The organism is Nonomuraea sp. NPDC050153 (assembly GCF_044460125.1).
In the GTDB taxonomy this organism is placed as follows: Bacteria; Actinomycetota; Actinomycetes; order Streptosporangiales; family Streptosporangiaceae; genus Nonomuraea.
The window spans coordinates 1-55,542 of sequence record NZ_JBITJQ010000021.1 but is presented as its reverse complement, the minus strand read 5'-3'; the positions used below and the strand labels follow the sequence as shown (position 1 = coordinate 55,542).

Annotated in this window: 53 protein-coding genes (1 of these 53 only partly in view); 24 read left to right on the top strand and 29 right to left on the bottom strand. The window is 70.3% G+C overall.

Annotated features, from left to right (window positions below):
* The 3 genes in view from ACIBQ1_RS38635 to ACIBQ1_RS38625 are tightly spaced (at most 4 nt apart) and all read left to right on the top strand, a layout consistent with a single transcriptional unit that may run on beyond the window.
* On the top strand, positions 1 to 673 hold the 3' portion of the coding sequence (locus tag ACIBQ1_RS38635) for an acetylxylan esterase (protein ID WP_397284743.1). It extends 254 nt beyond the left edge of the window; only the last 673 of its 927 coding nucleotides appear in the window; its start codon lies beyond the left edge, outside the window; it ends in the stop codon at positions 671 to 673.
* Between the two features lie 4 nt (positions 674 to 677).
* Complete coding sequence (locus ACIBQ1_RS38630) at positions 678 to 1,523, top strand: acetylxylan esterase (RefSeq protein ID WP_397284741.1); 846 nt, start codon at positions 678 to 680, stop codon at positions 1,521 to 1,523.
* Positions 1,520 to 2,704: an aminotransferase class V-fold PLP-dependent enzyme gene (locus ACIBQ1_RS38625; protein ID WP_397284739.1), complete on the top strand. Its 1,185-nt coding sequence runs from the start codon at positions 1,520 to 1,522 to the stop codon at positions 2,702 to 2,704. The genes ACIBQ1_RS38630 and ACIBQ1_RS38625 overlap by 4 nt, the downstream gene beginning before the upstream one ends.
* Before the next feature lie 116 nt (positions 2,705 to 2,820).
* Here ACIBQ1_RS38625 and ACIBQ1_RS38620 read toward each other — a convergent pair whose 3' ends face one another.
* Both ACIBQ1_RS38620 and ACIBQ1_RS38615 read right to left on the bottom strand, forming a co-directional pair.
* Positions 2,821 to 5,295, bottom strand: coding sequence for an FtsX-like permease family protein (locus ACIBQ1_RS38620; protein WP_397284737.1), 2,475 nt, complete (start codon positions 5,293 to 5,295; stop codon positions 2,821 to 2,823).
* Complete coding sequence (locus tag ACIBQ1_RS38615; RefSeq protein ID WP_397284735.1) at positions 5,289 to 6,017, bottom strand: ABC transporter ATP-binding protein; 729 nt, start codon at positions 6,015 to 6,017, stop codon at positions 5,289 to 5,291. Before ACIBQ1_RS38615 ends, ACIBQ1_RS38620 begins: the two co-directional genes overlap by 7 nt.
* A gap of 63 nt (positions 6,018 to 6,080) precedes the next feature.
* Between ACIBQ1_RS38615 and ACIBQ1_RS38610 the strand changes: the two genes are divergently transcribed.
* The 4 genes from ACIBQ1_RS38610 (at position 6,081) to ACIBQ1_RS38595 (ending at position 10,048) form a co-directional block, all read left to right on the top strand.
* A complete protein-coding gene (locus tag ACIBQ1_RS38610) occupies positions 6,081 to 8,771 on the top strand; it encodes an AAA family ATPase (RefSeq protein ID WP_397284733.1) in 2,691 nt (896 codons plus the stop codon).
* 202 nt (positions 8,772 to 8,973) lie between these two features.
* The gene (locus tag ACIBQ1_RS38605; protein WP_397284731.1) at positions 8,974 to 9,336 is read left to right on the top strand and encodes a DUF2089 domain-containing protein; all 363 of its coding nucleotides are present in this window, start codon (positions 8,974 to 8,976) and stop codon (positions 9,334 to 9,336) included.
* Positions 9,333 to 9,605, top strand: coding sequence for a hypothetical protein (locus ACIBQ1_RS38600; protein ID WP_397284730.1), 273 nt, complete (start codon positions 9,333 to 9,335; stop codon positions 9,603 to 9,605). The genes ACIBQ1_RS38605 and ACIBQ1_RS38600 overlap by 4 nt, the downstream gene beginning before the upstream one ends.
* Before the next feature lie 11 nt (positions 9,606 to 9,616).
* Positions 9,617 to 10,048: an SHOCT-like domain-containing protein gene (locus tag ACIBQ1_RS38595; RefSeq protein WP_397284728.1), complete on the top strand. Its 432-nt coding sequence runs from the start codon at positions 9,617 to 9,619 to the stop codon at positions 10,046 to 10,048.
* Between the two features lie 107 nt (positions 10,049 to 10,155).
* Here ACIBQ1_RS38595 and ACIBQ1_RS38590 read toward each other — a convergent pair whose 3' ends face one another.
* Positions 10,156 to 10,317, bottom strand: a complete 162-nt coding sequence (locus ACIBQ1_RS38590; RefSeq protein ID WP_397284726.1) for a hypothetical protein — start codon at positions 10,315 to 10,317, stop codon at positions 10,156 to 10,158.
* Between the two features lie 421 nt (positions 10,318 to 10,738).
* Between ACIBQ1_RS38590 and ACIBQ1_RS38585 the strand changes: the two genes are divergently transcribed.
* The 7 genes from ACIBQ1_RS38585 to ACIBQ1_RS38555 all read left to right on the top strand — a co-directional run bounded on the left by ACIBQ1_RS38585 (position 10,739) and on the right by ACIBQ1_RS38555 (position 15,788).
* Entirely contained in the window at positions 10,739 to 11,191 is a 453-nt protein-coding gene (locus tag ACIBQ1_RS38585) for a hypothetical protein (protein ID WP_397284724.1), read from the top strand.
* A 153-nt stretch (positions 11,192 to 11,344) separates the two neighbouring features.
* Complete coding sequence (locus ACIBQ1_RS38580; RefSeq protein WP_397284722.1) at positions 11,345 to 11,674, top strand: PadR family transcriptional regulator; 330 nt, start codon at positions 11,345 to 11,347, stop codon at positions 11,672 to 11,674.
* 2 nt (positions 11,675 to 11,676) lie between these two features.
* Entirely contained in the window at positions 11,677 to 12,069 is a 393-nt protein-coding gene (locus ACIBQ1_RS38575) for a DUF1048 domain-containing protein (protein WP_397284720.1), read from the top strand.
* A 17-nt stretch (positions 12,070 to 12,086) separates the two neighbouring features.
* On the top strand, positions 12,087 to 12,881 hold the full coding sequence (locus ACIBQ1_RS38570; protein ID WP_397284718.1) for an ABC transporter ATP-binding protein: 795 nt from the start codon (positions 12,087 to 12,089) through the stop codon (positions 12,879 to 12,881).
* Positions 12,882 to 12,891: 10 nt separating this feature from the next.
* Positions 12,892 to 13,656: an ABC transporter permease gene (locus tag ACIBQ1_RS38565; protein ID WP_397284717.1), complete on the top strand. Its 765-nt coding sequence runs from the start codon at positions 12,892 to 12,894 to the stop codon at positions 13,654 to 13,656.
* 363 nt (positions 13,657 to 14,019) lie between these two features.
* A complete protein-coding gene (locus ACIBQ1_RS38560) occupies positions 14,020 to 15,228 on the top strand; it encodes a cytochrome P450 (RefSeq protein WP_397284715.1) in 1,209 nt (402 codons plus the stop codon).
* 152 nt (positions 15,229 to 15,380) lie between these two features.
* Positions 15,381 to 15,788 carry a hypothetical protein gene (locus ACIBQ1_RS38555; protein ID WP_397284713.1) on the top strand — a complete coding sequence of 136 codons (408 nt, stop codon included), beginning with the start codon at positions 15,381 to 15,383 and terminating at the stop codon, positions 15,786 to 15,788.
* A 256-nt stretch (positions 15,789 to 16,044) separates the two neighbouring features.
* Here ACIBQ1_RS38555 and ACIBQ1_RS38550 read toward each other — a convergent pair whose 3' ends face one another.
* Complete coding sequence (locus ACIBQ1_RS38550; RefSeq protein ID WP_397284711.1) at positions 16,045 to 18,603, bottom strand: DUF4118 domain-containing protein; 2,559 nt, start codon at positions 18,601 to 18,603, stop codon at positions 16,045 to 16,047.
* Positions 18,604 to 18,769: 166 nt separating this feature from the next.
* Between ACIBQ1_RS38550 and ACIBQ1_RS38545 the strand changes: the two genes are divergently transcribed.
* Complete coding sequence (locus ACIBQ1_RS38545; RefSeq protein WP_397284709.1) at positions 18,770 to 19,417, top strand: class I SAM-dependent methyltransferase; 648 nt, start codon at positions 18,770 to 18,772, stop codon at positions 19,415 to 19,417.
* Positions 19,418 to 19,437: 20 nt separating this feature from the next.
* Here the strand turns inward: ACIBQ1_RS38545 and ACIBQ1_RS38540 are convergent, their stop codons facing one another.
* The 7 genes from ACIBQ1_RS38540 to kdpF all read right to left on the bottom strand — a co-directional run bounded on the left by ACIBQ1_RS38540 (position 19,438) and on the right by kdpF (position 27,666).
* Positions 19,438 to 19,629, bottom strand: a complete 192-nt coding sequence (locus ACIBQ1_RS38540; protein ID WP_397284707.1) for a hypothetical protein — start codon at positions 19,627 to 19,629, stop codon at positions 19,438 to 19,440.
* Between the two features lie 91 nt (positions 19,630 to 19,720).
* The gene (locus ACIBQ1_RS38535) at positions 19,721 to 20,389 is read right to left on the bottom strand and encodes a response regulator (RefSeq protein WP_397284705.1); all 669 of its coding nucleotides are present in this window, start codon (positions 20,387 to 20,389) and stop codon (positions 19,721 to 19,723) included.
* Positions 20,386 to 22,923: a DUF4118 domain-containing protein gene (locus ACIBQ1_RS38530; RefSeq protein WP_397284703.1), complete on the bottom strand. Its 2,538-nt coding sequence runs from the start codon at positions 22,921 to 22,923 to the stop codon at positions 20,386 to 20,388. Before ACIBQ1_RS38530 ends, ACIBQ1_RS38535 begins: the two co-directional genes overlap by 4 nt.
* Position 22,924: 1 nt before the next feature.
* Entirely contained in the window at positions 22,925 to 23,785 is an 861-nt protein-coding gene (locus ACIBQ1_RS38525) for a potassium-transporting ATPase subunit C (RefSeq protein WP_397284701.1), read from the bottom strand.
* Entirely contained in the window at positions 23,786 to 25,912 is a 2,127-nt protein-coding gene (kdpB, locus tag ACIBQ1_RS38520) for a potassium-transporting ATPase subunit KdpB (protein WP_397284699.1), read from the bottom strand.
* Positions 25,913 to 25,915: 3 nt separating this feature from the next.
* Positions 25,916 to 27,577: a potassium-transporting ATPase subunit KdpA gene (gene kdpA, locus ACIBQ1_RS38515; protein ID WP_397284697.1), complete on the bottom strand. Its 1,662-nt coding sequence runs from the start codon at positions 27,575 to 27,577 to the stop codon at positions 25,916 to 25,918.
* Complete coding sequence (gene kdpF, locus ACIBQ1_RS38510) at positions 27,577 to 27,666, bottom strand: K(+)-transporting ATPase subunit F (protein WP_397284695.1); 90 nt, start codon at positions 27,664 to 27,666, stop codon at positions 27,577 to 27,579. The genes kdpA and kdpF overlap by 1 nt, the downstream gene beginning before the upstream one ends.
* 455 nt (positions 27,667 to 28,121) lie before the next feature.
* Here kdpF and ACIBQ1_RS38505 point away from each other — a divergent pair, with 455 nt between their 5' ends.
* The 4 genes from ACIBQ1_RS38505 to ACIBQ1_RS38490 all read left to right on the top strand — a co-directional run bounded on the left by ACIBQ1_RS38505 (position 28,122) and on the right by ACIBQ1_RS38490 (position 32,953).
* Positions 28,122 to 28,652 carry a class I SAM-dependent methyltransferase gene (locus ACIBQ1_RS38505; protein ID WP_397284693.1) on the top strand — a complete coding sequence of 177 codons (531 nt, stop codon included), beginning with the start codon at positions 28,122 to 28,124 and terminating at the stop codon, positions 28,650 to 28,652.
* Complete coding sequence (locus ACIBQ1_RS38500; RefSeq protein WP_397284691.1) at positions 28,628 to 30,295, top strand: Na+/H+ antiporter; 1,668 nt, start codon at positions 28,628 to 28,630, stop codon at positions 30,293 to 30,295. Before ACIBQ1_RS38505 ends, ACIBQ1_RS38500 begins: the two co-directional genes overlap by 25 nt.
* Before the next feature lie 120 nt (positions 30,296 to 30,415).
* Positions 30,416 to 30,862, top strand: coding sequence for a hypothetical protein (locus tag ACIBQ1_RS38495; RefSeq protein ID WP_397284689.1), 447 nt, complete (start codon positions 30,416 to 30,418; stop codon positions 30,860 to 30,862).
* A gap of 219 nt (positions 30,863 to 31,081) precedes the next feature.
* A complete protein-coding gene (locus ACIBQ1_RS38490; RefSeq protein ID WP_397284687.1) occupies positions 31,082 to 32,953 on the top strand; it encodes an amino acid transporter in 1,872 nt (623 codons plus the stop codon).
* 15 nt (positions 32,954 to 32,968) lie between these two features.
* On the opposite strand, the gene ACIBQ1_RS38485 is transcribed toward ACIBQ1_RS38490, so the two are convergent.
* The 8 genes from ACIBQ1_RS38485 to ACIBQ1_RS38450 all read right to left on the bottom strand — a co-directional run bounded on the left by ACIBQ1_RS38485 (position 32,969) and on the right by ACIBQ1_RS38450 (position 40,025).
* The gene (locus ACIBQ1_RS38485; RefSeq protein WP_397284685.1) at positions 32,969 to 33,739 is read right to left on the bottom strand and encodes a MerR family transcriptional regulator; all 771 of its coding nucleotides are present in this window, start codon (positions 33,737 to 33,739) and stop codon (positions 32,969 to 32,971) included.
* 11 nt (positions 33,740 to 33,750) lie between these two features.
* Positions 33,751 to 34,638, bottom strand: a complete 888-nt coding sequence (locus ACIBQ1_RS38480; RefSeq protein WP_397284683.1) for an alpha/beta fold hydrolase — start codon at positions 34,636 to 34,638, stop codon at positions 33,751 to 33,753.
* Between the two features lie 152 nt (positions 34,639 to 34,790).
* Positions 34,791 to 36,152 carry a TROVE domain-containing protein gene (locus tag ACIBQ1_RS38475; protein WP_397284681.1) on the bottom strand — a complete coding sequence of 454 codons (1,362 nt, stop codon included), beginning with the start codon at positions 36,150 to 36,152 and terminating at the stop codon, positions 34,791 to 34,793.
* A gap of 240 nt (positions 36,153 to 36,392) precedes the next feature.
* Positions 36,393 to 37,328, bottom strand: a complete 936-nt coding sequence (locus ACIBQ1_RS38470) for a DUF4118 domain-containing protein (protein WP_397284679.1) — start codon at positions 37,326 to 37,328, stop codon at positions 36,393 to 36,395.
* A 161-nt stretch (positions 37,329 to 37,489) separates the two neighbouring features.
* Positions 37,490 to 37,681 carry a hypothetical protein gene (locus ACIBQ1_RS38465; protein WP_397284677.1) on the bottom strand — a complete coding sequence of 64 codons (192 nt, stop codon included), beginning with the start codon at positions 37,679 to 37,681 and terminating at the stop codon, positions 37,490 to 37,492.
* A gap of 75 nt (positions 37,682 to 37,756) precedes the next feature.
* Positions 37,757 to 38,926, bottom strand: a complete 1,170-nt coding sequence (locus tag ACIBQ1_RS38460) for an MFS transporter (protein WP_397284675.1) — start codon at positions 38,924 to 38,926, stop codon at positions 37,757 to 37,759.
* Positions 38,923 to 39,492 carry a Chromate resistance protein ChrB gene (locus tag ACIBQ1_RS38455; protein ID WP_397284673.1) on the bottom strand — a complete coding sequence of 190 codons (570 nt, stop codon included), beginning with the start codon at positions 39,490 to 39,492 and terminating at the stop codon, positions 38,923 to 38,925. Before ACIBQ1_RS38455 ends, ACIBQ1_RS38460 begins: the two co-directional genes overlap by 4 nt.
* Before the next feature lie 143 nt (positions 39,493 to 39,635).
* Positions 39,636 to 40,025, bottom strand: coding sequence for a hypothetical protein (locus ACIBQ1_RS38450; protein ID WP_397284671.1), 390 nt, complete (start codon positions 40,023 to 40,025; stop codon positions 39,636 to 39,638).
* 27 nt (positions 40,026 to 40,052) lie between these two features.
* On the opposite strand from ACIBQ1_RS38450, the gene ACIBQ1_RS38445 reads away from it, so the two are divergent.
* Complete coding sequence (locus ACIBQ1_RS38445) at positions 40,053 to 40,292, top strand: hypothetical protein (protein ID WP_397284669.1); 240 nt, start codon at positions 40,053 to 40,055, stop codon at positions 40,290 to 40,292.
* Positions 40,285 to 40,668: a hypothetical protein gene (locus ACIBQ1_RS38440; protein ID WP_397284667.1), complete on the top strand. Its 384-nt coding sequence runs from the start codon at positions 40,285 to 40,287 to the stop codon at positions 40,666 to 40,668. Before ACIBQ1_RS38445 ends, ACIBQ1_RS38440 begins: the two co-directional genes overlap by 8 nt.
* A 29-nt stretch (positions 40,669 to 40,697) precedes the next feature.
* Here ACIBQ1_RS38440 and ACIBQ1_RS38435 read toward each other — a convergent pair whose 3' ends face one another.
* The 4 genes from ACIBQ1_RS38435 to ACIBQ1_RS38420 all read right to left on the bottom strand — a co-directional run bounded on the left by ACIBQ1_RS38435 (position 40,698) and on the right by ACIBQ1_RS38420 (position 45,788).
* The gene (locus ACIBQ1_RS38435; RefSeq protein WP_397284665.1) at positions 40,698 to 42,119 is read right to left on the bottom strand and encodes a hypothetical protein; all 1,422 of its coding nucleotides are present in this window, start codon (positions 42,117 to 42,119) and stop codon (positions 40,698 to 40,700) included.
* On the bottom strand, positions 42,116 to 44,179 hold the full coding sequence (locus ACIBQ1_RS38430; protein ID WP_397284663.1) for a tetratricopeptide repeat protein: 2,064 nt from the start codon (positions 44,177 to 44,179) through the stop codon (positions 42,116 to 42,118). Before ACIBQ1_RS38430 ends, ACIBQ1_RS38435 begins: the two co-directional genes overlap by 4 nt.
* 126 nt (positions 44,180 to 44,305) lie before the next feature.
* Positions 44,306 to 44,383, bottom strand: coding sequence for a 50S ribosomal protein bL37 (locus ACIBQ1_RS38425; protein WP_397284963.1), 78 nt, complete (start codon positions 44,381 to 44,383; stop codon positions 44,306 to 44,308).
* Positions 44,364 to 45,788: a hypothetical protein gene (locus ACIBQ1_RS38420; RefSeq protein WP_397284661.1), complete on the bottom strand. Its 1,425-nt coding sequence runs from the start codon at positions 45,786 to 45,788 to the stop codon at positions 44,364 to 44,366. The genes ACIBQ1_RS38425 and ACIBQ1_RS38420 overlap by 20 nt, the downstream gene beginning before the upstream one ends.
* Before the next feature lie 475 nt (positions 45,789 to 46,263).
* Between ACIBQ1_RS38420 and ACIBQ1_RS38415 the strand changes: the two genes are divergently transcribed.
* Positions 46,264 to 46,662 carry a hypothetical protein gene (locus tag ACIBQ1_RS38415; protein ID WP_397284659.1) on the top strand — a complete coding sequence of 133 codons (399 nt, stop codon included), beginning with the start codon at positions 46,264 to 46,266 and terminating at the stop codon, positions 46,660 to 46,662.
* A gap of 144 nt (positions 46,663 to 46,806) precedes the next feature.
* Complete coding sequence (locus ACIBQ1_RS38410) at positions 46,807 to 48,774, top strand: potassium transporter Kup (RefSeq protein ID WP_397284657.1); 1,968 nt, start codon at positions 46,807 to 46,809, stop codon at positions 48,772 to 48,774.
* A 55-nt stretch (positions 48,775 to 48,829) separates the two neighbouring features.
* Here the strand turns inward: ACIBQ1_RS38410 and ACIBQ1_RS38405 are convergent, their stop codons facing one another.
* Positions 48,830 to 49,333 carry an FAD-dependent monooxygenase gene (locus ACIBQ1_RS38405; protein WP_397284655.1) on the bottom strand — a complete coding sequence of 168 codons (504 nt, stop codon included), beginning with the start codon at positions 49,331 to 49,333 and terminating at the stop codon, positions 48,830 to 48,832.
* Positions 49,330 to 50,943 (bottom strand): CocE/NonD family hydrolase, encoded by a 1,614-nt coding sequence (locus ACIBQ1_RS38400; RefSeq protein ID WP_397284653.1) that lies wholly within the window; start codon positions 50,941 to 50,943, stop codon positions 49,330 to 49,332. The genes ACIBQ1_RS38405 and ACIBQ1_RS38400 overlap by 4 nt, the downstream gene beginning before the upstream one ends.
* A gap of 155 nt (positions 50,944 to 51,098) precedes the next feature.
* Between ACIBQ1_RS38400 and ACIBQ1_RS38395 the strand changes: the two genes are divergently transcribed.
* A complete protein-coding gene (locus ACIBQ1_RS38395) occupies positions 51,099 to 51,569 on the top strand; it encodes a GbsR/MarR family transcriptional regulator (RefSeq protein ID WP_397284651.1) in 471 nt (156 codons plus the stop codon).
* A gap of 239 nt (positions 51,570 to 51,808) precedes the next feature.
* On the opposite strand, the gene ACIBQ1_RS38390 is transcribed toward ACIBQ1_RS38395, so the two are convergent.
* The 4 genes from ACIBQ1_RS38390 to ACIBQ1_RS38375 all read right to left on the bottom strand — a co-directional run bounded on the left by ACIBQ1_RS38390 (position 51,809) and on the right by ACIBQ1_RS38375 (position 55,438).
* Positions 51,809 to 53,344 (bottom strand): FAD-dependent monooxygenase, encoded by a 1,536-nt coding sequence (locus tag ACIBQ1_RS38390; protein ID WP_397284649.1) that lies wholly within the window; start codon positions 53,342 to 53,344, stop codon positions 51,809 to 51,811.
* A complete protein-coding gene (locus ACIBQ1_RS38385) occupies positions 53,341 to 53,541 on the bottom strand; it encodes a hypothetical protein (RefSeq protein ID WP_397284647.1) in 201 nt (66 codons plus the stop codon). The genes ACIBQ1_RS38390 and ACIBQ1_RS38385 overlap by 4 nt, the downstream gene beginning before the upstream one ends.
* A gap of 120 nt (positions 53,542 to 53,661) precedes the next feature.
* Positions 53,662 to 54,903, bottom strand: a complete 1,242-nt coding sequence (locus tag ACIBQ1_RS38380; protein WP_397284645.1) for a serine hydrolase domain-containing protein — start codon at positions 54,901 to 54,903, stop codon at positions 53,662 to 53,664.
* Between the two features lie 127 nt (positions 54,904 to 55,030).
* Positions 55,031 to 55,438 carry a hypothetical protein gene (locus ACIBQ1_RS38375; RefSeq protein WP_397284643.1) on the bottom strand — a complete coding sequence of 136 codons (408 nt, stop codon included), beginning with the start codon at positions 55,436 to 55,438 and terminating at the stop codon, positions 55,031 to 55,033.
* Positions 55,439 to 55,542 lie beyond the last annotated feature (104 nt).

Here is a 55,542-nt window from a genome sequence, read left to right as displayed (position 1 = left end):
CTACATGTCCGAGCCGACGATCCCGAAGGAATGGTCCGAGCTCGGGTACGCCGCGCTCGCGGTGGCGCCGCGCGGAAAGCTGCGGTCGAACGACGTGTTCAACCCGGGCTACCCGGGATTGCTGACGCACAACATCGTCGACCACAACACGTACGGGTATCGCGGGTTCTACCTCGACGTGGTGCGGGCGGTGGAGGTATTGCTCGATCGTCCGGAAGTCGACAATCTGCGGATCGGACTGCAGGGGTCGAGTCAGGGCGGCGGCCTCGGGATCTCGACGGCCGCGCTCATGCCGGACGTGATCCGGTGCGTCGCGGCGGGAGCGCCGTACCTGTGCGGGATCATGACCGCGCCGACACTGACCCGGTCGTATCCGTACGAGGAGATCAACGAGTACTTGCGGGTGCACCCGAAGGACGTCGACCGGGTGCGGGAGACGGTCGCGTACTACGACGGGCTCAACTTCGCGCCGAAGGTGCGGGCGCCGACGCTGCTGTACCTCGGGCTCGAGGACGACGTGTGCCCGCCGGAGACCGGGTTCGCGCTGCGGCGGGTGCTGACGTGCGAGACCACCTTGCACGCCTACCCGCACTGCGCGCACCACGCCGGGCTGCCGGGCGTGCTGCGGATCGTGGAGGACTTCCTGGCCGAACACCTCACCCCGGGACGGTGAACCGATGAACTTCGACAGCTACTGGTCCGCCGTCGACGAAGAGCTGGCCGCGATCCCTGCCCGGCCCGTGCTCGACCTGGTGCCGGCGCGGACGACGGACGAGGCGACCAGCTACACCGTGCGGCTCACCAGCACCGGGCCGTACCGCGTCTTCGGTCATCTCAGCATCCCGGCCGGTGACGGGCCGTTCCCCGCGCTCCTGCAGACGCCGCGCCACGGGAGCGTCAACGAGATGCCGCACCCGAACGATCGCAGCCGGTACGTCGTGTTCGGCCTGGTGCACCGGGGTCAGCGGCTGGCCGACGAAGGGTTCTCGGCGGCGTACCCGGGATTGTTGACGATGGGCATCGACGATCCGGCGTCGTACATCTATCGCGGGATCGCGGCGGACTGCCTGCGGGCCGCGGAGTTCCTGATGAGCCTGGACGAGGTCGATCCGGCGCGGGTGGCCGTGCGTGGGAACGACCTGGCGGTGCTGACGGCCGCGCGGCGGTCCGGGTTCAGCGCGGTCCGGGTCTCGGAGTTGCTGTTCTACCGGGCGGCAGAGGCACGGCTGAAGTCGAGCCACTATCCGCTCGAGGAGCTCAACGACCACCTGCGTGCCGGTTCGTCGGCGCAGATCGTCGACAACACTCTTGCCTACTTCGATCCGGTCCGGCACGCGTCTGCGGTGACCGCTCGGACGTTGCTCGCCGTCGACGATCCCGACTGGTGCGCCGCGCTGATCGAGGCCTTGCCTGCCGCGAGCGTCTACAAGCTGACCCACCTCGACGGCACCGACAACGACTTCCTGGACGCCTGGCTGGCCGAACTCTCCGGCGTACCACCGATGTCGAAGTTCCTCGTATGACCAATCCCTTCGGGGTCCGGCCCGTCATCAACGCCTCCGCGACACTCACCGCACTGGGCGGCTCGCTGATGCCGCCTTCGGTGCTGAAGGCGATGACGGAGGCGGCGGCCCACTTCGTCGACCTGCCCGAACTCCACGACCACGTCGGTGAGCGCCTGGCCGCGCTCACCCGCAACGAGGCGGCCTGCGTGACGTCCGGTGCCGCGGCGGCGATCACCCTCACGGTCGCGTCGTGTGCCGGTGAGCCCGCGCAGGCGTTCCCGGCCGATGCCGAGGTCGTCATGTTCACCGGCCAACGCAACGGCTACGACTACTCGGCCCGCCTGACCGGCGCCCGCATCGTGGAAGTCGGCCCGTCGACCCAGGAGCTCCGAGCCGCCCTGGCACGCCGCCCCGCCTGCGTACTGTGGTTCGCCGGCGCCCACTACGCGGCGGATGCCTTGCCGATCGAGGACGTGATCCGAGTCGCCCAGGAGCTCGCCTCGTCCGGCCCGGCCCCCGCCGGCACTCCGGGCGGACTGACCCTCGCCGGCCCTTCTGGCCCCGCCGGTCCACCGGCTGTGCCGGTGATCGTGGATGCGGCGGCCCAGATTCCACCCCGCTCCTCGCTGTGGCGATTCACCACGGAGCTCGGCGCAGATGCCGTGATCTTCAGCGGCGGGAAAGGGCTGCGCGGACCGCAGTCCAGCGGGCTGGTGCTGGGGAAGCGGTGGATCGTCGACAGGTGCCGGGCGCATGCGTCGCCGAATCAGCAGATCGGGCGCGGGATGAAGGTCGGGAAGGAAGAGCTGCTCGGGCTGTACGCCGCGGTCGAGTGGACGCTGGAGCAGGACGAGGAGGCACTGCTCGCGAGCTATGAGCAGATTGTCGACCGATGGATTGCCGGCTTGCGCGAAGTGCCGGGTGTCGTCGCCGAGCGCGGGTACCCGAGTGAGGCGGGCCAGCCGCACGGGCGGGCGGTTGTCCGATTATCGACAACCAGCGGCTGGACCCGGGACGGGTTGGTGCGGGCTTTGTGGGACGGGGACCCGCGGATCGCGGTCGGTGTGTCCGGCGTACCCGACGACGCGATCGCGCTGAACCCGCAGACGATCGAGCCGGGGGAAGACCTGGTGGTTCTCGAAGCGCTGGTTCGGCACCTGAGCTCTGGAGACGGCGAAAGAGCCGGACGAGACGCGTGACGGGTAGCGCTGACCAACCTGGATCAGCCGCTGTTCGACGGCGCTGACGCCGACGAAGCGGGATCTGGTCGACTACCTGGACGGGCCGCGTCCAGCCGATCACGGCCAAGCCGGGCTCAGGCCCGGGGAATCGCCACCGTCTTGATCCGGCTCGCGGGCAGTACGGCCGCCAGCACCGCGAGTGCACCACAGAGGCCGATCACCCCGATGACCGGCCCCCAGGGCATGTCGATTGCCACAGACCCGGACAGTTGCGCCAGAGCGGCGTACAGACCGAGCAGCCCGAGCCCGGTCGCGACGGCGGCCAGGACCACGCCCACCGCCACTACCAGCAGGGCCTCGGCCATGACGTACCGCAGGACCTGAGCCCTGGTCGCGCCGAGCAGGCGCAGGGCGCCGTGTTCGCCCGCCCGGTCAGGGGCTGCCATCAGCAGCGTGTTGACCAGGGCGATCAAGGTGTAGCTCAGCATGATGCCGAGCACGGCCAGCAGGCCGAGACGGCTGGCGGAGGTGCGGCGGTCGATGGCGGTGGCGGCCCAGGCGTCCTTGGTCACGGCGCGGGCGTTGTGCCCGTCGGTGGCCCGCTCCAGCGCCTGCCGGACCTCGGTGGAGGAGGCGCCGGGACGCAGTTTCACGTACGCGACCGACGGCAGAACGGACAGGGCGTGCGCCGGGGTGACGTAGGAGTCCGCGGCCGAGCCGGTGCCGAGCAGCGCGACGACCGTCAACGTGGCCTGGCTGCCGTCGGCCCGCCACAACCTCACCCGTTGCCCCAAGGCCAGCTCCCAGGTAGGTGAGACCGCGATCGTGTCGTCCCGCAGCTCGGCGAGCGATCCGGCGGTGACGGGCACGGACAGGGCAGTGGTGAGCGCGGCCGGGTTCACGGCCTCGGCGGGCCGCTTGATGAGCTGAGTGCCCGCGCCTTCGAGCGTGTAGAGGCTGGTCGAGGTGACGGTGGTGACATCGGCGCCGGGCACGGTACGCAGGCGTTCGACGAGCTGCCGGTCGAGTCCGGCCGCCGCGGTGGGCATCACCAGGTAGTCGGCGCGGACGGGAGCGGTCTGCATCGCCGACTTCGTGGCGTCGGTCATCGCCGCGGCCCCGAGCAGGGTCGCGGCCAGAGCCACGGTGACCAGGACGGGTGTGGCGACGGCGGCGGTACGCCGGGCCGAGGCGCCCGCGCCGGCGGCGACCACGAGCGCGCCCGCGCCACGCAAGCGGGCGAGCGGGGCGGCCAGCAGCGCCACGGCCGGGCGGACGAAGACCGGCGCGAGCAGACCCACCCCGGCGATGAGCAGCATGACGATGGGCATGAACGTCTTGTTGTTGGTCGCGCCGTCCGGGTCGCTGACGGCGTTGACGGTCATGCTGATGACCGCGGTGGCCAGCAGGCCGGCTCCGGCGATCCAGCGTCCGATCGTCATGGCCTTCGGCTCCACCGCCGCCGCGCGCAGTGCCTCCGCCGGCCGCACCCTGGCCGCGCGCCAGGCGGCGACGACCACGCCGAGCAAGGCGACCAGCACACCGGTGGCGAAGGCCACGTAGGACGGCACGGACGAGGTGGAGGGTGTGAGCCAGTGGGGCGCCATCCCGAGCGAACCCAGCCAGTCCAGGATCGGCGGGGCGCCCAAGGGGCCGATCACCGCGCCGAGTGCGGAGGCGACGATCGCGATCAGGAGGGCCTCACCCTGCACCATGCGTCTGACCTGGCCGGCGGTCGCACCGATGGTACGGAGCAGGGCGAACTCGCGCTGCCGCTGACCGACCGCGAAGGCGAACGTGGAAGAAACCACGAAGATGGCGATGAATCCGGCGAAGCCTGCGGCGATGCCGACGATCGTGTTGGCGTTGTTCCGTGCCTGATCGTCCGCCTCACGGGTCGGGTCGAGCAACGCCCGGTCCTGGCCGGTCAGAATCTTGAACCGGCTTGAGACCGCCGGCGTGCCCGTCCGAGCCGAATCGGGCGCGGCCGCCCCGCCGAGCACGGCGCGTACCTCGGCGACGGGACGCCACAGGGCGAGCGCGTCGATCCGCGGCGACAACCGGGCAGCCCGCTCGTCGCTGAAGAACACCGTAGGCTGCGAGCCCGCCGTGGCGAGCCCTACCACCAGGTACTTCCGGGCCCCGGCTGCGGTCACCACGTGGACTCGCCCACCGACCTGGGCGCCGACGGTGACGACGATCTCGTCGTCCCCGGTGGGCGCCCTGCCCGCCGACAACCGCTGTGGCGCCGTACGGGCGGCGGACCAGGGACGGCCGACGGCGGGCGGCCCCCCGTCGAGCTGCGCGGGGAAGATCCGGTCCACCACGGCCCCGGGCAGCCGGGCCGCCAGTTCGGGCGTCAGGCCCCGTGGCTGGGCCAGCGGCGCGCTGCTCTGGCCGTACCGGCTCTTGACGGTAAGCCGCTCGTCGGGGGCCACCACGACGGGAGCGGCGGCGTATCGCTGCGGGGCTCGGTCCGGCGAGAAGAGGCTGGAGGCCAGCACCTGGCCGAGCGCGGCCATGAGGGCCGCGCCGAGCGCCAGAGCGACGAAGGTGCCGGCAAAGGACAACCATCGCGTACGGAGGGTGGACCAGGCGATGCTCAGCACGACGCCTCCAACTGCAACATCCTGGTCGCGACCTGCTCGGCGCTCGGATCCCGCAGTTCCCCGTACACCCGGCCGTCGGCCAGGAACACCACGCGGTCGGCGTAGGACGCGGCCACGGGGTCGTGGGTGACCATGATGATCGTCTGAGCCTGCCGGTCGACCAGGTTCCGCATCAGCCGCAGCACCTCACGGCTGGTGCCGGCGTCCAGAGCGCCGGTGGGCTCGTCGGCGAACAGCACGGCCGGCCGGGTGACCAGGGCGCGGGCGATGGCGACGCGCTGCTGCTGGCCGCCGGACATCTCGGCGGGCCGGTGGTTCACGCGCTCGGCCAGGCCCACGGCGGCCAGGCTCTGGCGTACCTGCTGGGCGTCGGGACGGCGGCCGGCCAGCCGCAGCGGCAGGGCGACGTTCTGGGCGGCGGTGAGCGACGGCAGCAGGTTGAAGGACTGGAAGACGAACCCGATCCGATCGCGCCGCAGCAGCGTCAGCTTTCTGTCACCGAGCGTCGCCAGATCCCGTCCGTCCACGAGCACTCGACCGGAGCTCGGCCGGTCGAGCCCGGCGGCGCACTGCAGCAACGTCGACTTGCCCGACCCTGACGGCCCCATCACGGCGGTGAACGTGCCGGCGCCGAAACCGATCGACACGTCGTCGAGCGCCGTGACGCCATGTGCGTAGTGTTTGGTGACCGCGGTCAGGTCGACCGCTTGCATGGGATTCATGGACGACGACGCTATGGACGCCGCCAGCGGGGCGGTATCGGACAAGCGACTAGGATTCGTCCCGTGCTTCGGGGACGGGAGTCTGATCAGCAGGCCATTGACGTGCTGCTCGACCAGGCGCGGGCCGGACGTTCCGGCGTCCTGGTGCTCAAGGGCGAGCCAGGGATAGGTAAGACCTCGCTCCTGGCCTACGCCGGGGAACGCGCGCATGACATGACCGTGCTGCGCGGTCTGGGCATCGAGACCGAGGCCGACCTCCCGTACGCCTCCCTGCACCTGCTCCTGCGTGGCGGGCTCGACCGCCTCAGCACGCTGCCCGAGCCTCAGGCGGTGGCTCTCGGGAGCGCTCTGGGACTGGCTCCCACCAGGACCGATGACCGGTTCCACGTCGGCGTGGCCGTCCTGTCGTTGCTGGCGGAGCTGGCCGAGGAGCGCCCGCTGCTGTGCCTGGTCGACGACGCCCACTGGCTGGACCAGGCTTCGGCACGCGCGCTGCGCTTCGCCGCGCACCGGCTGCACGCGGAGGGAGTCGTGGTGGTGTTCGGCGCACGCGACGGCTTCGACCCGGCGGGCCTGCCGGAGCGACGGCTGGCGGGCCTGGACGACCAGAGCGCCGCCCAGGTGCTGGCCGACGTCGCACCCGACCTCACCGGACCGGTGCGTCTGAGGATTCTCCAGGAGAGCGCGGGCAACCCGCTCGCCCTGCGCGAGCTGCCGCGCACGGCCGCCCTGCCGGCCCATGACCACGGCCCGCTGCCGCTGCCGGAACGGCTGCGCCTGGCCTACGCCGACCGCATCGGCCGCCTGCCGCAACCCGCCCAGACCGCGCTGCTGGTCACCGCCCTGGTGGACGACGGCGGCCTGGACATGATCACGAAAGCCTGTGCCGGACTCGGCATCGAGCCCGCGGCTCTGGGAGCGGCCGAGCGCTCAGGCCTGATCAGGATCGCCGGACGGCACGCCGCATTCGCCCACCCGCTCATGCGCGCCGCGGCCTTCCAGCTCAGCACGTACGACCTGCGTCTGGAGGTGCACGCGATCCTGGCCGGTCTGCTGGCCGGTGACCCGGACCGGCGGGCCTGGCACCTGGCGGCCGCCGCGACGGGCCCGGACGAGACGGCCGCGCGAGCGCTGGAGGACACGGCTCATCGGGCCAGGGAGCGCGGCGCGAACGTCAGCGCCTGCGCCGCGTTCGAGCGGGCGGCCGAGCTGAGCGAGGATCCCGAGCTCAAGGGACGGCGGCTGCTCGCGGCAGCGGTGGACGCCACCGAGGAGGGGCAGTTGCACCGGGCCGAGCAGCTCCTCGACACCGCCACCGGCCTCGTGCCGGACGCGTCGGCCCGCGCCACGCTCCCCAGGCTGCGGGCCAGGATCGCCTTCGGCCAGGGCGCCCCGCGTCTGGCCCACGATCTGCTGCTCAAAGGCGCGGCGGACGTGGCCGCCGACGACCGTGCCGCCGCGGGACTGATGCTGGTCGAAGCGGCACGAAACGCCAACCGCCTCGGCGACGCCGACGGCATCGTGGCGGCAGCCACCCGGCTGCGCGCGCTGGACCTGCGCCCGCAGGACGATCTCGACCTCGCCAGACAGGCCGCCCTCAGCACGGCACTGTTGCTGACCGACGGTCCCGCCGCCGCGCTGCCTGTCATGCGGGAACTGGTGGACAAAGGCCGCCGGATCACCCCGGACATGCACTCGCGCCGCATCAATGCCGCTTACTTCGCGCTCCAGACCGGCGACTTCCAGACCGCGTGGGAGATCGCCCGCGCCGCCGCCGACGAATGCCGGACGGCCGGCGAGATCAGCAAGCTCGCTGTGCTCCACATCACGCTGGCCACCAGCGAGATCTTCCTCGGCAGGTTCACGGACGCCACCGCCACCGCGAGCGAGGGACTGCGTCTGACCGCCGAGACGGGACGGCCCAGCCGGGCCGGTTGTATGCAGGGCATGCTCGCCTGGATCGCCGCCGCCCGAGGCGATTCGGGCCGGTGCGCCGAGCTGGCCGCAGGCTCACTGGAGCGGTACGACGCCAACGGGATCGTCAACGGCCTGGCCTGGGCGCAGTGGGCCCAGGCCCTGCTCGACCTGGGTCAGGGCCGGTTCGCCGAGGTGCTGGACCGGCTCGACGCGGCCATGGCCGGTCCCGCGCGCCACCAGTTCCAGGCCGTGCACTTCGCCCCCGACCAGATCGAAGCCGCAGCCCGCCTCGGCCTGCCCGCCGACGGGCCGCTGCGCCGCTACGAGGCCTGGGCGCAGGCCTCCGGTCTGGCCTGGGCACAGGCCGTCCTGCATCGTTCCCGGGCCCTGCTCGAACCCGACGGTGAGCGAGCGGAGGCACTTTTCCGCGCGGCCGTACGGCTGCACACCGGCGGCGGCCGCCCCTGGGAGTCGGCGCGCACCGCGCTGGTCTACGGCGAGTACCTGCGCAGGGCACGGAACAAGAGAGCCGCCCGCGTCCAGTTGCGTGCCGCGCTCGAAACCTTTCAGCGCCTCGACGCCCGCCCGTGGGCGGAACGCGCCCGAAACGAGCTACGCGCCGCCGGCGATACCGCCCTCGCCGACACCGACGCCTTGCCGGCGCTGTCGCCGCAGGAGCTGCAGATCGTGCGCCTGGCCGCGGCAGGGCGGACGAACAAGGAAATCGGCGCGCAGCTCTTCCTCAGCCCCAAGACCGTCAGCTACCACCTCTACCGGGCCTTTCCCAAGCTCAACGTGACCAGCAGGGCCCAACTCGCCGGGCTCGACCTGGGCTGACCAGGCGCAGGCCTGCGGGTGTCCCCTCGCCACGCGGGGCGCCCTGATCGCCCCACCTGACCGGCACATGGCCGGGGTCTCCTGGAGTCGAGTCGCGGACCGGCAAGGAGTCCGAAGGAAGCACAGGCTTAAGAAAATTAAGATCCACATCTTGAAAGTTTAAGTTCGGCTCGGATATAACTTGGATATGGTAGAGCGGGCGATGGAGTGGCAGGAGCTCACGAACCTGACCCGGGGCCAGCCGTTCCTGGTCGAGCGGGTGCGTCTGGCGGGCAACGGTGTCGCGATCGAGGGCGAGTTCGAGCTGCCGCAACTGGCTCAGCTCGGCGTCGAGGATCAGGTCTTCGTCACGGCGTTCGTGCGGTGCCACGGTTCCATCAAGCAGATGGAGCGGATCTTCGGGGTGAGCTACCCGACGATCAAGTCGCGGCTGAACCGGATCGCGCAGATGCTCGACTTCGTCGAGACCGATCCGGCGCCGTCGCGGGCCGAGGTCATCGATCGGTTGCGCCGCGGCGAGATCACCGCGCAGGAGGCCTTGTCCGCATTGGAGGGGCGCACGTGATGCCACAGTTGGTCACCGTACGGGTCAAACGTCCGGATCGTCATCCCGTCCGGGTCTGGGTGCCGGTTCTGCCGGTGGTGCTGGTGTTCTCGCCGGTCGTGGTCGTGGCCGTCGTGGGGGCCGTGGTGGGGGTCGTGGTGGCCTGCCGGATGTACCGCGTCGATGTGGTGCGGGCGCTGGGCACCGGCTGGCGCATCGTCTGCGCGTTGCCCGGCACCCGGTTCGACGCGGAGTACAGCCGTACGGCTGTGCTGGTAGCCATCCGATAGGAGAGGTTGCGATGAACGAACAGCGCAAGGACGTCCTCGACCTGCTGGCCGAGGGCAAGGTCACCGCGGAGGAGGCGGAGCGGCTCATCGCCGCGCTCGAACAGGACCGGCTGCCGGCCTCGGCCGGTCCCGGCGTGCGGCCGAAGGGCAGGGCGAAGTATCTGCGGGTGATGATGGAGTTCCTTGAGGAGGACGGCCAGTCGGGGCGGCTCAACGTGCGGGTGCCGCTGCAGTTGCTGCGGGCCGGCGTCCAGCTGGCGGCTCTGATCCCGCCGCAGGCGCTGGAGCGGGCCAATGCCGAGATGAGCAGGTCGGGCGTGCCGTTCGACCTGACGCAGCTCAAGCCCGAACAGCTTGAGGCGCTGGTGGACCATCTCGACGAGACGATCGTGGAGATGGAGATGGAGATGTCCGATGGCCATCTGCGGGTCTTCTGCGAGTAGGCGCCGTCCACCTGGACGGGCCCTGGGGAGGGTGCTGGAACACCCCCTCCGAGGCCGCGCCCGCTACGGCAGAGCACGGTTGAACTGCCCATCTGACCGTTAGCCGCTCATCGGCGCGGCCCGGTCGGCCCCCCGGCGCCGGCGGCGGCGAGGTCCACGCCCGCGTGCGCGGTCATCAAGAACTCCGGCGGATGCCCCGAATCGGCGAGGCCGCCGGCGACATCCGGCGTCGGCCACGCGCTCACCGGGAAGACCGCCTCGGGCTTCATCCGGGCGCGGAGAGGTCGTGCACCGCGAGGTGTTCCTCTACACCTGCGCGCGGGGACCTTGAGGTCGGCATCCGCGAAGGCACTGCCGCCTGGCTCGACGTGAACGCCATGGCCGGCAACGTACGCAATGAACCGGGCGCCGCCGACGGCCCCGGTAAAGGTCGAGCGCGCCCACCTGCACCGGTGACGTCGTGATCCGCCGGTCGCTGCTCGGCGACTCCGGCGATCAGTCGAACCGCGGACGACAACGAATACAGAGACGAGGAACCATGACCAATGCGAAGTGGACCGGCATGATGCCGGTTGACGACACGGCCCTGGCCGTCACCGACACCGGCGGTCCCGGTACCCCTGTGGTCTATTGCAACGGCCAGTTCGCCACTCAGGGGTACTGGCGGCACACCGCAATCCCGGCCGTTGCGTGGGCGCGGTCCTGGTTGACGGCGCGCAGCCGTCCGACTGGATGGACGAGGCCATGGAGCAGCGGATCCGGAAGCTGTTTCGGCGGTTGAACTGGTTCATGCCGCTGCTGCGCCCGACGGGCCTGACCCCGCGGATGAATGCCGAACAGATGGCGAACGTCAACATCGAGCTCGGATGGCTCGCCCGCAAGCGCGAGCTGGGCCCCGTGCTGGACGGCATCACCGTCCCGACCCGGTACGTGCTTGCTTCGGGGGCGTCGTTCGGAAGCCGCCGTGATGGTGATGGGCAGGAACGGATCCGCGCCGACGTCGACCCTGTGGCCGCCCGCAACCCGAACATCAAGATCAGCGCGAAGGTCGCCGGCAACCACGGTGCGATCCTGAAAAAGGACTTCCGCGCCGTCGCCGCGGCCGTACGCGAGGTCACCGCCCTCGACCGCGCAGGGCGCTGAAGACGCGATCCGCCAGGAAGCGGCCTGGTGCTGATCAGGTCGCCCACATCCCCACGGTTGTGCTCTCAGCTATTCGGCGTTGCTAAGTACTGGTAGTCAGTGTTACTTTGTACCGGTAGTCAGCGCTATTGAGTAGCTGAAGGGAGGTGTTCCATGGGCAAGCAGGTGACGGAGATGCTCAAGGGTGTGCTGGAGGGCATCGTCCTGGCGATCCTGTCCGGCCGGCCCGCGTACGGCTACGAGATCACGGCGTGGCTGCGGGAGCAGGGCTTCACCGACATCGCCGAGGGCACCATCTACGCGCTGCTGGTCAGGGTCGAGCAGCGCGGCCTGGTCGACGTGGAGAAGGTTCCGTCGGAGAAGGGGCCGCCGCGCAAGGTGTACTCCCTGAACGCTCAGGGACGGGTGTATCTCGAAGAGTTCTGGAGGACCTGGAGCTTCCTCACGGAACGGCTCGAACAGCTCCGCGAAGGGGGTAAGTAGTCATGGCCGCAGAGCCGAGCGAGCCGAAGAGCCGCTTGCGGCAAGCCTTGGAGACGGTCACCGGGCCGCTGGAGGACAAGAAGCGCTACCGGCAGTACAAGGCGCGCGTGGGAGGGCTTCCGGCGAACCATCGCACGGCGGTCGAGGCGCTGGAGCGGTACATGCAGCTCTTCGGGCCGGGGGAGGCGGACAGCCTGCTGGCGATGCTGGAGGATCTGGCCGATCTGTTCGAGCAGAGCGCGGCGGACGGAACCCCGGTCCGCGACATTGTCGGGGAGGACCCGGTCGAGTTCGCCGAGACGTTCGTTCGCAACTACGCGGGGGGTTCGTGGATCGGCCGGGAGCGGGAACGGCTGGCCAAGGCCATCGACCGCGTCGCGGGTGACGAATCGTGACCAGGAAGAGAACGGACATGAGGATGACAGCCAACCAGGTTCAGGGGCCTGCGATCCGCGTGCAGGGCCTGCAGAAGTCGTACAAGGAGCTGCGGGTGCTGCGCGGCGTGGACTTCGAGGTGGCACGGGGCAGCATTTTCGCGCTGCTCGGTTCGAACGGGGCGGGCAAGACCACGGTCGTGAAGATCCTGTCCACGCTGCTCAAGGCTGATGCGGGCACGGCCCGGGTCCACGGTTTCGACGTCGCCGCGCAGGCGGCGGAGGTGCGCGAGTCCATCAGCCTCACCGGGCAGTTCGCCGCCGTCGATGAGATCCTCAGCGGGCGGGAGAACCTGGTGCTGGTCGCCCGGTTGCGGCACCTGAAGGATCCGGGCACGATCGCCGATGACCTGCTGAGGCGTTTCTCGCTGGCCGAGGCGGGCGGGCGCAAGGTGTCGACGTATTCGGGTGGCATGCGCCGCCGCCTGGACATCGCGATGAGCCTCATCGGCGATCCGCCGGTCATCTTCCTGGACGAGCCCACGACCGGGCTCGACCCCCAGGCGCGGATCGAGGTGTGGCAGACCGTCAAGGAGCTGGCCGGCCGGGGGACGACGGTGCTGCTCACCACGCAGTATCTGGACGAGGCCGAACAACTCGCCGACCGGATCGCGATCCTGCACGAGGGCCGGATCATCGTCAACGGCACCCTGGCCGAGCTCAAGCAGCTCCTGCCGCCGGCCAAGGTCGAATACGTCGAGAAGCAGCCGACCCTCGAAGACGTCTTCCTCACCCTCGTCGGTACGGCCAACACCGCGTCTCAGCCCGGATGAGTGAGGAACGATGATGACCAAGCATTTCTTCGGTGACACCGTCACCCTGCTGGGACGATCCCTGCGTCACATCACGCGCAGCGCGGACACCATCATCACGACCACGATCATGCCGATCTCCATGATGCTGATGTTCGTCTACGTGTTCGGCGGCGCGATCAACACGGGGTCGGATTCGTATGTGAACTATCTGCTGCCCGGCATCCTGCTCATCACGATCGCCTCGGGCATCGCCTACACCGCCTTCCGGCTGTTCATGGACATGAAGAGCGGCATCTTCGAGCGGTTCCAGTCCATGCCGACCGCGCGGTCGTCCGTCCTGTGGGCTCATGTGCTGACCTCGCTGGTCGCCAACCTGATCTCGCTCGTGGTCGTGGTGCTCGTCGCCCTGCTCATGGGCTTCCGCTCGGGAGCGGGAGTGGCGGCCTGGCTCGCGGTCGCCGGCATCCTGATCCTGTTCACCCTGGCCTTGACGTGGATCGCCGTCATCCCCGGATTGACCGCGAAGTCCGTGGAAGGCGCGAGCGCGTTCTCCTACCCGCTCATCTTCCTGCCGTTCCTCAGCTCGGCCTTCGTGCCCACCGCCACCATGCCCGGCCCGCTGCGCTTCTTCGCCGAGCACCAGCCGGTGACCTCCATCGTCAACGCCATCCGGGACCTGTTCACCCAGCAGCTGGTCGGCACCGACATCTGGATCGCCCTGGCCTGGTGCGTCGGCATCCTCATCGTCGCCTACGCCTTCGCCATGAACACCTACCGCCGCAAGATCTCCTAGCGGCCGCGCAAAGCAGATCAGGACAAGATCGTGCTCGACGTCGGCCCGCGGAGTGCCCCTGACGTCGAAGGCGGGTTTGAGCAGCCGGCGCTGATACCAGGCAGTCCTCCGGCGTAGTGCCGCCGCCCCCTGCCGTAGCCGCTCGCGTGCCCGCAACCGGTATCGCTTCGTTCCAGGCGTTTGACGCTGTCCCCGCTTATCCCCTCAGGCTCGCCCGAGTCAGGTGGTGGAGCGGTGAGAATCGCGGTCCGGTGCCGCACCCCGCCATTCATCGCAACGCGGCATCGCATTCTAGCCCAGCGTCATCACGGCATTTTCTCGCCACAAAAGGAAACTCCTTCCAACGCGAAATGAGGAATAGCAATGGGTAAATCCCTCCACACCCTCACCACCATGCCGACGGCGCGTCAGGCCGGCTGTCCCTTCGACCCGCCGGCAGAGTTGATCCAGGCGCGCGAGCATGGCCCGATCAGCCACTTCCCCTTCCCCGACGGGCACCAGGGCTGGCTGGTCACCGGATACGACCTGGTCAGGTCGGTCCTGGCCGACCCGCGGTTCAGCTCGCGCAGGGAGCTCGTGCGCCATCACCCGCTGGTCGACTACGGCGACTTCGAGGTGCCTCCGGCGCCGCCCGGCGAGTTCCTGCTCATGGACGATCCGCAGCACAGCCGCTATCGGAAGCCGCTGGTGGGCAAGTTCACCGTCCGGCGGATGCGGCTGCTCACCGAGCGGGTCGAGCAGGTCACCGCCGAGTACCTGGACGCGATGGAGCAGGCCGGGCCGCGGGTGGACCTGGTGACCGCGTTCGCCAAGCCCATCCCCGCCGTCATCATCTGCGAGCTGCTGGGCGTGCCGTACGAGGACCGGGGCCGCTTCCAGGAGAACATCGACAAGTTCCTCGGCGGGGAGGTCGGCGACGAGGAGCTGATCGCGGCCTACACCGCGACCCAGCAGTACCTCGCGGAACTGGTGGCCGCCAAGCGCGCCGACCCCACCGACGACGTGCTCAGCGACCTGATCGACAGCGACCTGACCGACGAGGAGCTGCGGGGGATGGCGCTGATCCTGCTGTCGGCCGGGTTCGACACCACCGCGAACATGCTGGCCCTGGGCACCTTCGCGCTGCTGCAGAACCCGGAGCAGCTGGCGGCGCTGCGCGCCGAGCCCGCGCTCGCCGAGGGGGCCGTGGAGGAGCTGCTGCGGTACCTGAGCGTCGCCAAGGGCTTCGGGAGGGTGGCGCTGGAGGACGTCGAGCTGGGCGGGCAGACCATCAAGGCCGGCACGATGGTCCTGCTCACCTACAACACCGCCAACCGCGACCCCGAGCGCTTCACCGACCCGCAAACGCTCGACCTGCGCAGGCAGGAAGGCGGGCACCTGGCCTTCGGCCACGGCATCCACCAGTGCCTGGGCCAGCAGCTGGCCCGTGTCGAGCTGCGGGTCGCGCTCCCCGCGCTGCTCAACCGCTTCCCCACGCTGCGCCTGGCGGTACCGGTCGGCGAGGTCGCCCTGCGCCCGGAGATTGCGGACATCTACGGGGTCAAGAGCCTCCCGGTGACCTGGGACGCCTGACCGCGAGCCAAAGACGTACCACCCGCCACCGCTGTGGGAGCGCGTTCCCGGCCTGCATGCCGGTGGCACCCGGACGAGGGCGTATCGGTCACCGAAGCCGCCCTCCGTTTGTTCAACACCCCTTCCTGACAGATTCAAAGGAGCACACCACCATGTCCATCATCCTTTCCGACCAGGACAAGCTCACTCTGCGCACCGCCGCGTACGGCGCCATCTCGTTGATGACCGCCGCTGACGCCACCGGCAGCCCTCACCGGGCCGCCACCGACGGCTCCATCGCCCTGGCCTCCGCCACCGGCCTGGTCGGGCACGTGCTCGCCGCGAAGAGCAAGGACATCAACCTGAAGAGCAAGACCGTGGCCGAACTCGCCGACCAGGTGCTGCCGGCTCTGACGGCGGCCGTGAGTCTGCTCAAGGAGCAGGATCCGGCAGAGGCCGACAACTTCCGCAGCACCGTCATGGTCGCCGTCGAGGCAGCCGCCCGGACCCACCGGAGCGTGCCCACCCCTACCATGGCGGACATGATCCGCAAGATCACCGCAGCCCTCGACGCCGCTTGACAGGGCGCCGACCGCTTGTCACGGGGGCCTGCCCGGCCCCTGCGGCACGGGACCATGCGTCCATCGGTCAGTCCGGCTGGGACGGTGGAACCGGCACCACGACAACAGATCCAAGGAGCACACCGGCTCTTCAGGGAGCGGAGGAGTCACTCGAGGTCGTCTGACGGGGCGGTGGGATCCAGCGTGCGCAGTGGCATGACCGCCTGGCTGCTCAGCCGGGCCGCCGGCGCGGAGATGACAATCTCCTCTCCCGGCCTCATGCCTCGGCGATCTCGTCCGCTGCCATGGCCGGCGTGAGCGAGGCGATCGGCATGACCACGATCATGGTGAGCCCGCCTCCCGGAGTTTCCTCCGGGGTGAGGGAGCCGCCCATGGCCTCGGCCAGGCCGCGTGACAGCGCCAGGCCGAGGCCGACCCCGGTGTGGGTGTCGCGGTCGCCGAGTCGCTGGAAGGGCAGGAAGACGCGGTCGTGCGCCTCGCGGGGGATGCCGGGGCCGCGGTCGACGACGCGGATCTCCACGTGCTCCCCGTGCCAGCTCGCGGTCAGAAGGACCTTTTCCGGGAGTGGGCTGTGGCGGATGGCGTTGGTCATGAGGTTGACCAGGATGCGCTCCAGCAGAACGCTGTCGGCCATGATCTCCGGGAGCTCGACGCTGATGTCGGCGTCGATGCGGTCGCGCAGCGGGCCGAGTTCGTCGATCGCGTGCGGGACGACCTCTTCGAGCGCGATGGGCTGGAGTGACACGCCGAGCACCCCGGCCTGCAGGCGGCTCATGTCGAGCAGGTTCTCCACCAGCCGGATCAGCCTGGTCAGGGACTCGTCGGCGGTGGCCAGCAACTCGTCGCGGTCCTCGGGCGACCAGTCGATCTCGGTGCTGCGCAGGCTCTCGACGGCGGCCACGGCGGAGGAGAGCGGGGTACGCAGGTCGTGGCTGACCGCGGCCAGCAGGGCGGTGCGCATCTTGTCGGCCTCGGCCAGGGGCGCGGCGCGTCCGGCCTCCTCGCGCAGGCGTTCCTGGCGCAGCGCGACGGCCGCTTCGGCGGCGAACGCCTCCAGCACCCGCCGGTCGGCGGCGTCGGGCAGCCGCCCGTGGGCGGCCAGCGTCAGGCGGTCGTCGATGACGACGTCGGTGTCCGCGGTGCCGGGGCGAGTGCTGGGCGCGCCGCCGGAGGTGGCGACGATCCGCCAGGTATCGGAGTCGTCAGGGCCCGGGTCGCCGGTGCGTTCGAGCAGCGTGACGGAGGTGAGCCCGAACGTCTCACGCAGGCGTGCCAGCAGCGACGGCAGCGCGGCCTCGCCACGCAGCACGTGCCCGGCCAGCGTGGACAGCACCTCGGCGTCCGCGCCGGCGCGGGAGGCCTCTCTGGTACGGCGGGCCGCCAGGTCCACGATGGCGCTGACGGCGAACGCGACCACGACGAAGACGACGAGCGCGAGCAGGTCTTCGAGATCGGAGATGATCAGGGTCTGATAGGGGCGGGTGAAGAAGTAGTTGAGCAGCAGGAATCCCGCGACGGCCGCGGTGATCGCGGGCCACAGTCCGCCGATGAGGGCGACGCCGATCACGCAGACGAGGAAGAGCAGGATGTGGCTGGGCAAGGTCAGCACGTCGCGCAGGTCGTACAGGATCGTGGTGAGGGCGGGTAAGCCCAGCGCGGTGACGCCCCAGCCGGTCAGGCGGCGGGCGCGGGTCAACGCGGCGGGGGAGCCTGCGCGACGGCGGGGTGGGCGAGTCCGCTCGTGGGTGACCAGGTGGACGTCGATGGGGCCGGACAGGGCGTTGGTCTCGACGCTCACGCCCCGCGAGAACACCTGGGCGAACCTGCCCTCACGGGGCGCGCCCAGCACCAGCTGCGAGGCGTTGACGCCGCGGGCGAAGTCGAGCAGGGCGCGCGGGATGTCATGGCCGACCACCTGGTGATAGCTGCCGCCCAGCTCCTCCACCAGCCTGCGGTGGCGGGTCAGTGCGGCCGGGTCGCCGCCGCGCAGGCCGTCGCCGGTGGTCACGTGGACGGCGAGCAGGTCGGCGCCCTTGGTGCGGGCGGCGATCCGGGCGGCCCTCCGTACCAGCGTGTCGTCTTCCGGGCCGCCGGCCAGGCCCACCACCACCCGCTCGCGCGCCTCCCAGGTGGCGGCGATCCCGTGCTCGGCGCGGTAGCGGTCGAGCTGGTCGTCGACCTTGCCCGCGACCCACAACAACGCCAGCTCGCGCAGCGCGGTCAGATTGCCGACCCGGAAGTAGTTGGCCAGAGCGGCGTCGATCTTCTCCGGAGGATGGACGTTGCCGTGAGCCATGCGGCGGCGCAGCGCCTCGGGCGACATGTCGACCAGTTCCACCTGGTCGGCCCGCCGTACCACCTCGTCAGGCACGGTCTCGCGCTGCGGCATCCCGATGATCTCCTGGACGACGTCGTTGACCGACTCCAGGTGCTGGATGTTCACCGTGGAGATCACGGTGATGCCCGCCTCCAGGAGCTCCTCGACGTCCTGCCAGCGCTTGGCGTTCTTCGAGCCGGGCACGTTGGTGTGGGCCAGGTCGTCGACGAGCACGATCTTCGGGGCGCGGGCGAGGACGGCGGCCACATCGAGCTCGGTGAAGGCGGTGCCCCGGTGGACGATGGTTTTTCCGGGGATCACCTCCATGCCCTCCAGCAGGGCGGCGGTGCGGGGGCGGCCGTGGGTTTCGACGTAGCCGACGACGACGTCCCGGCCGCGTTCGCGGCCACGACGGCCCTCGCCCAGCATCGCGTACGTCTTCCCGACCCCTGGCGCCGCGCCCAGATAGACTCGCAGCCGACCACGCGCTGTGCTCATCGGTCACTCCCGCCGGTACGTCTTACCCGCCAGGCTACGACCGATGATCCGCGGTGCCTCAAGGAAGCGTATGAATGACGGCCCAAGCCGTCAGGATCGCGTAGAAATGTCTCCTACCTGGAGCTGTACGGCCCGATAGTTGGGAGTGTGGTCTTCAGGAGGACACATGGCAGTGCGTACCGGCGATCCCGTCGAACCCCCAGATACCGCGCAGTGTTTCCACGGGGGCATGGAGCAGTTCCACCATCCGCGGCCGGTCCGCGCCGGCTCGCAGCCGACCCCGGAGCGACGGCGGCTGCTGGCCGGACTGAGCGGGCGGGTGCTGGAGATCGGCGCGGGGGACGGGGTGAAGCTCAGCTGCTACCCGGACAGCGTGGATGAGATCGTCCTGGTGGAGCCCGATCCGTTCCTGCGGGCGGCGGCGAGGAACGTCGCCGCGCGCCTTGCGACCCCGGTCCGGATCCTCGATGGGGACCTGCGCCACCTGCCGGTGGAGGGCAGCTGCTGCGAGGCCGTCGTGTGCTCGCTGGTGCTGTGCTGCGCCACGCGCGTCGAGGAGACCCTGCTGGAGGCACGGCGGGCCCTGGCGCCCGGCGGCGAGCTGCGTTTCTACGAGCACCAGCGCTCCGGCAACCCGGCGGCGGCGCTGGCCGAGAGCCTGGCGACCCCGATCTGGTCGCGGGCCGCCGGAGGCTGCCGCCCCGCCCGCGACACCGTGGCCGCCATCCAGCGGGCGGGGTTCGTCATCGAGAGCCTGGAGCGGTTCGCGTTCCGGCACTTCAGCCACGTTCTGGGGGTCGCCAGGCCGAGTTGAGGCCTGGCGCCGGGAACGTGTCAGCGGGGCCGGCGAGGACGTAGTGACCCGTCCGCCGGATTGTGGCGTACCAGATCGTCGTACCAGAGGAGGGCGACGCCGCCCGTCCAGGCCACGATGAGATTCGCGATCCCCGGGACGACGAGGGACACGATCACGAAGACGACCGCCCACGTGCCGAGAATGACCAGATCGAGTGTCCGTCCGTTCATATCTCGAATGTCTCTCACGGCCGTGGGCGGGAAAAGGGTTGTTGACATGCCTTGACGCGAACACATCGCGAAGGCGCCCTCGCCGTGGAAGTCACGGGGTGAAGCGGTAGCCCATTCCTGGCTCGGTGATCAGGTACGCCGGGTGGGCGGGGTCGCGCTCGAACTTCTTGCGGAGCTGGGCCATGTACTGCCGCAGGTAGTGGGTCTCCTTGACGTGCTTGCTGCCCCACACCTCGGTCAGCAGGTAGCGCTGGGGGATGAGCTTGCCCGGGTTGCGCAGCAGGATCTCCAGGATGTGCCATTCCGTGGGGGTGAGCCGCACACCGCCGGAGACGGTCTTGCCGACCAGGTCCACCGTGTGGTCGCCGAGCTGGATACGGGCGAGCTCGGCCTCTTGGAAGGCGGCGCGGCGGGAGACGGCGCGGATACGGGCCAGGAACTCCTCGATGCTGAACGGTTTCGTCACGTAGTCGTCGGCACCGGCGTCCAGAGCGTCGATCTTGTCCTGATTGCCGGCTCGGCCGGACAGGACGACGATGGGCATCTGGGTCCAGCCGCGCAGGCCGTGGATGACGTCGACGCCGTCGATGTCGGGCAGGCCGAGGTCGAGGACGACGAGGTCGGGGTGCCATTCGGCGGCTTCGCGCAGCGCGGAGGCGCCGTCGGAGGCGACCGCGACCTCGTAGTGACGGGCGGCCAGGTTGATGCGCAGCGCGCGCAGGATCTGCGGTTCGTCGTCGACGACGAGGATCTTGGTCATGGTGTCACCGCCTGGGATGAGATGGGCATCCTGATGATCATCGTGAGACCTCCGCCGGGGGTCTCTTCGGGGTCGAGCGTGCCGCCCATGGCCTCGGTCAACCCTCGGGAGAGTGCGAGTCCCAAGCCCACGCCGGTGCCGTTGTCGCGGTCGCCGAGCCGCTGGAACGGCTGGAAGACGCGTTCGTGGGCCTCGGGTGGTATGCCGGGGCCGCGGTCGATGACGCGGATCTCGACCTGGTCTTCGTGCCAGCTGGCGGTGACGAGCGCCTTGTGATCGTCGGGGCTGAAGCGGACCGCGTTCGACATGAGGTTGACCAGCACGCGTTCCAGCAGCGCGGGGTCTGCGACGATCTCCGGCAGTTCGATGGAGATGTCCCCGTCGATGCGGTCGCGCAGCGGTCCGAGGTCGTCGATCGCCCGGGGGACGATCTCCTCGAGGGCGATGGGCTGGAGTGCCAGACCGAGCACTCCGGCCTGCAGGCGACTCATGTCGAGCAGGTTCTCCACCAGCCGGTCCAGCCGGGCCAGAGATTCATGGGCGGTGTCGAGCAGTTCGTCGCGATCCTCCGGTGACCAGTCGATCTCCTTGCTGCGCAGGCTCTCCACAGCGGCCTTGGCACCCGCCAGCGGGGTGCGCAGGTCGTGGCTGACGGCGGCCAGCAGGGCCGTGCGCATCTTGTCGGCCTCGGCCAGCGGCCTGGCCTGCTCGGCCTCCTCCTGCAGGCGCTCCTGCCGCAGCGCGACGGCGGCTTCGGCGGCGAACGCCTCCAGCACCCGCCGGTCGCTGGCATCCAGCAACCGGCCGCGTGCGGCCAGCACCAGCGTGTCGTTGATGGCCACGTCGGTGTCGGCGACCGCGGGGGCCGTGCACGGGGCGGCGCCTGAGGTGGCGATGATGCGCCAGGCGGCGGGTTCGGACTGGTCGTCCGGAGTGGGTTCGCCGAGGCGTTCGAGCAGGGTTACCGAGTCCAGGGCGAAGGTCTCGCGCAGGCGTCCCAGCAGCGAGGGCAGCGCTGCCTCGCCGCGCAGGACGTGCCCGGCCAGGGTGGACAGCGCTTCGGCGTCGGCGCGGGCGCGGGCCGCCTCTCGGGTACGGCGGGCGGCCAGGTCGACGATGGTGCTGACGGCGGCGGCGACCAGCACGAACACCACCAGCGCGAGGAGGTTTTCCGGGTCGGAGATGGTGAGCTGGCCGATGGGCGGCGTGAAGAACCAGTTGAGCAGCAGCGACCCCCCCACCGCGGCGACGATCGCCGGCCACATGCCGCCGATCAGCGCGACGCCGACGACCAGGCACAGGAACAGCAGGATCTCGCTGGGCAGGGAGAGCACGTCGCGAAAGGGCAGGAGGGCGGCGGTCAGCAGCGGCATGCCCGCGACCGCCACCCCCCATCCGCCCAGCCTGCGCTTCCTGTTCAAGGCCGCCGGGGAGCCGTCCGGCCGTCGACGGCCCTTCTTGGCCTCCTCGTGGGTGACGAGGTGGACGTCGATGGGGCCGGACAGGGCCGTGGTCTCCACCCCGACGCCTCGCGAGAAGATCTGCGCGAAGCGGCCGCGCCGGGACGCGCCGAGGACGAGCTGGGTGGCGTTGACCCCGCGGGCGAAGTCGAGCAGGGCCCGTGGGATGTCGTCGCCGACGACCTGGTGGTAGGTGCCGCCCATGCTCTCCGCGAGCGAGCGCTGGCGGGCCAGGTTGGCCGGGTCGCCGCCGGTGAGCCCGTCGGCGCTGGTGACGTGGACGGCCAGCAGGTCGGCGCCCTTGGTGCGGGCGGCGATGCGGGCGGCCCGGCGTACCAGGGTGTCGCCTTCCGGGCCGCCGGTCAGGGCGACGACGACGCGTTCGCGGGTCTCCCAGGTGGTGGCGATGCCGTGGTCGGAGCGGTAGCGGTCGAGCTGCTCATCGACTTTTCCCGCGACCCAGAGCAGGGCGAGCTCGCGGAGCGCGGTGAGGTTGCCGACGCGGAAGTAGTTCGACAGGGCCGCGTCTACCTTTTCGGGCGTGTAGACGTTGCCGTGCGCCATGCGGCGGCGTAGCGCCTCGGGCGACATGTCGACCAGCTCGATCTGGTTCGCCCGCCGGACCACCTCGTCGGGGACGGTTTCGCGCTGGGGGATGCCGGTGATCTGCTGCACGACGTCGTTGACAGACTCCAGGTGCTGGATGTTGACCGTGGAGATGACGTCGATGCCGGCGTCGAGGATGTCGTCGATGTCCTGCCAGCGCTTGACGTTCCTGGAGCCGGGCACGTTGGTGTGGGCCAGCTCGTCGATCAGCGCCACCTTGGGCGCACGCTCGATGACCGCCTCCACGTCCAGCTCGGTGAAGGTGGCCCCCCGGTAGACCAGCGTCTTGCGGGGGATCACCTCCACGCCCTCCAGCAGGGCGGCCGTGCGGGGGCGGCCGTGGGTCTCGACGAAGCCCACGACCACGTCCCGGCCGCGTTCGAGGGCGCGGCAGCCCTCGCCGAGCATCGCGTAGGTCTTGCCGACCCCGGGCGCGGCGCCCAGGTAGACCCTCAGCCGCCCTCGCATGTCACTTCCCGTCGAGTGCGAGGTTCAGTTCGAGCACGTTGACGGCGGGCTCGCCCATGAAGCCGAGCGCCCGGCCGGTGGTGTGCTCCCCGATCAGCGTCTTGACCTTGTCCAGGGCCAGACCGCGCTCCTTGGCCACGCGGGGTGCCTGGAGGTCGGCGTAGGCCACGGAGATGTGCGGATCCAGGCCCGAAGCGCTGGCAGTCACCGCGTCCGCCGGGACGGCGGGCGTGCCGGCGTTCCCCCTGACGGGTACGGTGCGGCCGGTCGCGTAGTCCTCGCCCGGCTTGGCGCACTCCACCTTCAGCCCCTGGTAGGTGGCGACGAAGGGGGCGGCGGGGCAGGCCTGGTTGGCGCTGACCGCCCGGTCGGGGAAGACCTTCAGCACCGCGCCGACCCCGTCGGCGGTGCAGAAGGGGCGGGCGCCGCTGACGCCCTCCAGCTCGCCGACCGCCTTGGAGCGGGCGCACACCTGGGTGAGCAGCGACTGCTTGCCCTCGTCCGGGTTGCCCTCCTCGTCCTTGGCGCCGGGCACCGGCAGCGTGTCCAGAACGTCCTCGGGGCCGAGGTTGCTGGCCGCCGTGGAGGTCAGGTCGTAACCGTCGCCGGCCGCCGACGGGCGGGACTGGAAGTACTTCTTGACCGGATTGCCGTCGGCGTCGCCGAAGGACTGGCCGATGATCGCGCTGCCCACGGTCTTGCCGTCCTTTTCGATCAGCGAGCCGTTGGCCTTGTTGTTGAACAGCGCCTGGGCCACGCCCGTGGTCAGGAGCGGGTAGATGATGCCGGTGACCACCGTGAGCACGAGCAGCGCGCGGAGCGCGGCGACGTGCTGGCGGACCCAGCTGGGCATGCGGTCCATTTATGACATCCCCGGAAGGAACTGAATCAGCAGGTCGATGATTTTGATGCCGATGAACGGGACGATGATCCCGCCCAGGCCGTAGACGTAGAGGTTGCGGGAGAGCAGCTTGGAGGCGCTGGAGGGCCGGTAGCGCACGCCCCGCAGGGCCAGCGGGATCAGCGCGATGATCACCAGCGCGTTGAAGATGACCGCCGACAGGATGGCTGACTGGGGGCTGGCCAGGCGCATGATGTTCAGGGCGTCCAGGCCCGGGTAGACCGCGGCGAACATGGCCGGGATGATCGCGAAGTACTTCGCGATGTCGTTGGCGATGGAGAACGTCGTCAGCGCGCCTCTCGTGATGAGGAGTTGCTTGCCGATCTCGACGATCTCGATGAGCTTCGTCGGGTTGGAGTCGAGGTCGACCATGTTGCCGGCCTCCTTGGCGGCCGACGTGCCGGTGTTCATCGCGACGCCGACGTCGGACTGGGCCAGGGCGGGGGCGTCGTTGGTGCCGTCGCCGGTCATCGCGACCAGCCGGCCGCCCTGCTGCTCCTTGCGGATGAGGGCGAGCTTGTCCTCAGGGGTGGCCTCGGCCAGGAAGTCGTCCACGCCGGCCTCGTCCGCGATGGCCTTGGCGGTCAGCGGGTTGTCGCCGGTGATCATGACGGTGCGGATGCCCATGCGGCGCATCTCGTCGAAGCGCTCCCGCATGCCCTCCTTGACCACGTCCTTGAGGTGGATGACACCCAGCACGCGGCTCTTCTCGGCGACGACCAGCGGGGTACCGCCGGAGGCGGAGATGCCGTCCACCAGGTGGCCCACCTGCTCGGTGGGGTGGCCGCCGTGGTCGCGTACCCACTTCATGACGGCGGTGGCGGCGCCCTTGCGGACCTCGCGGCCGTCCAGGTTCACCCCGGACATGCGGGTCTGGGCGGTGAAGGGCACCCACTCGGCGTGCGCCAGTTCGCCCGGCTGGCGTTCGCGCAGCCCGTGACGCTGCTTGGCGAAGACCACGATCGAGCGGCCCTCCGGCGTCTCGTCCGCCAGGCTGGACAGCTGCGCCGCCTCGGCCAGATCCGCCTCGCTCACACCGTCCACCGGGACGAACTCGGACGCCTGCCGGTTGCCCAGGGTGATGGTGCCGGTCTTGTCCAGCAGCAGCGTGGACACGTCCCCGGCCGCTTCCACCGCGCGCCCGGACATGGCCAGGACGTTGCGCTGGACCAGGCGGTCCATGCCCGCGATGCCGATCGCCGACAGGAGGGCGCCGATCGTGGTCGGGATCAGGCAGACGATCAGCGACACCAGCACGATCCCGGTGACACCGTCGCCGGTGAGCGCCAGCGAGTCGCCCACGCCCGGGTTGATGGACTTGGAGTAGATGGCCAGCGGCTGCATGGTCGCGGTGGCGACCAGGAAGATGATCGTCAGCGCGGCGAGCAGGATGTTGAGGGCGATCTCGTTCGGCGTCTTCTGCCGGTTCGCGCCCTCGACCAGGGCGATCATGCGGTCCACGAAGCTCTCGCCGGGCTTCTGCGTGATCTGCACGATGATCTGGTCGGACAGCACCTTCGTGCCACCGGTGACCGCGGAGCGGTCGCCGCCCGATTCGCGGATGACGGGCGCGGACTCGCCGGTGATGGCGGACTCGTCCACCGAGGCGATGCCCTCGGTCACGTCGCCGTCCCCGGGGATGGTCTCCCCGGCCTCGACGATCACGTAGTCACCCTGCTTCAGCTCAGGGGCGCCGACGACGTCCCACTGGCTGTGGTCGTCGCGGTTCTTGAGGCGGCGGGCGGTGGTGTCGCGCTTGGCCGCCCGCAACGTGGCGGCCTGGGCCTTGCCGCGGCCTTCGGCGACGGCTTCGGCCAGGTTGGCGAAGACGACGGTCAGCCACAGCCACACGACGATGGCCCAGGCGAACCACGACGGGTCGACAATCGCCAATACGGTGGTGAACAGGGCGCCGATCTCGACGATGAACATCACCGGGTTGCGCCACATGTGTGCGGGGTTGAGCTTCTTGAGCGCGTCCGGCAGCGACTTGATCATCTGCTTGGGGTCGAGCAGGCCGCCGCCCACCCGGCCGTTCTTCTTGGGTGCCGGCGCCTGGCCCGGTGATTCGAGCACGTGCGTTGACATGTCTTACAGGAGTCCTTCTGCGAGGGGGCCGAGCGCGAGCGCCGGGAGGAAGGTCAGAGCGACCAGGATGATCGTCACGCCGACGACCATGCCGACGAACTGCGGCCGGTAGGTGGGGAGAGTGCCGGCGCTCGCGGGGACGGGTGCCTGCTGGGCCAGCGAGCCGGCCAGCGCCAACGCGAGCACGATCGGCAGGAAGCGGCCGAAGGCCATGCACAGGCCGAGCGTGGTGTTGTGGAACGGCGTGTTCACGCTCACCCCGGCGAAGGCCGAGCCGTTGTTGTTGGACGCGCTCGTGTAGGCGTACAGGATCTCCGAAAGGCCGTGCGGGCCGGTGTTCAGCATGGCCGAGCGGCCGACCTCGGTGGCCATCGCCACGGCCGTGCCGAGCAGCACCAGCGTCGGGGTGACCAGGAAGTACAGCGAGGCGAGCTTGATCTCGCGGGCGCCGATCTTCTTGCCCAGGTATTCGGGGGTGCGGCCGACCATGAGGCCCGCCACGAACACCGTGATCACGGCCAGGATCAGGATGCCGTACAGACCTGCGCCGACGCCGCCGGGGGCCACCTCGCCGAGCAGCATGTTGAAGATCAGCATGCCGCCGCCGATGGCGGTGTAGGAGTCGTGGAAGGAGTTCACCGAACCGGTGCTCGTGAGGGTCGTCGCGGTGGCGAACATGCCCGAGTTCGAGGTGCCGAAGCGCACGTCCCGGCCCTCCATGGCCGTTCCGATGGCCTGTGGCACGGTGCCGCTCGCCGACAGCTCGGCCCACTGGGTGACGCCGATGCTGATGATCGCGATGATCGCCATCACGCTCACGATGGCGTAGCCCTGCCGGTTGTCGCCCACCATGCGGCCGAACGTGCGCGGCAGGCAGGTGGCGATGACCAGCAGCAGGAAGATGGTCAGCCAGTTCGTCCACGACGTGGGGTTCTCGAACGGGTGCGCCGAGTTGACGTTGAAGATGCCGCCGCCGTTCGTGCCCAGATCCTTGATGGCCTCCTGGGAGGCCGCGGCGGCCGGGGTGAAGGTCTGCTCCCCGCCGGTCAGCGTCGCCCACGTGCTGTGGTCGGCGAACGTCTGGATCGCGCCGCCGGCCACCAGCACCAGCGCGGCCACGAAGGCGATCGGCAGCAGGATGCGGATGGTGCCGCGGACCAGGTCCACCCAGAAGTTGCCGAGCGTGTCGGTCTTGCTGCGCGCGAAGCCGCGTACCAGGGCGATGGCCACCGCCATGCCGACCGACGCGGAGACGAAGTTCTGCACGGCCAGGCCCGCGGTCTGCACCACGTGGCCCATGGCCGACTCGCCGGAGTAGGCCTGCCAGTTGGTGTTGGTGACGAAGCTGACCGCGGTGTTCCAGGCCAGTGCCGGTTCGACCGGCTCCATGCCGAGAGACAGGAACAGGTGGTTCTGCAGGCGCTGCAGGCCGTACAGGAACAGGATGGACAGCACCGAGAACGCCAGCACGCCGCGCGCGTAGGCGCCCCAGCGCTGCTCACTGTCGGGCTGGACGCCGAGCAGCCGGTAGATGACCCGCTCGACGACGTTGTGCCTGGTGCCGGTGTAGACGCGGTACATGTAGTCGCCCAGCGGCTTGTAGCAGATGGCCAGGGCGAGCAGTAGGGAGGCGATGAACAGGATCCCCGCCAGGGTCGGTGACATCAGAACCGCTCCGGGAACAGCAGGGCCACGACCACGAAGATCACCAGGCCGACGACCACGACGAGACCGGTGGCGTTGACGGCACTCACAGCCGCTCCACCGCCTTGACGACCAGCCCCAGGATCACGAAGACCGCGATCGTCAGGGCGACGAAGATGACGTCAGCCATCCCCACTCCTCAATCTGGACAGGTTGTTTCGGCCGCACCCATCCGGGGCGGCTCCAAGGCAAGCAAACCCTGAGATTTGGGCGATTTTGGCGTTCTTGACGGCTTCTATACGGCGCGAGCCTGATTTTTAACGGCATCCCTACGCGCCGCTCCGAGCGCCGTCTCCTGGCGCGTCAGAGTCTCGTAGTCGTTCGTCCTCGAACCGTCCAGGACCTGTCAAGAGCGGCGACGTTCGCGCTCAGGGGAGGAATAGTGCGTTGAAGAGGCCCTTGGAGGAGACCCATGGTGCGAAATCGGCCGCCCGATGTGAGACATGCCGGGATCGAGCAGTTCCATCATCCACGCCCCGTGTTCTGGGGAGGACGCCCCACCCCCGTGCGAGAGCGGCTCCTGAACGGAGTGTCCGGTGCCGCGCTGGAGCTCGGCGCGGGAGACGGAGTGAAGTTCCTCCTCTACCCGCCCGAGGTCGTCGAGATCACCGTCGTCGAGCCGGACCCCGCCTCGCGTGAGACGGCCGGGGAAGGCAGCCGGGGGTGCCACGTACCCGTCAGGTTCCTCGAGGGCTCCTACGAGCGGCTCCCGGTTCCCGCGGGGTCCGTCGACGTGTTGGTCAGTTCCCTCGTCCTGTGCCAGGTGCCGAGTCCGGACGAGACGCTCGGCGAGATCATGCGGGTGCTCGCGCCCGGCGGTGAGCTCCGCTTCCACGAGCACGTACGCTCCACCAGGCCCCTGGCGGCCCTGGCCGAGCGCCTGATCAGCCCTATCTGGTCACCGACCGCGAACGGCTGCCACCCCGCCCGCGACACCGTCCGGTCCATCGCCGGCGCCGGGTTCGCCGTTGAGCGTCTCGATCGCTTCGAGATCGATCGGATCACCTACGTGTGCGGAGTCGCGCGGCGCCCGTAACGCTCCTTGACGGCCTGACCACTCGCGCCGTCTTTCCGGTACTTTGTGCTTTGGAGCGCCGGGAAGTCTGGTCGGCATACGCAGCGGGTGGCCGAGGAGACGTGGTGCAGAGCGTTCAGGTAGTTCTTTTTCTGGTTGCGTTGGCGACCGTGGTGGCCACCTTCGCCGATCGGATCAGCGTTCCCGCCCCGTCGTTGCTGGTCGTGGCCGGACTCGGCGTCGGGCTGCTGCCCTTCTCGGAGCAGATCCGCGTCACTCCCGAGATCGTCAGCCTGGTGGTGCTGCCGCCGTTGCTGTACGCGGCCGGCGAGGAGTTGTCCTGGCCGGACCTCAAGCGCCTGTGGCGGCCGGTGTCGCTGCTCGCGGTGGGTCTGGTGGTCGCCTCCGCGGCCGCGGTCGGCTTCCTGACGTCGTGGCTCACGCCGTTGCCCCTGGCCCTGGGGTTCGTGCTCGGGGCGGTGTTGTCGAGCACCGACCCGGTGGCCGTCACGGCGCTGGGCCGCAGGCTGGCGCTGCCGCCCCGGTTGCAGACGCTGGTGCAGGCGGAGAGCCTGTTCAACGACGCCACCAGCCTGATCTTGTTCAGGATCGCGGTCGCGGCGGCGGTGGCCGGGGGTGTCGCCGGCTGGAGCGGCGTCGTGGTGGACTTCGTGCGCCTGGCCGGAGGCGGTGTGGTGGTCGGCGCGGTGGTGGCCGCCGGGGTAGCCTTCGTCCGGCGGCGCACGGAAGATCCCACGCTGGAGAGCGTGATCGCGCTCGTGACCCCGTACCTGGCCTATGTCCTGGCCGAGGCGGTGCACGGCTCGGGCGTGACCGCGGTGGTGGTGGCGTCGGTGGTCCTCGGTGTCAAGGCTCACGAGCTCACCAGCTCCGGGATCCGGCTCCAGCTGACCGCGGTGTACGGCACGGTGATCTTCGTGCTGGAGAGCGTGGTCTTCAGCCTCATCGGACTGCAGCTGCCCAGCCAGGTCCGCCAGCTCACCGGCGCCGAGCAGCCGTGGGTGGTGGCCGTCGTGGCGATCGTGGTCGTGCTGGTGCTCGTCCGGGTGGCTTGGGTCTTCCCGCTGGCGGCGTTGCAGCAGTGGCGCCGCGAGCGGCGGCTCCGGCCGACCTGGCAGGTCCCCACCGTGATCTCCTGGGCCGGCGCGCGTGGTGTCGTGCCGCTTGCCGCAGCCCTGTCGATCCCGCTCACCACAGCCGCCGGCCAGCCCCTGCCGCACCGCAGCCTGCTGATGGTGCTGGCCACCGGTGTGATCGTCGTCTCCCTCATCGTGCAGGGCTTCACCCTGGCGCCGCTGGTCAGACTGTCAGGGCTGGCGGTCGCCCCCGGCCACTCCCGCTCGGAGTACCTCGAAGCGCGGCGCCGACTGACGGACAAGGCGGGCGAGTACGTGGACGAGCTGGAGGACCTGGAAGTGGTCTCTCCCGCGGTGCTCCACCATGTGCGCCGGTCCCTGCAGTTCGAGCGGGACCAGGAGTCCGAGCCGATGCCCGGTGACTACAGCCAGGTGCGCAGGGAGGTGCTCGCGGTGCAGAGCACGGAGCTCAGCCGGATGTTCGCGGCAGGGGAGGTCAGCGAACACACCCGCCGCCGCGTTCAACGTGACCTCGACCGGCAGGACCTGCACTTCACCAAAGAGTAAGACCGTCCGTATTTTTCCCGTAGACAGGCGTCAAACCGGCGTCCGGTTTTCGTAGAGATGGGCGTTAGGTGGCTCTTCCCCGGTGACCATGAGAAGGCACCCTACGGAGGAGCGGTCTCGATGCCCAGCCGGTTGATCGCCATGGTCGTGCTCGTGGCCGGATGCGCCGCCGGAGTGCTGGCCGGCGCCTGGCTCACCGACGCGATCCGCGCCTACGAGGCCACCCATCGCCAGGTCATCGCGGAGGTGGTCGAGGAGAAGGCCATCGTCGCCCAGGTGACCTGGAAGGACGCGGCCGGCATGCGGCAGACCGGCCAGGTGCGGATGCCGCTCGACCGTGTTGGCGGCGTACAGGCCCGGATCTGGCTCGACCCGCGGGGCCGCCCGGTGTCGCGCCCGTTCGGGCCGGTGGAGGTCGCCTTCGGCGTCCTGGTGGCCGGCACCGCGGCGGGCGGGGCGGTGTGGCTGATGTTGTGGCAGGCCCGCTCGGTGGCGCACTGGTGGACGGCCAGGAGAGCGGTCAGGCACTTCGACGGGCAGTGGCGCGACTACGCGCACAAGGGCTGATCGACGTACGGCCGCGCGACCCCGCCGGCAACGGTTGGGCACGTCGAAAGATGCCTGATGAACCAGCCGGCAGGCTCGCTGATTTATACGTTTTCTTGACGCCCTCCCCTTCTCAATCGCTCTTCCGCCCCATGTAGTGTCCAATGCGTCTTTACGGGGCTTTGACGAGGAGTGACCGTTATGGTGCTGGCGAAACGGCCGGCCGCTACGGAAGGGACTGTGCGTTCCTGGCTGTTGGAGGGGCTGCAGACCGACCGCAAGCAGATCGAACACGGTCCTCACGCGAAGCACTCGTGGTGGCGGGTGATGTGCCTGACCGGTGTGGACTACTTCTCCACGCTGGGCTACCAGCCGGGCATCGCGGCGCTGGCGGCCGGGCTGCTCTCGCCGCTGGCCACGTTGTTCCTGGTGGCGCTGACGCTGCTGGGGGCGCTGCCGGTCTACCGCAGGGTCGCGGCGGAGAGCCCGTACGGGCAGGGCTCGATCGCGATGCTGGAGAAGCTGGCGCCGCAGTGGTGGGGCAAGCTGTTCGTGCTGGCCCTGCTCGGCTTCGCGGCGACCGACTTCGTGATCACGATGACGCTGTCGGCGGCGGACGCGACCGCGCACATCCTGGAGAACCCGTTCGTGCCGGACTTCCTGGCCGGACAGCGGGTCATCGTCACGCTGGTGCTGCTCGCCCTGCTCGGTGGCGTGTTCCTGATGGGCTTCACCGAGGCCATCGGCATCGCCGTGGTGCTCGTCTTCGTCTATCTGGTCCTGAACGCGGTCGTGGTCTCGACGGCCATCGTGCACGTGCTGGAGGCGCCGCAGGTCGTGGTGGACTGGCAGCGCGCGCTGAGCCTGGACTTCTCCAGCCCGCTGGTCATGATCGGGTTGTCGCTGCTGGTGATGCCGAAGCTGGCGCTGGGCATGTCCGGGTTCGAGACCGGCGTCGCGGTGATGCCGGTGGTCAAGGGCGACATGGAGCAACGGGTGAAGGGCACCCGCAGGTTGCTGACCACCGCGGCGTTGATCATGAGCGTGTTCCTGGTCTTCTCCAGCTTCGTCACCACCGTGCTCATCCCGCACCAGGAGTTCGAGGAGGGCGGCAAGGCGAACGGCCGGGCCCTGGCCTACCTGGCGCACGAATATCTGGGCGACTGGTTCGGCACCGCCTATGACATCTCCACGATCGCGATCCTGTGGTTCGCCGGGGCCTCGGCGATGGCCGGGCTGATCAACCTGGTGCCGCGCTACCTTCCGCGCTATGGCATGGCGCCGGAGTGGACGGGCGCGGTGCGGCCGCTGGTGCTGGTGTTCTCCGCGATCGGGTTCGCCATCACGATCATCTTCGACGCCGACGTGGACGCCCAGGGCGGCGCGTACGCCACCGGGGTGCTCGTGCTCATGTTGTCAGCGGCGGTGGCGGTGACGCTGTCGGCGTGGAAGAAGCGCGAGCAGGTGGCGACGGCCGGGTTCGCGCTGATCTCGGCCGTGCTGGCGTACACGCTGGTGGACAACGTCATCGAGCGGCCGGACGGCGTCAAGATCGCCTCGTTCTTCATCGCGGCGATCGTCGTCACCTCGTTGATCTCCCGGGCGACCCGCTCGACCGAGCTGCGGGTCACCGAGGTGCACCTGGACCCGCTGGCGGAGCGGTTCGTGAACGAGGCGTGCGGTGAGATCCACGTGATCGCCAACGAGCCGAACGCGCGGGACCAGGCCGAGTACAACGACAAGCTGCGCGAGACGTGGGTCACCCATCGGCTGCGTAGCTCGGAGCCGGTGCTGTTCGTGGAGGTGTCGGTGCCGGACGCCTCGGAGTTCGAGACCGAGCTGCACGTCAAGGGCGAGGAGCGGTTCGGGCACAAGATCCTGACCATCGAGAGCTCGGCCGTGCCCAACTCGCTGGCGGCGCTGCTGCTCTACCTGCGCGATCGGACCGGGGGAGTGCCGCACATCTACTTCCACTGGACCGAGGGCAACCCCGTCGTGGCGATGCTGCGGTACCTGGTCTTCGGCGGCGGCGATGTACCGCCGCTGACCAGGGAGGTGCTGCGCCAGGCCGAGCCGGACCCGGAGCGCCGGCCGCACGTCCACGTCGGCTGACCAGGCTCGTAGGTATCAGGGCGCGGGGCGTTGCTGACTTTCGTGGTCGCGGAACGAGGACGGCGGGGGTGTGCGGCCGCCTGAGGAGGCTGACAACCGCAGGAGACGTCGCCAGGCCGGGGAGAACTCCATGGAGCGGGAGAACATCAGGCTCATCGTGTCGGGCGCGATCACCTCGCCCTGGTGCCTGCCCGCGTCCCAGGCCGTGACGTCGGCGGCGAGCGCGGGCAGGCGAGGATCGCGGGGGTCCCAGTCCATGGCCTCGTCGAGGGCTCGGTAGATGCGGACGAACTCGGGGTCGTCGAGAGCGGCGTTCTTCGTGGCGACGAATTCGCGGATCGACTCCGGGGACAGGGTCGTGACGATGATCCACACGTCACGTTCGATGCGCATCATCTGTTCGCTGAAGCCCAAGGCGCGTTGCCGGTCGAGAATCTGGGCCACCTCCTCCGACACGAACAGCCGGTCGCCCGCTGCCAGCTCGGCGATGCGCCGGCGGTGCCGGCTGAGCTCGCGCGCCTTCTTCGCCAGCGCCTTGTCGATGTCGGCGATGGCCTGGGCGAACTCCTCGGGCCCTGCGCCGAGCAGCTTGTCGATGCGGGCCAGGGGCACGCCGGCGTCGGCCAGGGTCTTGATCCGGATCAGGTCCACCACGGCTTGGGCGGTATAGCGCCGATAGCCGGAGGCGTCGCGCTCGGGCTCGGCCAGCAGGCCGCGCTGGTGGTAGTGGCGGACGGCGCGGACCGTCACGCCCGCGCGTGCGGCGAGCTGACCGATGGTGAGCATCGGCACCCCTTTCACGACACGCGCCGCCACAGGTCGTCAATAGCCCGCACGACGGCGTCTGGAGCATCGATGCTGATCGTACTGTGGCGCGCATCAGGCAAAATGCGTGTTCGGCCGTCCTGCACCGAAGCGCCGAGAGCCTGGTAGAGACGGCTCTTGCCCTCGGTCATCTCGCGCAGCGCCCGCTTGGACATCATGAACTTCATGCCGGTGTCGATGCCGAGCGCGGCGAGTGCGATCAGCGGCCTGTCCGGGACCTGGCCCGCGGCCTTGAGCTCGTCGCGCAGCTCGGGCAGGTTGCTGCGCTCCTGCGCGCCCGCTCGCTGTGACTCGACGGTGGTGTGCCTGGCCAGGAGCGCCTGCCTGATCTCCCGCGGCCACGTGGCGAACATCTTCTTGTAAAGGCCGCGTGAGATGAAGGCGACCAAGCGCAGCATCAGGTCGCCTGGCACTGGTTGCGGCTTGAGATGCGTCTTGGCGCCGATCATGTGGGTGTCCCATTCCTCGTAGAAGGCGTCGAGGTAGACCACCCCCGCGACCTCCTCAGGGAACAGCTGGATGAAGCGCCGGGCGTAGGCGCCGCCGAGCGAGTGCGGCACGAGCACGTACGGAGCGGGCACACCCGCGGCCCGCAGCAGCTCGCGCAGCTCGGTGGCGACTTCGGCGGCGGTACGCGGCAGCTCGGCCGGGTCGCTCCAGCCGGTGCCCGCGCGGTCGTAGAGGACGGAGGTGGTGAATCCCGCGACGGGCTCGTGCAGGTTCAGGTAGTCGAGTCCGACGGCGCTGGCGCCGGGCAGGAACACCACGGCGGGACCGCCGCTACCCGACTTGTGGAGGAAGAGGCGACGACCCTGGACCTCGTAGTAGCGGCCCACCGGGGGGTTGAGTGAAGTAGCCATGCCTCGATGGTGTGACCCTGACCCTGCGTCAATGTCAAGCCCTGCTGTTCGCCCAGGTCAGGACGATAAATGCGGCCCTGCCGCCGACCCGCGCATCACAGGCGACGCCGAAGCGGGAGCCGGCCAGGGTCGCGGCCCCGGGGATCCTACGGTCAGAGGGGCCAGTCCGCCGTACGTGCCATCTCGACGTGCGGGATCGCGGTGAACCAGCCGCAGGTGACGTCGGTGATCACGTGCTCCTGTCCGGGACCCGTGATGGCCTCGGCGGCTTCGGCCGCCTGGTCGGGATGGGTGAGGACGACGACCCGGTCCTGTCCGGCCGCGTGGGCGCGGATGACCTGGGCCGGGTTGGCCGAGCCGCCTACGCTCTCGCCGAAGCGGTCGAGCACGTCCAGCAGCGGCTCTCCCGGCCGGACCGTCACCGTGACGACGGGCGTGCCGAGCACGACGACCTGAGCACGGGAGGCGCGGCAGGCGAGCGCCACGCCGAAGATCGTGGCGGCATCCGCCCTGGTCAAGCCGGTGCTCGCGGGACCGGCCATGAGGTCGCCCCGGTCGATCAGCACGAGGGTGCGGCCCGGCAGCGCCGGGACGTTGGCGAGCGAGAGCTCCATGGCCGGCCGGAGCGCCCGGCTCCAGCGCGAGCCCGGCACCGACCGCAGGGCGGCGAAGACCTCCAGCGGCGTCACCCCGGACCGCAGGACCGACGCGGGCTCAGCGAGCTCCTCGGCCACGCGATGGGCGAGCTCGTCGGGCATCCCGTCGCGGTCGAAGGAGGCCAGGTGGGCGAGCCGGTCCTGGTAGGACATGGACGGCAGCACGGCCGCCCAGGCCGGGCCGGTCATCTGGCCGAGCAGCCAGCGCTGCACAGTGGGCCAGGTCATGGCCGCCTCGGCCAGCGTGCGGCCCGCGCCGGAGCGCTGTAGCAGGGCGGGGCGCCGGGAAGGAGGGAGCTGGTAGAGCGCGCGGCGGGCACGGAGCAGGGGGAGCGAGGCGGGGATGTCGCCGAGGTCGCCGCGCCTTCGGGCGACGGCGTGGCGGAAGACGGCCGCCTGCCGCGTTCCCTGCGGCACCGGGTGGGTCAGCGACAGCACGTCGGCGAAGCGCAGCGGGGCGCCGGGGCTGTCGTAGGTGGCCAGGGCGAGTTCGTCGTAGAGCCGCGCGGCGGCGTCGGCGATGCCGCGCTTGACGGGCTGGGGCAGCGCTCTGCCGTACCAATGCAGCCAGTAGGCGAGCAGCTCGCCGGGTTCGTCGGCGCGGTGCAGAGACTGGTCGATCAGCTGCCGGGTGCCCGCGGCACCGGTCTCGAGGCGGGCTTGGGCCAGCTCGGCGAGCGTGGCCAGCCGAAGGTCGCGCAGCGGGGCATGACGGCCCATCCAGCCCAGCATCCGGATCAGCCAGGCCTCGTCGGTCCTGGCCAGCCGCGTCGCCAGAGCCACGTATCGCCCACTCGGGACGCGGGCGTGCGGGTCCCCGAGCGCCCTGGCCGACAGGAGGAAGATCTCCTTCTTCATTGTTTCCACGCTCGTCGAGGCGCGGGTGGTCATGGATGGCTCAACTCCGGTCGATGTGAAGAGGGCGAAGGGGCCTCCCGAGAAAAGGGAGCCGACCGTGACACGGCATGCCCAGCCGTGTCGCGCGGTGGGCCGCAGGCGCACCGAGAGGCCTCGTGCCGGTCATCGGGGGATGGGAGCGGCACGCCGCGGGCCGCTGCGCTCGGCCCGCACTGCACGTGTCCCGGAGGGCGGGATGTGTCAGCGCCTTCCACTATGCGCGGCGCCGGATATCCCCGCAAGCGACCTTGACGGCTCCTTGATGCCTTTTGCGTACGAAGTGGATAAATGCCAGTAAAGGTGGTGTTCCGTCACCATCGCATCTGTATGTGCGCGGTCGGCGTCCGCACACCTCGGGCCGGCTCGCCGGACCGGACGACCCCGGGTGGTCGAGGCCGTCACGGGCGGCCGGTGCCCGCGGTGTCGATCGCGGCGCCTGCCTGGTCCGCCAGCGTGACCGCGACCAGGCGAGCCTGCAGGCTTGGCTCCCGGCGTGGGATCCAGCATGAACCGGCCGAGGAAGCGGCCGTTCCCGAACGTGCGCAGTTCGACCTCCGTGTCGGGCAGTCCCCGCCGGTCGACGTTCCAGCGTTTGCGACCCCAGGTCACGGTGCCGTCCTGTTCCAGGCGAGGGGGATGACCGATCAGCGAGCCGTACTCGAACCGGCAGCCGCGCAGGTCCAGCAGGTCGGTGAGCTGGGTCATGACGCGGTCGACCACCGCGTCGGGCTCCTTGGCGCTCTGGGCCAGCGCAGCCGTGTCGCGGATCCGGGCCAGATAGTCGGCGTCGGTGATGGCGATCACCTTGAACCGCCGGGCGCGGGAGGCCAGCTGCGAGACCGCCAGGCCCACGACGAGCAGCAGGACCGCGGTCTGGACGTCGGCGGGCCTGCTGATGGTGAAGCGCTGGTACGGCTGGGTGAAGAAGAAGTTGAACCACACCGCGGCCGAGATCGCGGCCAGCGCCCCTGCCAGGCGGTTGCCGATGGCGGCGACCGCGACCACGATCACCACCAGGACGAGAGCGACGCTGGTGTTGGGCAGGCCGGCGCGCCATGGCAGCAGCACGGCCGTGGTGGCCGGCGGTGCCAGGAGCGCGGCCAGGAGCGCGATGCGATCCCTGTCGAGGCAGCGCACGGAGCCCGCACCTCCCGTCCGCGTGTTTGCCGAGGTCAACGCCTTCCCCCTACCCAGCCGACGCCGCCCTACCTTTACGTGGAGAGCTCAACCCGCGGCTGAGGAACGCGGAGCGGCTGTGGGTGGCGGATGACGGCCGGGGAGCCCTGCGGAAAGGACTTTCAGCTGGAGATCGCGGGCAGAGCGGCACCGGTCAGCGCCGGCCGCCGCACCCGCCTGCCCCACCACACCGCGCTGCGCATCACCGCCCGCAGCCGCATCGCGCCTGCGGCTCCGGCCCCGCGGCCAGCCGGCAGGAGCCTCCTGCCGATCGCAACCGGTTCCAGCGGGGGCGGCGGGACCGGGGACTGCACGGACGGTTGCTGCTCGCCCGCCGCTGAGGAATCTCGCTGAGCGGCCGTTCGCGTGACGGCCGACGCTGCCGGGACCTATCGCACCGCCCGCTTCCCGAGGCTGAAGGCCAGCGAGGGGACGACGGCCAGGATGAGTGCCAGGGCGGCATAGCCGTAGCCGAGAGCGGTGGCCGCGGCGACGGCCCCGACGAGGACAGGTCCAGCCGCGTCGCCGAGCTCACGCCCGAGCTCGGCCGCGCCCATGGTCTGGCCCAGCCGCTCCTGCGGGGCGCTCGCGGCGAGGGCGGCGAAGCCGAGCGGAGTGATCACGCCGGTGCCGCACCCGATGAGCACGGCGGCGGCCAGGATCCCGGCGAGGCCGGGGAACGTCGCCGCGGCCAGGCCCGCCGCCGTCACCAGGAGCCCGACGAAGAGTCCGGTGCGGGTGGCAAGACGCCCGTCGTCCAGCGCCCGCCCGGCCCACGGCTGGACGACGGCGGCGGCTGCGGCCAGGACGGAGACGGCGGCGCCGGTGGCCACCGTGCCCAGGCCGGCCGCGGCGCCGGAGACCGGCAGGAAGCCGACCCCGACCGACAGGGCGGCGGTGGCCGCCGCCAGCGCGGCGGTCGGGGCCAGGAAGGCCCGGTCGGTCAGGCGCCGCACAAGGTCGGCGACGGTCTGGCGCGCCCTGGGCAGCGGTCGTACGGCCGGCACGGTCAGCGCCGCCCACACCGCCACAGCCGCCCCGCAGGCCGCCATCACCGCGAACAGCAGCCGCAACCCGCCCGCCCAGACCAGCACACCGCCCAGCAGCGGGCCCAGGGTGTACCCGATGGACTTGTAGAAGCCGTAACTGCCGAACGCGCGGCCGTGCTTGGCCGCCGGGTTGAGCCGGGCCACCAGGGCGGAAGCGGACGGGGAGAAGGCGGAGGCGGCCGCGCCCTGACCGAGGCGGGCGGCCCACAACCAGGCGGGGCTGTCGGCGATCACATACGCCAGGGACGCGACGGCGAAGGCGGCCAGCCCGCCGAGCAGGACGGGCTTGGGGCCGATGCGGTCGGCGAGCGTGCCGAAGACCGGCTTGAGCACCACCTCGGCGCCGTCATAGACGGCCAGCAGGCCACCCAGGACGAGCAGGGAGGTGACGGCGTCCTCGGAGGCGCCGCCGAGGCTGGCGGCGATGCCGTGGGCGCCGAAGGCGGTGGTGAACCCGGCCGCGTACAGCGGCCACATGGCCCGCCTGGAGGTCGAGGGGATCGCGGTCATGAGGTGGGCGCCTGGCCGTTTTCGTGCAGAGCGGCGAAGACCCGCTCGGCGTAGTCGTCGCAGACGGCGGCGCAGGCTCTGAGGCGCTCGCCCGCCTCGGCCGCTTCCGGGGCGCCGAACACGTCGCGCGCCGTCAGGTCCCGGTGCCAGCGCCGCAGCCGCTCCAGGCTCTGCTCCTCTTCCTCCAGCTCGGCCAGGGTGAACTTGCCGATCCGGATCTCCTTGGCGATTTCGGCTTCGAACTTGCCGCAGTCGGCGAGGAACTCGGCCCAGTCCGCCGAGCGCGCGGCGGTGAACAGGGTCTGCAGCCGGGCCGCGTCCGCGGTGTCCCGCCCGGCTGTCTGCAGGTTGATGGCCTCGCCCCCGGCGCCCTCGGTCAACTCGACGGCGCGGGCGACTCCACGGGCGAAGACGGGGACGTCGGGGACGGTCCAGACGCCCTGGCCGAGCGAGAGCGCGCCGATCTTGCGCAGCTCACGCCAGATCGCGACCCGGTGCTTGGAGGGCTGGGCGGGCACTTTGACCACGAGCAGGAGCCAGCGCATCGCGGAGTTATCGGCTGTCACGAATGGGATTGTAGCAGTTGTTACATTTCACAGCCGAACGCCTGTCACCACTGCCATGGAAGGCGGTTCTCGGTACGGCAGGCGCCAGGCGCAGCCCGTTCCGTCGCGTCCCGGCGAGCGTCGCCTGGTCCCGGCTGTGAGGATCAGCCCAGGTCGCGGCGGCGCAACCCGTACAGTCCTGCGCTCACCAGGGCGAGCGCGATCGCCGTCAGCGTGGCGAGCGGTGCGAGGCTCACCTCGCCGCCGGGGAGCCGGGGCAGGTGGCTGAAGGGGGACAGGTCCAGCAGTGCCTGCGGCAGATCGAGCAGCGCGCCGACCTGACCGAGCAGCAGGAACAGCCCGAGCGCGGCCCAGGCCAGGACGCTCAGCCGGGGGACCAGCCCGAACAGGGCGGCGGCGAGACCGGCCAGCGTCCACACGGCGGGCAACTGGGCCAGGGCGGCGCCCAGGACGAGGAGGGTCTGCCGTCCGATGTCGCCGCTCGTGGCACCGTAGGCCAGGCCGAGCGACAGGCCGAGCACGGTCAGCACCACGGCGGGGCCGAGGAGGGCGAAGACCAGATGGCCGGCCAGCGGGTTCGGCTCACCGCGACCGCCAGGATCGGCTCGACCCGCATGAGCGTCTCCTCCACGCGTGCCCGCAGCGCCGCCTGGATCGCGTACGTCGTCGGCGGCGTGGTCGGCGGCTGGGTGGGCGACGCCGCGATCTGGGGGTACGACAAAGCCCGAAAACCCGTGATCAACGCCGCCAAATCCATCGGCTCCGGAATCAAGAAGGGATGGAACAAGCTCTTTGGCTGACGCCTTTCCCCAGGCGCCCGCGTGGGCGGTGCTCGTCACCGCCCTCGCGGCCGTCGCCGCGCTCGTCAACCACACCCGCTTCCACCGCGCGGGCGCGGGCAGCACCTGGTCGCGCCGTTACTTCGACGCCGGGCTGCCCAGGGAGTTCCGCAACCTGGGATTCGCGCAGCGCCCGGCCGGGATCACCCTGGCCATGTGGACGCTGGTGCTGGCCTACGGCTGGCTGCCCGCGCAGGACGTCTTCGACGTCGTGGTCGCCCTGCTCATCGTCGCCTCGCTGGTGCCGCTGGCGATCACGGTCAAGCGGCTGTACCGGCCACCGCGGAAAGCCAAACCGGCCTGGCTGGTCGAGGAGGAGGCCAGACAGGCCAGGTGACCTCAACCCTGTTCCCTGGCGTCGGCGGGTCAGCGGTACTCGTTGAGCCGCGGTCTGACGCCCACCAGGGTCAGGACGGCCACCAGCAGCGCGCCGGCGGCCGGGATGAGGGTCCAGCCGCTCAGCGCCGCCTCGCCGTCGCGGATCGACGCTTCGAAATAGCGGTGATTCAGCGCGATGAACCGCTCCAGAGCCTTGTCGTAGCGGTCGAAGTGGTAGTTGGAGTTGCCCTCGGCGTAACTGGTGTTGAAGGCCACCGCCGCGCGCAGGTCTCCGTCGAGGCGCAGGGCGCGCATCTTCCGGTCGTCGCGCTGGTAGTCGCGGAAGGCGGTGACGGTCTGCTCGGCCAGCTCCCGCTCGCCGGGGAAGGTGATGTTGCCGAAGGCGGTGCCGAAGAATCCGGTGAACCGCACGTCGCCGTGGTCGGCCTCGTAGATCTGGAGTGCCGAGTCCAGCAGGCTGTCGTAGGACTCCAGGCCGGCACCGCTGAACCCGGCCAGTTGCTGCGACTTTTCGAGGAATGCCCGCTGATATCTGTCCGCTCTCGACGGGTCCACCAGGAAACGGCTCTCGTCGGCGTTGGCGTCGTAGCTGACCGCCCGCGCTCTGGTCAGCGCCATCACCGAGTCGAAGGCGTCCTTCTTGGCCCCCCGCAGGTGCTCGGCCTCGGTGACCAGGAGCCCGGCCCCGGTCACGGTCAGGGCGAAGGCGGCGACCGTGGCCACCGCCAGCCACTCGTTCAGCAGCCGCCGGAACGTCCGCACCAGGCTGAGCTGCAGCGCCAGCAGCACCCCCACGAGCGTGACCCCGAGCACAGCCACCACGGCGGCGGAAGCCATCGCCGCCGCCCGCCTGTCCTGATACGTGGCGTCCAGCGCGGCGGCGTTGCTGCGGGAGAGGGTGTCCACGGCCGGCAGCACCACGCTTTTCAGCAGGTCGGTCGCCTGGCGGTAGTGCTCCAGAGCGGCCTGGGGTGGCCGGGCCGCGGCGTGGGGCCGCTGGCCGTCCAGGAGCACCGCCTGCCCGGCCAGCGTCTCGTACCGGCCGAGGCCGTCCAGCGCGGTCCGCAACGCGGCGGCGGCGCGCGGGTCGTCGCCCGCCATGGCCGCCGCCTGCTGCAGGTCCCCGGCCACCTGGGTGCGGCGGTCGGCGTAGATCTGCAACGCCTTGTCCCTGCCGACGCCGAGGTTGCGGTCGTCGCCGACCAGGAGCACGTTGGCGATCTGCGCGTCCATGTCGTTGAGTGCGAAGTACACGTCCTGGGTGGCGATGACCTGCGGTCCGGCCCGGTGCCCGATGAAGGCGAGCCCGTCGCGTACGCCGGTCACCGCCACGGCCAGCACGGTCCCGAGCGCGACGGCCAGCAGGATCACGGCCACCACGTAGGCCCGCAGGCGGTGCGGGGTCTTCATGGGGCGCCGGGCGGGGGCGGCCAGTGCGGGTGTCGTCATCGCAGCGTCCTCGGGCGTACGGCGTTGGCGCGGTCGACCAGGGCGATGCGCTCGTCGACCGCATGAGTCAGATGGGCCAGGGCCCGGTAGGCGCGTTCGAGGCCGAAACGCAGCTCGCGCTCCGACAGCTCGGCCCCGAGCACCGTCTCGGTGGCCGCCCCGTTGGCGCGGACCCAGGTCAGCGCGGCCTCCAGCACCTCGGCGGCCAGGTGTTCCCGGCGTTCGGCGTCGAGCCCGAGCGTTTCCAGGCGGCGGCCGGCCTCCAGCAGGTCGTCGCGGAGGAAGGACCGGGGGTCGCCGACCCGCGCCGAGATCGCGGCCATCTGCGCCTCGACGAAGTGGATGGACGTCGCGGGCACCGAGTCGAGCACGGCCACCGCGGCGGCCCGGTCGCCCTTGGCCAGGAGCACGCGGGCCAGCCCGAACGCGGCGCTCACGTAGCCGTGGTCGGTCCGCCACACCGACTCGTACAGCCTGGCCGCCTCCGCCGGATCGCCGGACAGCTCGGCGCAGAACGCAAGGGCCAGCTTCGGCACGGGCTCGCCGGGGAAGAGCCGGCGCACCCGCCAGAAGCAGGTGGCCGCCTGACCGGGATCGCCGGCCGCCAGCGCCGCCAGGCCGAGCTGCCAGTCGACCCGCCAGTCGGCGTCGGGCGAGCCGGTCAGCACCGTGCGCGCCTGCCCGTACGCGCCGAGCTCGATGTGCGCCCATGCGGTACGCAGCCGTACCCCGATGGAGGTCTCCGGCCTGGGCAGCGCGGCGAGCGCCTGTTCGGGCGAGGCCGAGGCGAGGCCGGCCAGCAGCGCGGCGGCCGGGTCATCAGGGTCGGGCAGCGGGCCGGGCAGGCACGGGAGGGCCTCGCGCGGGCTCCTGGCGGTGCGGATCTCCGGTCCGAACAGGGTGGAGGCGGCCGGTCGCGGCCGGCCGTCCTGCGCGGCGACCACCTCGCGCAGCACGCCGGTGAGCTGCTCGGCCAGGTCGGCGGCCGACCAGAAGCGCAGCTCGGGGTCCGGGTCGGTGGCCCGCCGCAGCAGCAGGGCGAACGACTCCGGCAGCGGCAGCACGTCCGGCAGGGCGTGCTTCATGGAGGAGGCGTTTCCGCGGAAGTCGAACGACAGCACCGCCAGCGTGCGTCCCACGGTGTAGAGGTCGGAGGCCACGCTGGGGCCGCGTTCGGCGATCTCGGGCGCCTGGTAGCCGACCGTGCCGTAGATGGCGCCGTCCTCGTCGTCGATCCGGCGCACGCCGCCCAGGTCGATCAGCTTGAGCTGCTCCTGGCTCTGCAGCACGTTGTCCGGTTTGAGGTCGCAGTAGAGCAGCCCCTGGTCGTGCAGGTATCCGAACGCGCGTAAGATCTCCAGCCCGTACGCGATGACCTGTGGCAACGGCAGCGGTCCCGTTTCTCTGAGCTGCCTGAGGGACTGGCCGCCGACGTACTCCATGACGATGTAGCCGCCGGTGGCGTGCTGCGCGAAGTTGTAGATCTTGACGACGTTCGGGTGCTCGACCTCGGCGAGGAAGCGGCGCTCGGCCAGCGCGGCGGCCATGGCGTCGGCGTCACCGGTGTTCAGCAGGCCCTTGAGCACGACCCAGCGGTCGCTGACGTTCTTGTCGCGGGCCAGGTAGATCCAGCCGAGCCCGCCGTGGGCCAGGCAGCCGAGCACCTCGTACTGCCCGCCGACCAGGTCTCCCTTGGTCAGCTTCGGCGTGAAGGAGTAGGGGGAGCGGCACTTGCTGCAGAACCCCTCGGTGCGGCCCGGCAACCCGTTCCTGGCCCGGCCGACGGGCTCGCCGCAACTGCCGCAGAACCGCTTGTGCTCGGCCACCTGCGCATCGGCGAGGATCGCGCCGGCCGGATCCCGGTAGGGCACGGCGGGCACCTCGACCAGCCCGGCTCCCAGCATTCCCCGCCTGGACGGGCCGCTGCCCCGCGTCCGGCTGGAAGCCGTGCGGCTGGAGGTGGTGCGTCCGCTCCCCGCGGGGGACGCTTCGGCCAGGCCGCAGACATTGCAGTAACCGTCCTCGATGGTGCCGGCGCATCCGGCGCGCGCGCACGACATGGCGCCCACCCCTCCCCGCTGTTACGAGGAATCCTGATCGTTGAAAGCCCGGAAGGGGCGGGCATTGTCGTGATATTTACGCCTTAAATACGCTTTCCGTACGGCCGGGCCGGAGTCCTCCGGCGCTCAGCTGTTGCAGGGCTTGCGGCCGTGGTTGGCCTTCTTCTTGCGACGGCCCCGCTTCTTACTTGCCCGCTTGGACATCGTTCTCCTCCTGGAAGGGCCACGCGGCGGTGCGCGCCTGCTCGACGGCCGGGATCGCGGCGAACCAGCCGTCGTTGACCTCGGTGATGACGTGCTCGTGTCCGGGGACGGTCACGGCCTCGGCGGCTTCGACGGCGGCCTCCGGGTGGGTCAGGACGATGACGCGCTCGTGCCCGTCGACATGCGCCCGTACGGCCTGGGCCACCGCGTGGGCGCCTTCCGGCTGCCGGAAGCGTTCCACCGACTCCAGCAGGGAGCCGCTGATCTCCACGCGTTCGGTGGCCGGTCCGAACTCGACCACCTCCACGGCGGGCGAGCGCAGCGCCAGGGCGGCGGCGAAGGCCGCGGCGGCGTCGGCGCGGGTCAGGCCGTGTTCGGTGCGGGCCATCGCGGCGCCGCGGTCGACCAGCACGAGCGTGCGCCCTTGCAGCGCGGGCACCTGGGCCGGCGCGTGATCCAGAGCCCGCTCCAGGGCCCAGGAATAGCGCGAGCCGACCACCGCGCGGTAGGCGGCGAGGATCTCCAGCGGCAGCGCGCGGCCTCTTACCACCGAGTCCTCCTCGGCCAGGTCGGCGCAGAGCCAGTCGGCCACCTCGCCGCTCAGCCCGGCGGCCTCGAAGCTGCGCAGCCGGGCGAGCCGCTGCCGGTAGCTCATCGCGGGCAGTACGGCCGCCCACGCCTTGTCGGTCAGCTCGCCGCCGAGCCAGACGGCCACCTGCTGCCAGTCCATGGCGGCCCGGGCGAACAGGTCGGCCGCGTCGGGCCGGTCCAGCAGCCTGGGGCGCTTGACCGCCGGCAGGGCGTGCAGTTCGGCGCGGGCCCGCAGGATGGGCAGCGAGTCGGGTACGGGGTTCTCACGCTTGAGCCGGAGCGCGGCGTACTGGAACACGTCGTTCTGGGCCTTGCCCACCGGCTTGGGGTGGCTCAGAGCGATCACGTCGGCGAAGCGCACGGCCGTCTGCGGGGTGTCGTAGGTGGCCAGCGCGTGCTCGTCGTACAGCCGCTCGGCCGCTTCACCCGCCGCTTGCTTGATCGGCTTGGGAATGGACCGGCCGTACCGGTCCAGGAGATGGGCCAGCAGGTCGCCGGGGTCGTCGGCGCGTACGAGCACCTGGGCGGCCAGCCGGCGGCTCTCGGCCGCCGTCGCGAGTTTGGCGGTCAGCCGCGTGTGCAGGAATTCGGCGGCGGTGGCCAGCGCCAGGTGACGCAGTGCCGGCCGGCGGCGCGCCCAGCCGATGAACGCGCTCATCCAGGCGTCGTCGGAGGCCAGCGCGCCGACCAGGGAGGCGAGCCGGTCGCCGGGCTCCTGGGCGCGCCGGTCGGCCAGCGCGCGTGCGGCCAGCAGGAAGAGTTCCTTCCTGGCGGTGGTCACCGCCTGGGGGACAAGGGACTGAGGTGTGGTCATGGGTCCTTCTTCGAGGGAGATCCCGTACGGAAGGGCCTCCCGCCCCAAGGGCCCGGCGGATCCGTTTGCGCCTGATCCGGCGGTGCACCCGGGCGGGAGGCCCCTTGAAGCACCGCCGTGGCGGTGTGGCGTGGCGGCCGCGTGCGCGGCAGCGTCCGACGCCGGAAGGGGGTGTGTCCCGCGTTCTACGGGGCGCACCATCGAACGGGCAGGAGGGGCGAGTGACGGCGGGCAACGCTGCGGCGGGCTTGCACCGTCATTTCCCCCTCCTTTCCACGATCGATGACCTCACTCTTGCCCATCCACAAATCGGCGGGCAAGAGCTTTGACGTCTCCTTGGCGCGTCAATAATGCGTCAAAGATCGTGCGGGGAGCGTAGGAATGGCGTAGGGAATGCCGCGCTCGCGGGCCGGGTCGTATTTCATCGAAAGGCCCCCGCTGAAAGGAACGGTGAATGGGCGGGCGTCCTTTGGAAATGCTCCTTCCGGCCGGGTTCGCATGCGCGGTCGGCGGCTGCGTGGTGGCCTCGCTGGCCTTCTCGGAGAGCACGGCTCGTGTCGTGGTGATGGCGGTGGTCGTCGGCATGTTCGGGGCCTGGGCGAGGCGCTACCCCGCTGCTTTGGCGACAGGGGTGATGTCCTGGTGCTTCGCCACGGGCTTCCTGGTGCATGCCGGAGGCGAACTGGCCTTCGGCGCCGACGACCTCGTCAGGCTCGGCGCCTTCACCGCGGTCGCGCTCATGGGTTGCGCGTTGGCGCACGCGCGTCGCGCCCGCCGTCCGTACCGCCGGATGCGGGCGGACCTCCGCCGGACTCCCGTCCTCGTAGGGCGGTTGCACGGGCGTGCCGAGGGTGCCGCGAACAATGGGAATTGAAAAGCCTCCGTACCGTCGAAAGCCTCGGTGAGCGTGCGGACGCGCTGAGTCGAATCGCGACCGGTGTACGGCGTGGTGATACCGGCGGGTGTGCGAGGGGATCGGTATCGTCCGGCACAGCAGCCCGCGCGGAGGAGAAGCGTCGTGACCGATCGCCAGCACGTGCCCGCGCCGGACGGCGGATCCGCGGCGCGGGCGTCGTCGGCGGCTCGGGGCGCGCACGACGCGGTGCGGCTCGCGCTGGTGGTCGGCGCCCTCGGCGTGGTGTTCGGCGACATCGGGACCAGTCCCATCTACACCTTGCAGACGGTGTTCAACCCGAGCGACCCGCATCCCGTTCCGGTCAGCACGGAGAACGTGTTCGGGGTGGTGTCGCTGGTGTTCTGGTCAGTGATGATCATCGTCACGGTCACTTATGTGCTGCTGGCGATGCGCGCCGACAACGACGGCGAGGGCGGCATCATGGCGCTGATCACGCTGTTGCGGCGGTGGAGCACGCAGCGGGGCCGGCGGGCCGCCGCCGTGCTGGCGGCGCTGGGCATCTTCGGCGCCTCACTGTTCTTCGGGGACAGCATGATCACCCCGGCGATCTCGGTGCTGTCCGCGGTCGAAGGGCTCAAGGTCGTCGAGCCGTCACTGGAAGAGCTCGTCGTGCCGATCACCGCGTTGATCATCGTGCTGCTGTTCCTGGTGCAGCGCCGGGGGACCGCGGCCGTCGGCCGGGTGTTCGGGCCCGTGATGATCGCCTGGTTCGTGACCATCGGCGCGTGCGGCGTGGCCGGCATCGCCGGACATCCGGACATCCTCAAGGCGCTGTCGCCGACGTACGCGATCGGCTTCCTGACCGGTCATTTCGGCGTCGCCTTCTTCTCCCTGGCGGCGGTCGTGCTCGCGGTCACCGGCGCCGAGGCGTTGTACGCCGACATGGGCCACTTCGGCCGCCGGTCGATCAACCGCGCCTGGCTGATCCTCGTGTTCCCCGCGTGCGTTCTCAGCTATCTCGGCCAGGGCGCGCTGATCCTCTCCGATCCGGCCAACATCAGCAGCCCGTTCTTCCTGCTCGTTCCCGGCTGGGGGCGGCTGCCGATGGTGCTGCTGGCCACGGCGGCGACCGTGATCGCGTCCCAGGCGGTGATCACGGGCGCGTACTCGGTCGCATCCCAAGCCGCGCAACTCGGCTACCTGCCGCGGCTGCGGATCGCGCACACCTCCGAGTCCACCATGGGCCAGGTCTACGTCCCCTGGATCAACTGGCTGCTGATGGTCTCGGTGCTCACCCTGGTCTTCGCCTTCCGCAGCTCCACGGCGCTGGCCTTCGCGTTCGGCATGGCGGTGACCGGGACGATCACCATCACCACCCTGCTGTTCTTCTACGTGGCCCGCGCGAAGTGGGGCACACCGGTTTGGATCATCGGCCTCGGCGCGACCGCGCTGCTGGCGGTGGACCTGCTGTTCGTCGCGGCCAACCTGACCAAGCTCGTCCACGGCGCGTGGCTGCCGCTGCTGATCGGCCTGACCGCGTTCACCGTCATGACCACCTGGCAGCGGGGCCGCGAGATCATCACCGCGGAGCGCGAACGGCGAGAAGGCTCGCTGCGCGAGTTCGTCGGCCGGCTGCGCGCCGGGAAGGCGGCGACGCGGCGGGTCCCGGGCACGGCCGTCTTCCTCAACCGGGGCAAGGAGACCGCGCCGCTGGCCATGCGCGCCAACGTCGAGCACAACCACGTGCGGCACGACCACGTCCTGATCATGTCCATCGAGACGGAGCCCGTGCCTCGCGTTCCGGCCGACCGGCGCATCGCCGTCGACGACCTCGGCTACGCCGACGACGGGATCTTCCACGTCACCGCCCGCTTCGGCTACATGGAGACCCCGGACGTGCTCGGCGCGCTGGCGCTGCTCGACCCGGCCATGACGGAGGGACGGCTGCGGCTCGACCAGGCGTCCTACTTCCTGTCGAAGATCGAGATCCGGCGCGGGACGGCTCCGACGATGGCGCCGTGGCGCAAGCGGCTGTTCATCGCCACCTCGTACATCACCGCCGACGCCGCCGAGTACTTCGGCCTGCCCCGCGACCGCACGGTCATCATGGGCTCGCAGGTCGAGATCTAGGCCGGTCGGCGCATCACCGCCGGCCCCTCATCCGGTGGGAGGGAAGGGGACGGGATCACCCTTTGATGAATCGTCGGGTCAGGTAGCGGCGGACGGGTGGGAGGGTGGCCAGGCGCAGCGGGAGCTGGGTCAGCCACAGCAGTACCGGGTTGGCGGGGGCGTAGACGCCTTTGACCCGCCGGCCCAGCTTCTGCTTGGCGGTGACCTCGGGGCGTAGCCGGGCTTCCCACGCGGTCAGAGCGGCGGGGATGTCGCCGGGATGCTCGGCCAGGCTGGTGCCGAGCAGGTCGGCGCCGCCGACGGCCAGGGAGGAGCCGTACCCGGCGAACAGGGTGACACACCAGGCGGCGTCGCCGAGCAGGACCACGCGGCCGGTGCTCCAGCGCGGTGCGACGACCTGGCTGATGGTGTCGAAGTAGACCGAGTCGGCGCGCTGGAGTCCGGCGAGGGTTTCGGGGATGACCCAGCCGAGGTCGCCGTAGACGCGGCCGAGTTGGGTGGCGACGTCCTCGCCGGGACGGCCGACGTGGTGGGTTCCGCCGAGAACCAGCAGTTTCATGCCGCTCCTGAGAAGACGGGAAGCCAGATGGCGGATGGGCGGTCCGGATCGTGGAAGATCTCGTGGCTGGACGGGCGCAGCTCGCGTGATGTGGCGAGGGATTCGCCGGTGCCGGGGTTGCGGCCGAAGCGGGGATGGGCGCCACTGGAGACCTGCAACCGGATCCGATGGCCACGTGCGAAGCGATGGGCCAGCGGCCACAGGTCGATGTCGGCGGTCCGGACGTCGCCGGGCTCGCTGAGGCGGACGATGCCGTCGCACAGGTTGGTCGAACGGCCACCGGGTGACACGTCGCACAAGCGGGCGAAGTAGTCGACGTGCGAGCTGGACGAGCGGGCGTACAGGCGGGCTCTGACCGGGCCGATGACCTCAAGGTCGTGCGGCAGCAGGTCGGAGGTGAAGGTGAGGACATCCGGCCTGGCCTCGACACGGCGGTTGTCCTTGCGACCGGCGGACAGGCCGACCGCGGTGCCGCCGACCGCGGGAGTCGGGTCGCCGGGGTCGTACCGGTAGCGGCTGGGAGGCATGCCGTCCGGGGCGAGTTCATCGCTGAGCCGGCCGCCGGGGTGCAGGTGCCAGGGGGTCGACTCGTGCGGGGGCGGCCATTCGACCACGTCGGTCCAGCGGTCCGCGCCCGTGACGAACAGCCGTACCCCGGATGGCGGATGCTCGCCAAGCAGCGCGGCGTCCAACGCGGCCAGCGCGTCGGGCATGCCGTGACGGGTGTAGAGACCCCTGCCGTGCCCCCATGGCCCGATCAGCAACCGGACCCGGCGGCCCGCGGCTCGCAGCGCGGCGTAGTCGGCGAGCATGCCGGGCAGGAAGAAGTCGTCCCAGCCGCCTTGCAGGTGCACGGCAGGCGGCATGCGAGCGACGTTCGCGCGGTGGTCCATGCGGGCCCAATAGGGGTCGTCCGGGCCGTGCTCGATCCACTCGCGGAACCAGGGGACGCGGTGTCCGGTCAGCACCAGGTCGGCCTCGTTCAGCGGAAGCGCCAGGGTAGCCTCGCTGAGCCTGCGAGCGGCGGTGATCATGCTGAGTAGTTGCCGGGTGACGGAGTAGCCGCCGGCGAACATCCGATCCACGAGCTGGACCCAGCCCAGGGCGTTGCCCAGCGCGAACGCCCCGCCCGGGTACATGAAGCGGTACCCGAACTCGGCCGGGGCGTCCTGGATGAGGGCGATCTTCCATTCGGGGATCTCGTGGCCGGCCAGTTCCCATTGGCTGTAGCCGAGGTAGCTGGCTCCCCCGGTGGCCAGCACGCCGCCGAACCACGGCTGGGCGCGCAGCCAGCTCAGCGTGCCGTCGGCGTCGGCCGGGTCGATGGTGAAGCCGTCGAAGCGTCCGCCGGAGCCGGCCGTGCCGCGCAGGCTCTGGTACAGCACCTGGTAGCCACGTTCGGCCAGCAGTTTCGGCAGTTGGTCGAGGGCGTTGCCGCGGCCGTACGGACTGCGCAACAGCACCAGTGGCGGCCGGTCCACATCGGCCGGGTAGTAGTGGCTGGCCAGCAGCGGCACTCCGTCGGCGGCGGGGATCTCGACGTCACGCCGCAGGCGCACCGGGTGCCGGATGCCGGGACGCACGCCGAACAGGCGGCTGAGCAGGGTCATCGCCGGTCATCTCCTTGATCGATGGAGCTGATGTCACATCGCCGACCAGGCTTCCCGGCACACCATCGGCGCTCCGCTCGCCGGAGCCCGATACGCTCAATATACCGAATTTTCAGAAATTTCTGAAGCCTCGCCCGGTTCGATATCCTGCGCTCGTGAGCGACAGACGTGACCGGTGGCAGGCCGCCGAACATCTCGCCCTGACCCTGGCTGACGGCGGGTTGCAGCGCATGGCCGCACGCACCCTGGCTGTCTTCCTCTTCACCGACCAGCAGAGCGTCACCGCAGGCGAGATCGCCGAACGGCTCGACGCCAGCGCGGGCTCGGTCTCCGCGGCGGTGAAATCACTGCTGTCGGTCGGTCTGATCGAACGCCTGCCCGCTCCCGGCAGCCGCCGCGAGCACTACCGTCTCCGTGATGACGCCTGGGCCACCTTGTTCACCAGCCAGAACACCGTTACCCAGGTCATGCTCCAGGCGGCGCAGACCGGCATCGACACGACGTCGGCCGACGACCCCGCCCACCGGCGGTTGACCCAGATGCGCGATTTCTACCACTTCATGCTGAGTGAGATACCCGCCCTGCTCGACCGCTGGCAGCAACACCAGCACGGCTCACCCCTGTGATGAGGTCGAAACCCGCCGGGTCCACATCCTCGGTGTCACCGCCGACCCGACCGGGGCATGGACCGCCCGGCAGGCCAGGAATCCGGTGATGGACCTGGCCTGCCGACGGGCGGGGCGTCGGCCCGGAGATCCGCACCTGGCTCTCACCCCTGCTGTTCGAACACATCACCTCCACGGGGTTCTACCCGCTCCACCGCCCGGAACTTGGCGTCCGCCTGCGTGACCTCCGAGATTCCGCTCTACCTGATGCAGGGTGTGCCGAACCAGCCGGAGAGCGCTTCTCGCAGCGCGGGCGCGGCGGTGTCGGCGGGTTCGTCGAGGGGTGTGACCCAGGCGATGTGGGCGTCCGGGCGGATCAGCAGGGCGTCGGCCGGCCGGTGATCGGTTTTGGCGGTGTGGATGTCGATGCGATCCTGCCAGTCTCGGGCGGTCTCGCGGAGGTCCGGGCGATCGGCGAGGTCGAGGAGGATGGGCCGTGCGGTGTGCAGGAGTTCGGCGACGCTGGTGATGCCCTGGTCGGTGTGCAGGGTGAGGTCGGGGGCGAAGGTGCCGGCGAACGGGTGGCCGGAGCCGGGCATCGGGTAGCGGATGTCGGTGCCGGCGAGAAGGGCTCCCATGCGGCGCAATGGCTGTTCGTCGGTGAGCAGTTCCTGGAAGACTTCCCGGAGCGCTTCGGCGGCGGGGTCGTGCCCGCGCCGCAATGCGACCTGGGCTCGGGTGTGCAGCATGGTGCGGGCGCCGGCGAGGTGGCGTTCGTCGTGGTAGGTGTCCAGCAGGTCGGCCGGGGCCCAGCCGTGGATGCCGGCGGCCAGTTTCCAGGCCAGGTTGACCGCGTCCAGCATGCCGGCGTTGAGTGCCACACCGGTGGCGGGGAACAGATGCGCCGCATCACCGGCCAGCAGGATCCGCCCGTCGCGGTAGCGTTCGGCCTGGCGGGCCTTGAAGGTGAAGCGCGACAGCCGGATCGCTTCTCCCACGGGGAGGTTCACGCCGAGCACGCGGTGGAGGCTGTCTTGGAGTTCGGCCACGGTCATCGGGGTGTCGTCGTCGTATTCGGTGCTCTCGTCTTCGATGGTGTAGAGGGAGACGACCTGGGAGCCGGGCGACGCGGCGACTCCGAGGAGGCCGTGGTCGGTCCGGGTGAAACCCGCGCGGATCGTGCCGAAGCCGGGGACGTCGAGATCGCCGTTGCCGAGGACGGTCACCGTGTCGGGCAGGGTGACCTGGGCCAGGCGGTTGACCTCCGGGTAGGTGGTGCCGGGGAAGCCGATGTCGGCCCGGTCGCGGACCCGGCTGCGGGCGCCGTCGCAGCCCACGAGGTAGCGGGCGTGCACCTGGTAGGGCCCGTCCGGGCCCCGCACGTCCACGGTCACGGCGGCATCGTCCTGGCTCACCTCGACCACCTCGTGTCCGCGGCGGAGGTCGACGCCGAGTTCGCCGGCGCGTTCGTCGAGCAGCTGCTCAAGTTGCTGCTGCGGGAGCGGCAGGGCGTGCATCGGGGGATCGGCCAGTTGGGTGAAGTCCAGATGCACCCCGCCGAAGGGGAACCGGGGAGCCGGGACAGGGCCGGTGCAGGCTGCCTGGAATCGTTCCAGCAGGCCTCGGTAGCGCAGCAGCTCCAGGATCTGCCCGCCCAGACCACTGGCCTTGGGGGTGTCTCGGCGCTGCGGCCGCCGCTCCAGTACCAGTGGTCGCACACCGGCCAAACGCAGTTCAGCAGCCAGCATGAGGCCGGTCGGGCCGGCACCCACAATGATCACGTCGGCCTCTGTCACTTGCCACTCCGTTCGCGGTCGTTCGTCGCATCCCCGCGCGACCCGGTCGTCACCAACATCCCCGCGAGCTCCGGCAGCCTCGGCTGACGAGGCTGTGGCACGCCTGGGGACTTGCCCAAGCCGTCGATCTCCTTTACGGCCTGGACGATGGCGTCATCGGCCTCTTCGGACCAGATGGCCGCGCCCTCAGACTTCATATCGATCGCCTTTCAATCGTGTCATTCAACCGTGTGCGCGAGGATGGCGGCGACCAGCTTCTCGGGCGTGGTCGATACCGCGGAGGGTGAAGGAGCGCAGGTCGCGCTGGCTTGGCCTCGTCAGCCCGCGGCTTGCCCGTCGCAGAACACCTTCTTGACGAGCCCGTCCACCAGTTTCTGGAAGTCCTTGGCCGGGCCTCTGGTGGCCTCGTCCACCCAGGTCACCGAGGCGGTCAGGGTCTTGCTGCCGTCGGGTGAGCTGTACATCAGCGCTCCGTAGCCGTGTGGGGGGCTGCCGTTGTGCTGGTAGACGGTGCCGCAGTTCGGGCCCAGGTCCTGCACCCATAGCCCGAAGCCGTAGTTGTACTTTCCGTACGGTTTGCGCATCTCGGCCAGCAGCGGGGCCGGCAGGAGCTTGCCGCTCATCAGTGCGGAGATGAACGTGTGCAGGTCCTGGGTGGTGGAGATCAGGTCGCCGGCGCCGGCCAGGAGGGAGAGGTTCTGGCGGGAGATGTCGACCACCTTGTCCTGGCCATCCTCCTCATACCGGTAGTAGCCGTGGGCGTGCGGTCCGGGCAGCTGCGTCCGGTTGCCCGGCACTATGGTGCCCTTCAGGCCGAGCGGTCGCAGGATGCGTCGCTGCATCTCCTCGGCGTAGGTGCGGCCGGTGATCTTCTCGATCAGTAGCAGGGCCAGCGTGTAGTTGGTGTTGGAGTAGTTCTGGTCCGTGCCCGGTTCGAACCGTGCCGGTTTGGACAACGCCAGCCGGACCAGCTCTTGTGGCTGGTAGGAGCGGAACCGGTTGGCCAGCCACTCGTCGCCGGTGGCGGGGATCCCCGGCACGACCGTTCCGTCGTCGTTGTACTCGCCGGTGTAGTTGAACAGTCCGCTGGTGTGCTGCAGCAGCATCCGTACGGTGATCCGCCGGTCCAGTCCGAGCTGGGGCAGGTAGCCGGCCACCGGGGCGTCCAGGGTGATCTTGCCCTCGGCCACCAGTTGCAGGACCAGGGTCGCGGTGAAGGGCTTGATGACGCTGCCCGTCCAGAACCGCCCGTTCGTCGGCGGCTTCGCGCTCTGGCCCAGCTCGCGTACCCCGGCGCTGCCGGCCCATTCGCCCTGCTGATCGTGCACGCGCACCTGTACCCCGGCGAAACCGGCATCGATGAATGCCTGGATGGCCTGCTGCAGCTCTGGGCGGTCCTGCCCGGTAGCGGTCTTCGGCACGGCCGTGCTGCCGGCCGCTGCGGAGGCCGTCGTCCAGGGGGTGGACGTCCCGGCCAGCAGCGCGGCTGCCAGAGCTGTGGCTGCTGCTCGCCGGAAGACCTTGGTCGCCGTGATCGCTGGTGGGGATGGGGTTTTCATGGTTCCTCTGTTCTGGTGTCGCGCTCAGGCGAAGAGCTCGCCGGGCGATTCGGGGTCGATGGGACAGGGGCGGGGTTGAGGTCACGGAGTTCGGACCAAGACCCCGTGACCAGCAGGGGGTATGCCGTCAGGCGGCGTCGAGGGCTTCGGTGATCTTGCGGGTCATCTCGGCCAGGGTGGGGCTGGGCTCGCCTTGGTGGGTGTGGGTGGCTGCGTCGATGGCGACGAGGACGGTGTTGCGGAAGTTGCCGGCCTCGGCCGGGTCCTGCTGCTTGAGCAGGCTCATGGCCGCCGTCAATGCGGGAAGCACGTGGTCGGCGAGTTCGGCGACGGACTTGCCGTTCAGGTTGATGTCTCTGGTCTTTTCGGCGAGCACGTGGCCGATCAGGCCGGTGGCCGAGGCCAGGGCGATGGAGCCCTCGGTGGCGATCTTGTGGGGCGAGCCGGCGGCTCCGGCGGCCGACAGCAGCGTGACGGCGCCGTAGGCGGCGGTGCGCAGGGTGGTCTTGTCCTGGTCGGTCAGGGTGATGGACATGGTGATGTGCTCCTGTGCGTCCAGTAGTGATTGGTGGTTGATCGATATGGATGGTTGACGACTGATCCGAAAGCTCGTCGTCGCTTGCCGGTGTAAGTCCGGTC

Excerpts from the sequence above, each read along its gene's own strand:
- ACIBQ1_RS38555 (WP_397284713.1), top strand. The coding sequence starts at position 15,381 with ATGTCCATCATCCTTTCCGACCAGGACAAGCTCACTCTGCGCACCGCC.
- ACIBQ1_RS38535 (WP_397284705.1), bottom strand. The coding sequence starts at position 20,389 with ATGACCAAGATCCTCGTCGTCGACGACGAACCGCAGATCCTGCGCGCG.
- ACIBQ1_RS38540 (WP_397284707.1), bottom strand. The coding sequence starts at position 19,629 with ATGAACGGACGGACACTCGATCTGGTCATTCTCGGCACGTGGGCGGTC.
- ACIBQ1_RS38595 (WP_397284728.1), top strand. The coding sequence starts at position 9,617 with ATGAACGAACAGCGCAAGGACGTCCTCGACCTGCTGGCCGAGGGCAAG.
- ACIBQ1_RS38605 (WP_397284731.1), top strand. The coding sequence starts at position 8,974 with ATGGAGTGGCAGGAGCTCACGAACCTGACCCGGGGCCAGCCGTTCCTG.
- kdpA (WP_397284697.1), bottom strand. The coding sequence starts at position 27,577 with ATGTCACCGACCCTGGCGGGGATCCTGTTCATCGCCTCCCTACTGCTC.
- ACIBQ1_RS38630 (WP_397284741.1), top strand. The coding sequence starts at position 678 with ATGAACTTCGACAGCTACTGGTCCGCCGTCGACGAAGAGCTGGCCGCG.
- ACIBQ1_RS38560 (WP_397284715.1), top strand. The coding sequence starts at position 14,020 with ATGGGTAAATCCCTCCACACCCTCACCACCATGCCGACGGCGCGTCAG.
- ACIBQ1_RS38415 (WP_397284659.1), top strand. The coding sequence starts at position 46,264 with ATGCTCCTTCCGGCCGGGTTCGCATGCGCGGTCGGCGGCTGCGTGGTG.
- ACIBQ1_RS38445 (WP_397284669.1), top strand. The coding sequence starts at position 40,053 with ATGGCCGGCCAGCGGGTTCGGCTCACCGCGACCGCCAGGATCGGCTCG.
- ACIBQ1_RS38550 (WP_397284711.1), bottom strand. The coding sequence starts at position 18,603 with ATGAGCACAGCGCGTGGTCGGCTGCGAGTCTATCTGGGCGCGGCGCCA.
- ACIBQ1_RS38380 (WP_397284645.1), bottom strand. The coding sequence starts at position 54,903 with ATGAAAACCCCATCCCCACCAGCGATCACGGCGACCAAGGTCTTCCGG.
- ACIBQ1_RS38545 (WP_397284709.1), top strand. The coding sequence starts at position 18,770 with ATGGCAGTGCGTACCGGCGATCCCGTCGAACCCCCAGATACCGCGCAG.
- ACIBQ1_RS38485 (WP_397284685.1), bottom strand. The coding sequence starts at position 33,739 with ATGCTCACCATCGGTCAGCTCGCCGCACGCGCGGGCGTGACGGTCCGC.
- ACIBQ1_RS38575 (WP_397284720.1), top strand. The coding sequence starts at position 11,677 with ATGGCCGCAGAGCCGAGCGAGCCGAAGAGCCGCTTGCGGCAAGCCTTG.
- ACIBQ1_RS38495 (WP_397284689.1), top strand. The coding sequence starts at position 30,416 with ATGCCCAGCCGGTTGATCGCCATGGTCGTGCTCGTGGCCGGATGCGCC.
- ACIBQ1_RS38475 (WP_397284681.1), bottom strand. The coding sequence starts at position 36,152 with ATGAAGAAGGAGATCTTCCTCCTGTCGGCCAGGGCGCTCGGGGACCCG.
- ACIBQ1_RS38565 (WP_397284717.1), top strand. The coding sequence starts at position 12,892 with ATGATGACCAAGCATTTCTTCGGTGACACCGTCACCCTGCTGGGACGA.
- kdpB (WP_397284699.1), bottom strand. The coding sequence starts at position 25,912 with ATGTCAACGCACGTGCTCGAATCACCGGGCCAGGCGCCGGCACCCAAG.
- ACIBQ1_RS38570 (WP_397284718.1), top strand. The coding sequence starts at position 12,087 with ATGAGGATGACAGCCAACCAGGTTCAGGGGCCTGCGATCCGCGTGCAG.
- ACIBQ1_RS38375 (WP_397284643.1), bottom strand. The coding sequence starts at position 55,438 with ATGTCCATCACCCTGACCGACCAGGACAAGACCACCCTGCGCACCGCC.
- ACIBQ1_RS38420 (WP_397284661.1), bottom strand. The coding sequence starts at position 45,788 with ATGACCACACCTCAGTCCCTTGTCCCCCAGGCGGTGACCACCGCCAGG.
- ACIBQ1_RS38625 (WP_397284739.1), top strand. The coding sequence starts at position 1,520 with ATGACCAATCCCTTCGGGGTCCGGCCCGTCATCAACGCCTCCGCGACA.
- ACIBQ1_RS38430 (WP_397284663.1), bottom strand. The coding sequence starts at position 44,179 with ATGTCGTGCGCGCGCGCCGGATGCGCCGGCACCATCGAGGACGGTTAC.
- ACIBQ1_RS38425 (WP_397284963.1), bottom strand. The coding sequence starts at position 44,383 with ATGTCCAAGCGGGCAAGTAAGAAGCGGGGCCGTCGCAAGAAGAAGGCC.
- ACIBQ1_RS38480 (WP_397284683.1), bottom strand. The coding sequence starts at position 34,638 with ATGGCTACTTCACTCAACCCCCCGGTGGGCCGCTACTACGAGGTCCAG.
- ACIBQ1_RS38580 (WP_397284722.1), top strand. The coding sequence starts at position 11,345 with ATGGGCAAGCAGGTGACGGAGATGCTCAAGGGTGTGCTGGAGGGCATC.
- ACIBQ1_RS38405 (WP_397284655.1), bottom strand. The coding sequence starts at position 49,333 with ATGAAACTGCTGGTTCTCGGCGGAACCCACCACGTCGGCCGTCCCGGC.
- ACIBQ1_RS38590 (WP_397284726.1), bottom strand. The coding sequence starts at position 10,317 with ATGAAGCCCGAGGCGGTCTTCCCGGTGAGCGCGTGGCCGACGCCGGAT.
- ACIBQ1_RS38615 (WP_397284735.1), bottom strand. The coding sequence starts at position 6,017 with ATGAATCCCATGCAAGCGGTCGACCTGACCGCGGTCACCAAACACTAC.
- ACIBQ1_RS38435 (WP_397284665.1), bottom strand. The coding sequence starts at position 42,119 with ATGACGACACCCGCACTGGCCGCCCCCGCCCGGCGCCCCATGAAGACC.
- ACIBQ1_RS38460 (WP_397284675.1), bottom strand. The coding sequence starts at position 38,926 with ATGACCGCGATCCCCTCGACCTCCAGGCGGGCCATGTGGCCGCTGTAC.
- ACIBQ1_RS38400 (WP_397284653.1), bottom strand. The coding sequence starts at position 50,943 with ATGACCCTGCTCAGCCGCCTGTTCGGCGTGCGTCCCGGCATCCGGCAC.
- ACIBQ1_RS38385 (WP_397284647.1), bottom strand. The coding sequence starts at position 53,541 with ATGAAGTCTGAGGGCGCGGCCATCTGGTCCGAAGAGGCCGATGACGCC.
- ACIBQ1_RS38525 (WP_397284701.1), bottom strand. The coding sequence starts at position 23,785 with ATGGACCGCATGCCCAGCTGGGTCCGCCAGCACGTCGCCGCGCTCCGC.
- ACIBQ1_RS38530 (WP_397284703.1), bottom strand. The coding sequence starts at position 22,923 with ATGCGAGGGCGGCTGAGGGTCTACCTGGGCGCCGCGCCCGGGGTCGGC.